General features: G+C 60.9%; 51 protein-coding genes (2 of these 51 running past the window's edge). 30 read left to right on the plus strand and 21 right to left on the minus strand.

What is annotated here, in order from left to right; genetic code table 11:
* From ACA071_RS11555 to ACA071_RS11565, 3 genes are all read left to right on the plus strand, one after another.
* Positions 1-888 carry the 3' portion of an acyl-CoA dehydrogenase family protein gene (locus ACA071_RS11555; protein WP_497644413.1) on the plus strand. 294 nt of this gene lie to the left of the window's left edge, so 888 of the gene's 1,182 nt are visible here — the last part of the coding sequence; the start codon falls outside the window, past its left edge; it ends in the stop codon at positions 886-888.
* 67 nt (positions 889-955) lie between these two features.
* Entirely contained in the window at positions 956-1,111 is a 156-nt protein-coding gene (locus ACA071_RS11560) for a hypothetical protein (RefSeq protein ID WP_497644415.1), read from the plus strand.
* Between the two features lie 82 nt (positions 1,112-1,193).
* The gene (locus tag ACA071_RS11565; protein WP_497644416.1) at positions 1,194-1,595 is read left to right on the plus strand and encodes a YfeK family protein; all 402 of its coding nucleotides are present in this window, start codon (positions 1,194-1,196) and stop codon (positions 1,593-1,595) included.
* 172 nt (positions 1,596-1,767) lie between these two features.
* Here the strand turns inward: ACA071_RS11565 and ACA071_RS11570 are convergent, their stop codons facing one another.
* Together ACA071_RS11570 and ACA071_RS11575 are read right to left on the minus strand one after the other, a co-directional pair.
* A complete protein-coding gene (locus ACA071_RS11570) occupies positions 1,768-2,346 on the minus strand; it encodes a hypothetical protein (protein WP_497644417.1) in 579 nt (192 codons plus the stop codon).
* A 138-nt stretch (positions 2,347-2,484) separates the two neighbouring features.
* Positions 2,485-3,387: a LysR family transcriptional regulator gene (locus ACA071_RS11575; protein WP_497644418.1), complete on the minus strand. Its 903-nt coding sequence runs from the start codon at positions 3,385-3,387 to the stop codon at positions 2,485-2,487.
* A gap of 104 nt (positions 3,388-3,491) precedes the next feature.
* On the opposite strand from ACA071_RS11575, the gene ACA071_RS11580 reads away from it, so the two are divergent.
* A complete protein-coding gene (locus ACA071_RS11580; RefSeq protein WP_497644419.1) occupies positions 3,492-4,859 on the plus strand; it encodes an MFS transporter in 1,368 nt (455 codons plus the stop codon).
* A 32-nt stretch (positions 4,860-4,891) separates the two neighbouring features.
* A complete protein-coding gene (locus ACA071_RS11585; protein ID WP_497644420.1) occupies positions 4,892-6,166 on the plus strand; it encodes a glucarate dehydratase family protein in 1,275 nt (424 codons plus the stop codon).
* Between the two features lie 236 nt (positions 6,167-6,402).
* On the opposite strand, the gene ACA071_RS11590 is transcribed toward ACA071_RS11585, so the two are convergent.
* A complete protein-coding gene (locus tag ACA071_RS11590; protein ID WP_497644421.1) occupies positions 6,403-7,329 on the minus strand; it encodes a bifunctional 5,10-methylenetetrahydrofolate dehydrogenase/5,10-methenyltetrahydrofolate cyclohydrolase in 927 nt (308 codons plus the stop codon).
* A 187-nt stretch (positions 7,330-7,516) separates the two neighbouring features.
* Entirely contained in the window at positions 7,517-9,139 is a 1,623-nt protein-coding gene (rtcR, locus tag ACA071_RS11595) for an RNA repair transcriptional activator RtcR (protein WP_497644422.1), read from the minus strand.
* A gap of 204 nt (positions 9,140-9,343) precedes the next feature.
* On the opposite strand from rtcR, the gene ACA071_RS11600 reads away from it, so the two are divergent.
* From ACA071_RS11600 to rtcA, 4 genes are all read left to right on the plus strand, one after another.
* A complete protein-coding gene (locus ACA071_RS11600) occupies positions 9,344-10,891 on the plus strand; it encodes an RNA-binding protein (protein WP_497644423.1) in 1,548 nt (515 codons plus the stop codon).
* A 381-nt stretch (positions 10,892-11,272) separates the two neighbouring features.
* Positions 11,273-12,499: an RtcB family protein gene (locus ACA071_RS11605; protein ID WP_497644425.1), complete on the plus strand. Its 1,227-nt coding sequence runs from the start codon at positions 11,273-11,275 to the stop codon at positions 12,497-12,499.
* A 5-nt stretch (positions 12,500-12,504) separates the two neighbouring features.
* Entirely contained in the window at positions 12,505-13,293 is a 789-nt protein-coding gene (locus ACA071_RS11610; protein ID WP_497644426.1) for a nucleotidyltransferase domain-containing protein, read from the plus strand.
* An 8-nt stretch (positions 13,294-13,301) separates the two neighbouring features.
* Positions 13,302-14,381 (plus strand): RNA 3'-terminal phosphate cyclase, encoded by a 1,080-nt coding sequence (gene rtcA / locus ACA071_RS11615; protein WP_497644428.1) that lies wholly within the window; start codon positions 13,302-13,304, stop codon positions 14,379-14,381.
* Here rtcA and ACA071_RS11620 read toward each other — a convergent pair.
* The 5 genes from ACA071_RS11620 to ACA071_RS11640 all read right to left on the minus strand — a co-directional run bounded on the left by ACA071_RS11620 (position 14,329) and on the right by ACA071_RS11640 (position 17,881).
* Positions 14,329-15,090, minus strand: a complete 762-nt coding sequence (locus ACA071_RS11620; protein WP_497644429.1) for a bestrophin-like domain — start codon at positions 15,088-15,090, stop codon at positions 14,329-14,331. The genes rtcA and ACA071_RS11620 overlap by 53 nt on opposite strands.
* Positions 15,091-15,223: 133 nt before the next feature.
* Positions 15,224-15,637: a VOC family protein gene (locus ACA071_RS11625; RefSeq protein ID WP_497644431.1), complete on the minus strand. Its 414-nt coding sequence runs from the start codon at positions 15,635-15,637 to the stop codon at positions 15,224-15,226.
* Positions 15,638-15,787: 150 nt separating this feature from the next.
* On the minus strand, positions 15,788-16,381 hold the full coding sequence (locus ACA071_RS11630; RefSeq protein ID WP_497644432.1) for a hypothetical protein: 594 nt from the start codon (positions 16,379-16,381) through the stop codon (positions 15,788-15,790).
* Between the two features lie 65 nt (positions 16,382-16,446).
* A complete protein-coding gene (locus tag ACA071_RS11635; protein ID WP_497644433.1) occupies positions 16,447-17,043 on the minus strand; it encodes a TetR/AcrR family transcriptional regulator in 597 nt (198 codons plus the stop codon).
* Positions 17,030-17,881: a 3-hydroxybutyryl-CoA dehydrogenase gene (locus ACA071_RS11640; RefSeq protein WP_497644434.1), complete on the minus strand. Its 852-nt coding sequence runs from the start codon at positions 17,879-17,881 to the stop codon at positions 17,030-17,032. Before ACA071_RS11640 ends, ACA071_RS11635 begins: the two co-directional genes overlap by 14 nt.
* 166 nt (positions 17,882-18,047) lie before the next feature.
* Here ACA071_RS11640 and ACA071_RS11645 point away from each other — a divergent pair, with 166 nt between their 5' ends.
* A complete protein-coding gene (locus tag ACA071_RS11645; RefSeq protein ID WP_497645292.1) occupies positions 18,048-19,088 on the plus strand; it encodes an AraC family transcriptional regulator in 1,041 nt (346 codons plus the stop codon).
* Positions 19,085-20,899, plus strand: coding sequence for an ABC transporter ATP-binding protein (locus tag ACA071_RS11650; protein WP_497644435.1), 1,815 nt, complete (start codon positions 19,085-19,087; stop codon positions 20,897-20,899). Before ACA071_RS11645 ends, ACA071_RS11650 begins: the two co-directional genes overlap by 4 nt.
* Here the strand turns inward: ACA071_RS11650 and ACA071_RS11655 are convergent.
* On the minus strand, positions 20,896-21,852 hold the full coding sequence (locus tag ACA071_RS11655) for an alpha/beta hydrolase (RefSeq protein WP_497644436.1): 957 nt from the start codon (positions 21,850-21,852) through the stop codon (positions 20,896-20,898). The two genes, ACA071_RS11650 and ACA071_RS11655, sit on opposite strands and share 4 nt — an antisense overlap.
* A 257-nt stretch (positions 21,853-22,109) precedes the next feature.
* Between ACA071_RS11655 and ACA071_RS11660 the strand changes: the two genes are divergently transcribed.
* The 4 genes from ACA071_RS11660 (at position 22,110) to ACA071_RS11675 (ending at position 26,510) form a co-directional block, all read left to right on the plus strand.
* The gene (locus ACA071_RS11660; protein ID WP_497644437.1) at positions 22,110-22,955 is read left to right on the plus strand and encodes an SDR family NAD(P)-dependent oxidoreductase; all 846 of its coding nucleotides are present in this window, start codon (positions 22,110-22,112) and stop codon (positions 22,953-22,955) included.
* Positions 22,956-23,153: 198 nt separating this feature from the next.
* Positions 23,154-24,080: a ribokinase gene (gene rbsK / locus ACA071_RS11665; protein ID WP_497644438.1), complete on the plus strand. Its 927-nt coding sequence runs from the start codon at positions 23,154-23,156 to the stop codon at positions 24,078-24,080.
* Between the two features lie 43 nt (positions 24,081-24,123).
* Positions 24,124-25,455: an L-fucose:H+ symporter permease gene (fucP, locus tag ACA071_RS11670; RefSeq protein WP_497644439.1), complete on the plus strand. Its 1,332-nt coding sequence runs from the start codon at positions 24,124-24,126 to the stop codon at positions 25,453-25,455.
* Complete coding sequence (locus tag ACA071_RS11675) at positions 25,452-26,510, plus strand: aldose 1-epimerase family protein (protein ID WP_497644441.1); 1,059 nt, start codon at positions 25,452-25,454, stop codon at positions 26,508-26,510. Before fucP ends, ACA071_RS11675 begins: the two co-directional genes overlap by 4 nt.
* Here ACA071_RS11675 and deoR read toward each other — a convergent pair.
* A complete protein-coding gene (deoR, locus tag ACA071_RS11680; RefSeq protein WP_497644442.1) occupies positions 26,503-27,267 on the minus strand; it encodes a DNA-binding transcriptional repressor DeoR in 765 nt (254 codons plus the stop codon). The two genes, ACA071_RS11675 and deoR, sit on opposite strands and share 8 nt — an antisense overlap.
* A 127-nt stretch (positions 27,268-27,394) precedes the next feature.
* Between deoR and deoC the strand changes: the two genes are divergently transcribed.
* A complete protein-coding gene (gene deoC / locus ACA071_RS11685) occupies positions 27,395-28,078 on the plus strand; it encodes a deoxyribose-phosphate aldolase (RefSeq protein ID WP_497644444.1) in 684 nt (227 codons plus the stop codon).
* On the opposite strand, the gene ACA071_RS11690 is transcribed toward deoC, so the two are convergent.
* Both ACA071_RS11690 and ACA071_RS11695 read right to left on the minus strand, forming a co-directional pair.
* Complete coding sequence (locus ACA071_RS11690; protein WP_497644445.1) at positions 28,079-29,077, minus strand: NAD(P)H-quinone oxidoreductase; 999 nt, start codon at positions 29,075-29,077, stop codon at positions 28,079-28,081. It abuts the gene before it with no gap.
* Positions 29,078-29,135: 58 nt separating this feature from the next.
* Positions 29,136-30,377, minus strand: a complete 1,242-nt coding sequence (locus ACA071_RS11695) for a YbfB/YjiJ family MFS transporter (protein WP_497644446.1) — start codon at positions 30,375-30,377, stop codon at positions 29,136-29,138.
* Positions 30,378-30,490: 113 nt separating this feature from the next.
* Between ACA071_RS11695 and ACA071_RS11700 the strand changes: the two genes are divergently transcribed.
* Positions 30,491-31,375, plus strand: coding sequence for a LysR family transcriptional regulator (locus ACA071_RS11700; protein ID WP_497644447.1), 885 nt, complete (start codon positions 30,491-30,493; stop codon positions 31,373-31,375).
* 160 nt (positions 31,376-31,535) lie between these two features.
* Here the strand turns inward: ACA071_RS11700 and ACA071_RS11705 are convergent, their stop codons facing one another.
* Positions 31,536-32,258, minus strand: coding sequence for a pirin family protein (locus ACA071_RS11705; RefSeq protein ID WP_497644448.1), 723 nt, complete (start codon positions 32,256-32,258; stop codon positions 31,536-31,538).
* A 314-nt stretch (positions 32,259-32,572) separates the two neighbouring features.
* Between ACA071_RS11705 and ACA071_RS11710 the strand changes: the two genes are divergently transcribed.
* Both ACA071_RS11710 and ACA071_RS11715 read left to right on the plus strand, forming a co-directional pair.
* Positions 32,573-33,523: a GlxA family transcriptional regulator gene (locus ACA071_RS11710; RefSeq protein WP_497644449.1), complete on the plus strand. Its 951-nt coding sequence runs from the start codon at positions 32,573-32,575 to the stop codon at positions 33,521-33,523.
* Positions 33,524-33,709: 186 nt separating this feature from the next.
* On the plus strand, positions 33,710-35,170 hold the full coding sequence (locus ACA071_RS11715; RefSeq protein ID WP_497644451.1) for an ATP-binding protein: 1,461 nt from the start codon (positions 33,710-33,712) through the stop codon (positions 35,168-35,170).
* On the opposite strand, the gene ACA071_RS11720 is transcribed toward ACA071_RS11715, so the two are convergent.
* Complete coding sequence (locus tag ACA071_RS11720; protein ID WP_497644452.1) at positions 35,135-37,930, minus strand: ATP-binding protein; 2,796 nt, start codon at positions 37,928-37,930, stop codon at positions 35,135-35,137. The two genes, ACA071_RS11715 and ACA071_RS11720, sit on opposite strands and share 36 nt — an antisense overlap.
* Positions 37,931-38,249: 319 nt before the next feature.
* On the opposite strand from ACA071_RS11720, the gene ACA071_RS11725 reads away from it, so the two are divergent.
* Together ACA071_RS11725 and ACA071_RS11730 are read left to right on the plus strand one after the other, a co-directional pair.
* Positions 38,250-38,825, plus strand: a complete 576-nt coding sequence (locus tag ACA071_RS11725; RefSeq protein ID WP_497644453.1) for a flavodoxin family protein — start codon at positions 38,250-38,252, stop codon at positions 38,823-38,825.
* A gap of 28 nt (positions 38,826-38,853) precedes the next feature.
* A complete protein-coding gene (locus tag ACA071_RS11730) occupies positions 38,854-39,678 on the plus strand; it encodes an alpha/beta fold hydrolase (protein ID WP_497644454.1) in 825 nt (274 codons plus the stop codon).
* A 58-nt stretch (positions 39,679-39,736) separates the two neighbouring features.
* Here the strand turns inward: ACA071_RS11730 and ACA071_RS11735 are convergent, their stop codons facing one another.
* The gene (locus ACA071_RS11735) at positions 39,737-40,198 is read right to left on the minus strand and encodes a helix-turn-helix domain-containing protein (protein ID WP_497644456.1); all 462 of its coding nucleotides are present in this window, start codon (positions 40,196-40,198) and stop codon (positions 39,737-39,739) included.
* 279 nt (positions 40,199-40,477) lie between these two features.
* On the opposite strand from ACA071_RS11735, the gene ACA071_RS11740 reads away from it, so the two are divergent.
* From ACA071_RS11740 to ycaC, 6 genes are all read left to right on the plus strand, one after another.
* A complete protein-coding gene (locus ACA071_RS11740; protein WP_497644457.1) occupies positions 40,478-41,461 on the plus strand; it encodes an MBL fold metallo-hydrolase in 984 nt (327 codons plus the stop codon).
* A 47-nt stretch (positions 41,462-41,508) separates the two neighbouring features.
* Complete coding sequence (locus ACA071_RS11745; RefSeq protein WP_497644458.1) at positions 41,509-42,432, plus strand: LysR family transcriptional regulator; 924 nt, start codon at positions 41,509-41,511, stop codon at positions 42,430-42,432.
* 1,740 nt (positions 42,433-44,172) lie between these two features.
* Positions 44,173-44,589 (plus strand): DoxX family protein, encoded by a 417-nt coding sequence (locus ACA071_RS11750; protein ID WP_497644459.1) that lies wholly within the window; start codon positions 44,173-44,175, stop codon positions 44,587-44,589.
* Positions 44,582-45,196: an antibiotic biosynthesis monooxygenase gene (locus ACA071_RS11755; protein WP_497644460.1), complete on the plus strand. Its 615-nt coding sequence runs from the start codon at positions 44,582-44,584 to the stop codon at positions 45,194-45,196. The genes ACA071_RS11750 and ACA071_RS11755 overlap by 8 nt, the downstream gene beginning before the upstream one ends.
* A complete protein-coding gene (locus ACA071_RS11760; RefSeq protein ID WP_497644461.1) occupies positions 45,196-47,034 on the plus strand; it encodes an amidohydrolase in 1,839 nt (612 codons plus the stop codon). The genes ACA071_RS11755 and ACA071_RS11760 overlap by 1 nt, the downstream gene beginning before the upstream one ends.
* A gap of 70 nt (positions 47,035-47,104) precedes the next feature.
* Positions 47,105-47,731: an isochorismate family cysteine hydrolase YcaC gene (gene ycaC / locus ACA071_RS11765; RefSeq protein WP_123513827.1), complete on the plus strand. Its 627-nt coding sequence runs from the start codon at positions 47,105-47,107 to the stop codon at positions 47,729-47,731.
* Between the two features lie 232 nt (positions 47,732-47,963).
* Here ycaC and ACA071_RS11770 read toward each other — a convergent pair whose 3' ends face one another.
* Together ACA071_RS11770 and ACA071_RS11775 are read right to left on the minus strand one after the other, a co-directional pair.
* The gene (locus ACA071_RS11770) at positions 47,964-49,391 is read right to left on the minus strand and encodes a mechanosensitive ion channel domain-containing protein (protein ID WP_497644462.1); all 1,428 of its coding nucleotides are present in this window, start codon (positions 49,389-49,391) and stop codon (positions 47,964-47,966) included.
* Positions 49,392-49,586: 195 nt separating this feature from the next.
* Positions 49,587-50,606 (minus strand): alpha/beta hydrolase, encoded by a 1,020-nt coding sequence (locus ACA071_RS11775; RefSeq protein ID WP_497644463.1) that lies wholly within the window; start codon positions 50,604-50,606, stop codon positions 49,587-49,589.
* A 147-nt stretch (positions 50,607-50,753) separates the two neighbouring features.
* Here ACA071_RS11775 and ACA071_RS11780 point away from each other — a divergent pair, with 147 nt between their 5' ends.
* Entirely contained in the window at positions 50,754-51,644 is an 891-nt protein-coding gene (locus ACA071_RS11780; protein ID WP_497644464.1) for a LysR family transcriptional regulator, read from the plus strand.
* A 40-nt stretch (positions 51,645-51,684) separates the two neighbouring features.
* On the opposite strand, the gene ACA071_RS11785 is transcribed toward ACA071_RS11780, so the two are convergent.
* From ACA071_RS11785 to gspG, 3 genes are all read right to left on the minus strand, one after another.
* The gene (locus tag ACA071_RS11785) at positions 51,685-52,341 is read right to left on the minus strand and encodes a hypothetical protein (protein WP_497644465.1); all 657 of its coding nucleotides are present in this window, start codon (positions 52,339-52,341) and stop codon (positions 51,685-51,687) included.
* A gap of 151 nt (positions 52,342-52,492) precedes the next feature.
* Complete coding sequence (locus ACA071_RS11790) at positions 52,493-53,680, minus strand: type II secretion system F family protein (protein WP_497644466.1); 1,188 nt, start codon at positions 53,678-53,680, stop codon at positions 52,493-52,495.
* A 14-nt stretch (positions 53,681-53,694) separates the two neighbouring features.
* Positions 53,695-54,129: a type II secretion system major pseudopilin GspG gene (gene gspG, locus ACA071_RS11795; RefSeq protein ID WP_497644467.1), complete on the minus strand. Its 435-nt coding sequence runs from the start codon at positions 54,127-54,129 to the stop codon at positions 53,695-53,697.
* Positions 54,130-54,326: 197 nt separating this feature from the next.
* Here gspG and ACA071_RS11800 point away from each other — a divergent pair, with 197 nt between their 5' ends.
* Together ACA071_RS11800 and mnxG are read left to right on the plus strand one after the other, a co-directional pair.
* Positions 54,327-54,935, plus strand: coding sequence for a lytic transglycosylase domain-containing protein (locus ACA071_RS11800; protein ID WP_497644469.1), 609 nt, complete (start codon positions 54,327-54,329; stop codon positions 54,933-54,935).
* Between the two features lie 362 nt (positions 54,936-55,297).
* Positions 55,298-57,671 carry the 5' end (the start) of a manganese-oxidizing multicopper oxidase MnxG gene (gene mnxG, locus ACA071_RS11805; RefSeq protein WP_497644470.1) on the plus strand. 3,440 nt of this gene lie beyond the right edge of the window, so the window shows 2,374 of its 5,814 coding nt (coding positions 1-2,374); the start codon lies at positions 55,298-55,300; its stop codon lies off the right edge, out of view.

Here is a 57,671-nt window from a genome sequence, read left to right on the forward strand (position 1 = left end):
GGGCGGCTCGCTCCCGATTGCCAGGCGCAGGTTTTTGCTGAGGGGGCCGGGCAAATCATTGCGACGGCTTCCGTGTCCAAAGACGTCTCGATCCTGAAGGTTGAGGGTGGCTTTCGCGTGACGGGCACCTGGCGCTTCAGTTCGGGGATCGATCATGCCGGCTGGGTGATCGTCTCCGCCAAGGACCCTGGGGACACATCGCTCAACCCTGTGCTGATGTTCACACTCAGGGTGGGTAAAGTTCAGATCGAAGATGTCTGGCATGTCGCCGGAATGTGCGGCACCGGATCAAAGGATCTGCGGCTGGACGACGTTTTCGTGGCAGACGCTTGGGTGACCTCGCAACTCGAGTGTTTCGGGCCCGCACCGGCCGGCGCCAGGCACAACCCTGAAAGTTACCTGTTTGATGTGGAGTTCGTTCCGTATCTGGGCAGCCTGCATATCGGCCCGGTGCTCGGCTGTGCGGAGGGTGCCTACGATGAGTGCATTGCGGCACTGCGAAATCGCCAGGCCACGAAGGAGGGCGCAGCTTCAAAGACTCGGCCAATACTGCTGGAGCGACTCGCGGAAAGTGCGGCGCAACTGAGTTGCGCCAGGCACCTTTACCACGCCATTGCCTTTTTACTGCATAGCGCAGGTGTCGCTGGCAGGTCGCTGTCCATGCAAGAACTGGTCACCCTCAAGCGAGATCGTGCGTACCTGGTTCGTTTGTGTGTTCAGGCCGTGCAACGGCTGGTGCAGCAAATGGGGACTGCGGTGATTTTTGATGCGAGCCCGGTGCAACGGCACTGGCGTGATCTTCAGGTGATGGCGTCCCACATGGATGTGAATTGGGATAACGCCATGCTCGCCTATGGTGATTTTGAATTGGATCACCACCCAATGTGATCTCGCTACTGATAGGTGAGGAAGGTGATGCTATGGTTCAAGTTCAATTAGGCAAAGGAGATGCTGGATGGCCGCCGTCAAGACGTATTCGTTCAAGCTCAAAGCAAGCAATGGAAATGGTATGAACAACGTTTTGCAAAACGGTGTGGATCAGCGAGAGGCGGAAAGAAAGATTCTTGAAAAGTACCCGGGCGCTACGATTCTGGAGGTCCGACAAAAGTAAACGAACGCCAGACCTGCGCCGGGTTTTTTCGTTTCTGACATCCTGGTGCTACAGTCGTCTGCTTTCAGGACAAGGAAGTAACATGTGGATTTTCAAAGTAGCGGTGGCTCGAGCCATTTTTCGCCAATGGCTGATCACGGTTTCTATCGGCCTTTTTGCACTGGCGGGCGCTGCACAGGCTCAAACCTCGCCTCAGGCAAATCAAGAGATAAAGGGCTTACTGGATTTTGTGGAGCGCAGTGAGTGTAAGTTCGTGCGCAACGGCAGTGAATACCCTGGACCCCAGGCTCGGGCGCATCTCGAAAAGAAGCTGAATTATCTTGAAGGCAAAAATATGGTGAGCAGCGCAGAAGACTTCATCGATCTGGCCGCCACTAAAAGCAGCATGAATGGCAAAGCCTATGAAGTGAGTTGTTCAACAGGGGTCCAACCGACCAGCACCTGGCTGAAGACAGAGCTACAGAGGCAACGCCAGCGCCATTGAGCCTACGCCCGAAACGATAAGGCCCAGCCCACCCGCTGGGCTTTTTCGTTGCTGACGACTCGGTGCTAAAGCCACGGTCACGATTGTGCAGTGAACAGTTAATTATTCTTTGCGATAGCGGCGGGATTTCCAACTTGCCGCGCGCTGGCGGCAAGTGGATCGGAAAGGGCGTTTAAATACCTGTGTTTTCGTAATACCAATCCCCAGTCATATTCCTGACGTCTGTTGGTTTTCTCTCTTGAGTGACGTAGGGTTTTTGCGGCGAATAGATATAAGACGCGTAGCAGAAGAAGCATGAAAGGTGGATCCTCGCGAACGTTACGCTCCCATGCTCTGATTGAATGTCGATTCTGATAGGCGCTATCTGCGCCTTTTTTGCCGCGTAGCTGACCAGGGCGAACAGTTGCGTTCCGTGTGCATCGAAAGGTTTGTTCTCACCCTCGCTGCCACAGGTGGAACTGGGTTTGTCTGCGTAGTTTCCAGTCTCGGATTCGATGCTTTTACACCAATCCTGATTGTGGTAATAGGATATTCGATGTTCATTTACCGTGGTAACCAGTTCGGTTAGCAAAGGGCTCATGTTGGGATTGGTAGAGTCAGCGGTTATCCAAATGCAGAAAACAATAAGCACCAATACTGCTGCCACGAAAAGGATCAGTTTAAGCAGGGCTCTAATGATCTCAAGCAGGACATGGCCCAACACTTTTATAATTTGTACGAGTACGGATTTAAAACCTGAATAGATCGACATCACTTACTTTCCATGTTGTTTTATCGCTGTCCTTGCTTCGAAAAGGTGGCAGGCGCTAGTGAATGTTAACCTTTTCGGCACTCCCTCCCGCCCTTGTTTTTCAACGGCGCAGCCCAGCCTGGAGAAGGTTGGGCTTTTTCATACCCCCCAGCCTTCCCTGACTGCCCGCCGAATGCCCTCCAGCAACATCGCAAATGCCGGGTTGTCATTGTTCTCGCGCCAGATCAAATGCAGCTCGCTTTGTACCCCTTCGCCCAAGTCGATATCGCGAAACACCACGTTCTTGAACACCACACTCGTCGCGCAGCGCGGCACCAGGGCCAGGCCCATCCCGGCGTTGACCAGTGCCAGTATGGTCAGGGATGAGCCGAGCCATTGCACGTATTCCGGGGCTACGCGGGCCGAGCGCAGCATGCCGGTCAGCAGTTCGTTGAACGGCGGGTAGGCGGCGTGGGAGTACATTAGAAAAGGTTGAGCATCGAGGTCTTGCACGGACACGGTATCGGCGCTGGCCAGGCGATGATTGCTCGGCACGGCCAGAACGAACGGCTCACGCACCAGGCATTCGGTGGCGTAGCCCGGCTCCAGCAATGGCGCGCGGACGATGCCCAGGTCGATCCGCCGGGCGCGCAGGGCTTCGTGCTGCTGGTAGGTGTTCATCTCCGATAGATCGATTTTCACGTGAGGCTGTTTGAGCCGTGCTTCGGCGATGACCTTGGGCAGGAATTCGTACACCGCACTGCCGACGAAACTGATGTTGACCGAACCGATGTCGCCTTCAGCAAAGCGTCGGGCGGTAGCGGCCGCTTGCTGGGCGCGCTCCAGCAGGTTTTGCGCTTCGATGAAGAAGGCGCGACCGGCAGCGGTCAGGGCGACGCTGCGGGTGGTGCGGGTGAACAGCTCGACACCCAAGTGGTGCTCCAACAGTTGAATCTGTCGGCTCAGGGGCGGTTGCGTCATGTTCAAACGTTCGGCGGCACGGCGGAAGTTGAGCTCCGTCGCCACTGTGGTGAAGCAGCGCAGTTGGGTGAGTTCGAACATTGATCTAATCCAGGTATCAATCGAATGCCAAGTTAGATTAGACGGGATCAATTGCCGCGTCCATGATCGGCTCGTCCCCAAAAAAACAAGATCGGGAGTCGCCCTTGAAAACCCTCCAGAGTTCGCCGGAGCCCACGGTGCTGGCCCGTGCCGCCGCCAAAGTGAAACGCCATGTGCTGCCGCTGTTCGTGGTCATGTTCATCGTCAACTACATCGACCGGGTCAACATCGGTTTCGTGCGCAGCCACATGGAGACGGATCTTGGTATTGGCGCAGCTGCCTACGGACTTGGCGCCGGTTTGTTTTTCGTCGGTTATGCGCTGTTCGAAGTGCCGTCCAATATGCTGCTGCAGCGTTACGGCGCCCGGGTCTGGCTGACGCGCATCATGTTCACCTGGGGCGCCGCCGCCATGGCAATGGCCTTTGTCAAAGGTGAAACCAGTTTTTACGTACTGCGCTTTATCCTCGGCGCGGCGGAGGCAGGGTTTTTCCCCGGCATCATCTATTACTTCACCCAGTGGCTGCCGGCGTCTGAGCGCGGCAAGACGATGGCGGTGTTCCTCAGCGGTTCGGCGATTGCCTCGGTGATTTCCGGTCCGGTGTCGGGAGCGCTGCTGAACATCAACGGCTTGAATCTGCATGGCTGGCAGTGGATGTTCCTGATCGAAGGCTTCGCCTCCATCGTGCTGTGCGGTTTTGTCTGGTTCTGGCTGCAATCCCATCCGCGTGAGGCGAAATGGCTGAGTGACGAGGAGCGGGGCGCGCTGATTACGGCCATCGCCGAAGAACAGCGGGCCCGTGAAGCGGTGAAAGGCGTCAAGCCATCGATGTTCAAACTGCTGGCTGACCGGCAGATCGCGCTGTTCTGCTTTATCTACTTCTCCATCGCCCTGACCATTTATGGCGCCACGTTCTGGCTGCCAAGCATGATCAAGAAGATGGGCAACCTGGGCGATTTCCAGGTCGGTCTGTTCAATTCGGTGCCGTGGATCATTTCCATCGTCGCGATGTACGGCTTCGCCGCGATGGCCAGCAAATGGAAATTCCAGCAGGCCTGGGTCGCGTTGACGCTGGTGATCGCTGCGTTCGGCATGTTCATGTCCACCACCGGCGGCCCTATCTTCGCCTTTGTCGCGATCTGTTTTGCCGCCATCGGCTTCAAGGCAGCTTCTGCGCTGTTCTGGCCGATTCCACAAAGTTATCTGGATGCGCGGATCGCTGCGGCGGTGATTGCGTTGATCAATTCCATCGGCAACCTCGGCGGCTTTGTCGCGCCGACGACTTTCGGCTTCCTGGAGCAGACCACTGGCTCGATCGAAGGCGGTATGTACGGCCTGGCGGGGACTTCGCTGGTGGCCGCCGTGGTGATTTTCTTTGCCCGAACAACACCGAAAGCGGACAAGCAAACCCCGCGCAGCCGCAACGGCAAATCATCTGAAATCGTGGTGCCGAGCCACGCCGCTACACGTTAAGACCTGGATAGAGATCAATCGGAGCCTGACCTTTGAAAATCAAACGAGTGACCGTGACCCCCATCGCCTTTCGCGATCCGCCACTGCTCAACGCCAGCGGTATTCACGAACCTTTTGCACTGCGCTCGATCATCGAAATCGAGAGCGACAACGGCTACATCGGCCTCGGCGAGAGCTATGGCGATGCCCCGGCGCTGGCGATCCAGATGCAACTCAAGGATCAACTGATCGGTCTCGACCCGTTCAACCTTAATCAGCTTCGCACCATCGTCCAGGCGACAGTAGCGGCCAACAAAACCACCAGCGTGGCCGGTGCCGAACTGGCGCCCGGTTCCCATGCGAGCAAGGCTGTCAGCAACGCGTATTCGGCGTTTGAAGTGGCGTTTCTCGACCTGCAGGCGCACTCGCTGAACGTGCCGTTGGTGGACCTGCTGGGCGGTGCGATTCGCGATGAAATCCCGTTCAGCGCCTACCTGTTTTTCAAGTACGCGCAGCACATCGACTCGCCCTATAAGCCGGACAATTGGGGTGAAGCGCTCAATGAAGAGCAAATCGTCGCCCAGGCCCGACGGATGATCGAAACCTATGGTTTCAAGAGCATCAAACTCAAGGCCGGGGCGCTGGAGCCGGAACATGAAGTGGCGTGTATCAAGGCGTTGAAGAAAGCGTTTCCCGGCGTCCCGCTGCGCATCGATCCAAACGCCAACTGGTCACTGGAAACCTCGATTCGCATGGCTGAGTTGTTGGGTGATGACCTGCAATATTACGAAGACCCAACGCCGGGCCTGGAAGGCATGTCCGAACTGCACAAGCGCACCGGCCTGCCGCTGGCGACCAATATGGTGGTCACCGATTTCGATGAATTCCGTCGCAGCGTGGCGTTGAACAGCGTGCAGATCGTGCTCGCCGACCACCACTATTGGGGCGGTCTGCGCGATACCCAGGCCCTGGCGAAAATGTGCCAGACGTTCGGCTTGGGCGTGTCCATGCATTCCAATTCGCACTTGGGCATCAGCTTGATGGCGATGGCGCATGTCGCCGCGTCGGTGCCGAATCTGGATTACGCTTGCGACACCCATTACCCGTGGCAGGAGCCGGACGAAGAGGTGATCAAGGGCGGCAAGCTGCCGATCGTGGATGGCTGCGTGAAGATCACTCGCGCGCCGGGCTTGGGGTTGGAGCTGGATCATGATCAGTTGGGCAAGCTGCATGATCAGTACCTGACTTGCGGTATTCGTCAGCGCGATGATGTGAGGCAGATGCAGCGTTACAAACCGGAGTGGAAGACAGTTAAGCCGCGGTTTTAAAGTTGCCCGGTACACGGTACACGTAGCAGCTGCCGAGGCACGAGGCTGCGTTCGGCTGCGAAGCAGTCGTAAAACCTGAGCACGCGGTCTTCCTGAAGTACCGCGTGGGCTGATTTCACGACTGCTTCGCAGCCGAACGCAGCCTCGTGCCTCGGCAGCTGCTACAGACCGGACGCAGCCTCGTGCCTCGGCAGCTGCTACAGACCGAACTCAGGTTGTTACAGGTTTTGCGTCGCTCAATTGATATCCGAATCACACCCATCCGGGTCCGGCTCACATGCCTTGACGGCACGCTGCAACCGCGCCGCGATCAGGGTGTTTTTCAGCAAATAGGCAATAGTCATCGGCCCCACGCCACCCGGCACCGGCGTAATCGCGCTGGCAACAGTACGCGCACTGGCGTAGTCGACATCACCCACCAAACGGTTACCAGACTCGTCAGTAATGCGATTGATCCCCACATCAATCACCACCGCTCCAGGCTTGAGCCAACGGGCATCGATCAATCCCGGACGACCCACCGCCGCCACAACAATATCCGCCAATCGGCACAGCGCCGGCGCATCGACGCTGCGCGAATGCACCACGCTGACTGAACAATGAGCCTGCAATAGCAAGGTCGCCATCGGCTTGCCAACAATGTTCGACCGACCGATAACCACCGCGTGCAAACCGCTGATATCACCGCAGGTCTCCTGCAAAAGGCGCATGCAGCCGCTGGGTGTGCAGGGCGTCAGTACTTCCATGCCCTGCACCAACCCGCCGACGTTTTCGCGATGAAAACCGTCCACATCCTTGATCGGGTCGATGGCATGAATCACTGCCGCTTCGTCGATATGACCCGGCAACGGCAGCTGCACCAGAATGCCGTTCACCGTGACGTCGGCGTTCAGTCGCGCGATCAGCTCCAACACCTGCGCCTGGCTGGCGTCGTCCGGCAGGCGATGCTCAAGGGAGCGAATCCCGACTTCCTTGGCCCGCAGCAGTTTATTGCGCACGTAGACATGGCTCGCCGGGTCATCGCCGACCAGTACCACCGCGAGGGCGGGAAAAATCTGCTGTTCGGCCAGGCCCAGAAGCTCCTCGCGGACCTCGTCGAGCACTTGGGCGGAAATGGCTTTACCGTCGATATCCCGGGCCAGTGTTGGGGTCCTGCTGATCAAATGCGTCACCGTCGTCATTGAAAGCGCAGGGCGCAGGTTACCAGTCGAGGGTCGCGGTCTACCACAGGCAACGGATGGACAGGATGTCGCGGGGGGTGAATTCTGGGGACGAGCCTGTTCTACAAGGGTGTAGGTTCAATGGGCAGTTGAGGATCGCCAAGTTTTATGTTGAGCAAAACCGATCAAATCAGTCAGTTGAAACCCTGCGCTGCAAATCAGTCATTTGCTTCCACTCAATCCCGAATCGCGCCAGGTATTTACGCAAACGATCCGCATCGTTCGGCTGTGCCTTGGCCTGGCGCGACACACCAAACAGACGTCGTCCCGCGTCAGACAAGCTGTCCGCCTGCCGGCAAACGTCCAGCACAGCCTTCAGTTGCAAGCGATCGAACAGGTCAATGTCGACGTTCTCACCCAGCAATACATCCAGATCATCACTGGGTTGCGTCAGCCCCCAGGCATAACGCAGACGATCAATTTCTTCCTCGACCTGAGCCTCATCGATGCGCCCGCTGTCGGCCAGGGTCGCCATGCGCGTGATCGATGCTGACAACTCGCGAAAGTTACCCAGCCAAGCGGCTTCGCTGGAGCTGGCAAATGCCAGGTAGCGGCGCCGGGCTTCCAGGTTGAACCGCACCAAATGGCCCTGATCGCGGGCATGGCGTTCCAGTTCGAAATCGATGTTGGGCTCGATGTCTTCGCGCCGACCCGCCAGGCCGGGCAGGTCGAACGTCCACAGGTTGATGCGCGCATATAAGTCTTCGCGAAACAGGCCTTCGGCGACGCGGCTGCGCAGGTCACGGTGGGTGCCGGCGATGATCAGGAAGTCGCTTTCCACTTCCTTGTCCGATCCCATGGGGAAGAAGCGTTTCTCTTCGACGGCTTTGAGCAGCATGGCTTGCTCGTCGGCGCCCAGTTCACCGATCTCATCGAGAAACAACATGCCGCCATCGGCTGCGCGCAATAGGCCGTCGCGGGCATTTTGCGCGCCGGTAAACGCGCCTTTGATGTGGCCGAACAGCGTCGACATGGCGCCGTCGCCGCGCAAGGTTGCGCAGTTCACTTCCACAAAACGACCCTGCATCTGGTGCCGGCTGCGCTTGAGCTCATAGATGCGTCGGGCCAGGAACGACTTGCCGGCACCGGTCGGGCCGATCAGCAGCATCGGTGCCTGGGAGCGCACGGCCACACGTTCGATCTGCTCGATGGAACGGTTGAACGCCACGTTGCGGGTGGCGATCCCGGACTTTAGAAACGCCAGGCCTTCGAGGCGTTTATGGGCGAAGCGCGAAGCGATGCGGTCGTAGCGCGACAGGTCGAGGTCGATCAGGGCGTGGGTGCCGGTGGCTTTCTCTGCTTCATTCTGGCGCCGGGCAGGGGAGGTCTGGATCAACCGCGCCGGTAAAAACCGCGCCTCGGTCAGCAGGAACCAGCAAATCTGCGCGACGTGGGTGCCGGTGGTGATGTGCACGAGGTAATCCTCGTGCTCGGTGTCGAAGGTGTAGTCGGTGGTGAAGTCGTGCAGCGCGCCGTACACCTCTTCGAAATCCCAGGGGTTGCGCAGCGACATGGGGTGCAGGCGCACCTCGGTGTCCGGCGAGACCTGGCGGATGTCCTCGCGAACCCGCTCGGCCAGGCTGACGTCCCGGGCGTCGACACCGTGAATCAGTTCCAGCCGATGGATCAACACGTCCGGTTGCTGGCACAGGCCTACGCTCGGTCGCCAGTGACTCCAGCGATTGGCGCCCTTGCCGACGCGATCGAGGGTGGAGCCGATAAAACCGATGGCGACGGTGCGCTTGGTTGACATGTTTATACCTGAGGATAAAAAGCGATATCAAAGGATAGATAAATAGCGAGCCGTTTGTCTCCCCAAGAATCTTTAGAAATCTCAAAAAATAAAAATAATGATATAAATCAATAAGATAAAAAATAATCAAATCGAAAAAACAAACCTGGCACGTCGGCTGCACTACCTCTGGCAACGAACGAGACAACAGAGCGAGACGCCACGATGGCCAACTTCAAGCTGTTCAACACCCAACAGGCAACACTGCCGGCATGCGACACGCTGAACGCCGCTCAAGCCCCGGCTTATGCCTACAGCGCCAAACACACGTTGGCCCAACTGGCCGTGACCGGGTGCCTGAACTCGACGTTCTACGCTTCGGCCGAAAGCCAACTGGATCAGGTGTTGCAACTGGTCGCCGAACTGGACAGCCGCTACGTGGCGAAGGCCGCTCTGTATGCTCGTAAAAAGGGTCACATGAAAGACATGCCGGCCTTGATGCTCGCCGCCCTCACCGCACAGCGTTCGGCGCTGGTGCCAGAGGTGTTCGAGCAGGTGGTGGACAGCGGCAAGATGCTGCGCAACTTCGTACAGATCCTGCGCAGCGGTGCCACGGGGCGCAAGTCCCTCGGTTCGCAGCCCAAGCGACTGGTGCAGAACTGGTTGAACAACGCCAGCGAACGCCAATTGCTCCAGGCCTCGATCGGCAACCAGCCGTCGCTGGCAGATGTGGTGAAGATGGTTCACCCCAAGCCCAATGAGGCCTGGCGTGCAGCGTTCTTTGCCTGGTTGATCGGCAAACCGGTGGATGTGCAAGCGCTGCCGGAACTGACCCGCTCGTTGCTGGCCTTCCGCAGCGGCGCGAGCCAGGAGGTGCCGCAGGTGCCGTTCCAACTGCTGGGTAACGAGACGCTGAGCAAGGAGCAATGGGCGACCCAGGCGCAGAACATGGGCTGGCAAGCCCTGCGCATGAACCTCAACACCCTGGCACGCCACGGTGCGTTTCAGGTGCCGGGTTGCACCGAGTATGTGGCCGCACGCCTGGCAGATGCCGAGGCAGTGGCGAAGGCGCGGGTGTATCCGTACCAGTTGTTGGCGGCTTATTGCATGACCGGGGATGACGTGCCGCAAATAGTGCGCGAGGCATTGCAGGATGCATTGGAACTGTCCTTGGCCAACGTGCCGGCGCTGCAAGGTCATGTCGTAGTGTGCCCGGACGTGTCGGGCTCGATGCACAGCCCGGTCACCGGTTATCGCCAGGGCGCGACCAGCGCAGTACGCTGCATTGATGTGGCTGCACTGATCGCTGCCGCGGTTTTGCGCAAGCAACCGCAAGCCCGGGTGATGCCGTTTGAGGTGCAGGTGGTGGATGTCCAGCTCAACCCGCGTGACAGCGTGATGAGCAATGCCGAGAAACTGGCCGCTGCGTGCGGTGGCGGGACTAACTGCTCGGCGCCATTGGCGAAACTGGCTGACGCCAAGGCTAAGGTCGATACGCTGATCCTGGTCTCGGACAATGAATCCTGGATCGATGCGCGTCGCCGCGGCGGCAGCGAGACGATGCGGCAATGGGAGCGGATCAAGCAGATCAACCCGCAGGCGCGGCTGGTGTGCATCGATATGCAACCGGGGGCCACGACCCAGGCGCCGGACCGTGAGGACATCTTGAATGTCGGCGGTTTCAGCGACTCGGTGTTCGACGTGATCGAGCAGTTCACCACCGGTAACTATGGTGCGCAGCACTGGGTGAAGGTGATTGAGGCCATGGAGTAAGGAAACGCGTGCGCCGGTCACACGGCGCACGCCACACGAATTGATTTTTTCACTGACGCTGAATGCCGATGGGACTACATCCAACGACGTCTCATCAAACCCTTGTCAGGGTCGGTGAAAGGCACGAATGCCGAGTGGCTGTACATCTAACGACCGGTTAAGTCCGGTGCGCGGCAACGCGCAACAGTCACTCACTTTTGTCGTGCCACCTATTTGAAGTTTTGGCAGCGAATGCCACAGGTACTCCATCGTGTCGCGGGTTCGACTCCCGCCCCGGTAACGGGTAGCTCAGCTGGTAGAGCATATGTGCCTGTATCCCCTGGTCGCTGCCGGGTATTGGAACAACGCCGACTAATCGGCCAAAAGAAAAGAATAGAGATCATGCAAGAACATACGTACCAACTGCTGGAAGTCGCCAACGGCAAGCCGATCAAGCTCTGGACCGAAGGCGTCCCGGTGGAAAACGAAGCGCGCGAGCAGTTGATGAACACGGCGAAGATGCCGTTCATCTTCAAACACCTGGCGGTGATGCCGGACGTGCACCTGGGCAAGGGCTCGACCATCGGCAGTGTGATTCCGACGGTGGGCGCGATCATTCCGGCGGCAGTCGGCGTCGACATCGGTTGCGGCATGATTGCCGCGCGTACCTCGCTGATGGCCGCTGATTTGCCGGACAACCTGCACGGTCTGCGCAGCGCCATCGAGCAAGCGGTGCCGCATGGCCGCAGCTCGACCCGGTCACGCCGGGACAAGGGCGCCTGGGATGAGATCCCCCGACAGGCCGATCACGCCTGGGCGGCACTGGACCCTCGGTTCAAGTTGATCACCGACAAGTACCCGGCACTGGCCAAAACCAACAACCGGGGCCATTTGGGCACGTTAGGCAGCGGTAACCATTTCATCGAGGTCTGCCTGGATGAAGCCAACCGGGTCTGGTTCATGTTGCACAGCGGCTCCCGTGGTGTCGGCAACGCCATCGGCAACCTGTTCATTCAACTGGCCCAGGCGGATATGCGGCAGCACATCGCTGACTTGCCGGACCGCGATCTGGCGTACTTCGAAGAGGGCAGCCAGCACTTCGATGACTACGTCGAAGCGGTGGGTTGGGCCCAGGATTTCGCCAAACAGAACCGTGCGTTGATGATGCAAGCGGTGATTCAGGCGACACGGCAAGTGATCAGCAAGCCCTTCGAGGTGGCGCTGGAGGCGGTGAACTGCCATCACAACTACGTGCAGAAAGAGCGGCATTTTGGTGAAGAAATTCTGGTGACCCGCAAGGGCGCGGTGTCGGCGAAGAAGGGCGAGTTGGGGATTATTCCGGGGTCGATGGGGGCGAAAAGCTTCATCGTTCGTGGACTGGGTAACGAGGAATCGTTCTGCTCCTGCAGCCACGGCGCCGGTCGCACCATGAGCCGGACCAAGGCCAAGAACACCTTCACCATCGAGGATCAGATCCGCGCCACCGCCCACGTGGAGTGCCGCAAGGACGCCGCGGTCATCGATGAAATTCCGATGGCCTACAAGGACATCGACAAAGTCATGCACGCCCAGCGCGAGCTGGTTGAAGTGCTGCACACCTTGCGTCAAGTGGTGTGCGTAAAAGGATAGGGAACATGGACAACTATGAAACTCACCCGTTGGCGCCCGAGATGCGCGCCCGGGTGTTACAGGAGCTTGAAAGGATAGAGCGCGAGCGGAATGTCACGGTGCTTTACGCCTGCGAATCCGGCAGTCGCGCCTGGGGCTTTGCCTCGACCGACAGCGACTATGACGTGCGCTTCGTCTACGTGGAAAAACCGGATTGGTTCGTCCAGGTCGATACGCCACGGGATGTGATCGAGCGGCCGCTGGACGATGAGCTGGATGTCAGTGGTTGGGAGTTGCGCAAGACCCTCGGGCTGTTGCGCAAGTCCAATCCGACGTTGCTGGAATGGCTCGATTCGCCCCTGGTATATCGCAGCGAAACGGCCGCGACCTTGCAGTTGCGTGAGCTGGCCGAGGCGTTCTACAGCCCGCCGGCCGCGCGCAATCATTACCTGTCGATGGCCAGGAAAAACTTTCGCGGCTACCTGCAAGGCGAGAGCGTGCGGTTCAAGAAGTACTTCTACGTGCTGCGCCCGCTGCTGGCGGTGCGCTGGATCGACCAGGGGCGGGGCCGGCCGCCGATGACCTTCGCCGACTTGCTCAGCACTGTCGACGACCCGGCACTGCTGGATGAAGTCGCCGAACTGTTGGTGCTCAAGCGCAACGCCGATGAAAGCGCTTACGGGCCACGTCGACACGCTTTGCACCACTTCATCGCTACGGAGTTGGAGCGCGCAGTCCCTAAACTGCCGCGCACCCAAGAAGATTCCCGGCTGTTGGATCAGTACTTGAGAGACACGGTAAAGCGTTACGCCTAAGGATGAAGATGAAACAGGAAGTGATTGAACTGGACGGCGCGATGGGTGGCGGTCAGGTACTGCGCAGTGGCTTGAGCCTGTCGATGGTGACCGGCCGGGCGCTGCAGATTAAGAACATTCGAGCCAGGCGCAGCCGCCCCGGTTTGCTGCGCCAGCACCTGACGGCGGTGCTGGCGGCGGCCGAGGTCTGTGGCGCAACGGTGCGGGGGGCGGAGTTGGGTTCGCAGGTTTTATTCTTTGAACCAGGACCGATTCGTGGCGGCGAATTCAGCTTTGCCATTGGCACGGCGGGCAGTTGCACACTGGTGTTGCAGACACTGTTGCCGGCCTTGTTGCTGGCGCCGCAAGCCAGTCGTGTTCGGATCTCGGGCGGTACGCATAATCCATTGGCACCGCCCAGCGATTTCCTTGATCGCGCCTGGCTGCCGCTGCTGCGGCGCATGGGGGCCAAGGTTGAGTTGCAACTGATACGCCACGGTTTTGTGCCGGCCGGTGGTGGCGAAATCGAAGCCTTCGTGCAGCCTTCGCAGTTGCGACCGCTGCATCTGCTGGAGCGCGGCGCGTTAGTGGCACAGAGCGCTTCTGCCCTGGTGGCGGGCCTTGCGCCGCAAGTGGCGGTGCGTGAATTGGAGCGGGTCGCCAAGCGGCTGGAGATGGCGCCGCAGGTGTTGCATTGCGTCGCGCTCGATCAGGATCGGGGGCCGGGGAATGTCCTGCTGGTGGAGTACGTCTTTGAGCACGTCACCGAAGTGTTCAGTGGTTTCGGCCAGGCTGCCCTGCGCGCCGAGAAGGTCGCCGATGGCGCCATCGATCAGGCCGCGGATTGGCTGAACAGCGCCACCGCCGTTGCCGAGCACCTCGCCGATCAATTGCTGCTGCCCATGGCAATGGCGGGTGGCGGCAGCTTCACTACGCCGCGCATGACCGAGCATCTGCAAAGCAATATCGCGGTGATCGAACGCTTTCTGCCGGTCAGCATCGAGTGCACGGTGCACGGGGAAAGCAAGCTGATGGTGGAGTGCAAGAGCGCAGTGCTTACTGCCCCAACCGCTCCATCGTATGCAACATCGGCTCCAGCGATACACTGATCAACCCGTCCAGCGGCCGATTCAGCTCTTCCACCAGCAGGATCGTTGCCGCCGCTGATGCGGAGCACATCATCAGCACCACCACAATCGTGCCATTGCGCGGAGCGAACAAGCCGAACGAGCCGAAGATGATCGACAGCCAGGTGATGAGAATGACCAGCATGATCGGCGGGATCGATTGGTTGGCCTGAAGCATCGTCAGCCAGCGGGCGGCGAATACAGCGTCCATCATCTGCTGGGCCGAGGCCTTGAGCGCGCGTTGATTGTCGGTACCGGGGGAGAGCGCGGCGACCTGCTGTTGCAGGGCTTCGGAGCGTTTGATTGCTTCGGGGCTGTCGAGCATTGCCAGGCGGGATGAGTCCCGGGACTGCAGGATTTGCACGATTTCAGCATAGTTGTGCTTGAGTTGCGTGCGGATGGGCTGGGTCTCCGGGCCATACCGCGCCAGCACGCGGTCGAATTCAACAACCTTGGCGGCCGCGCCCTCCAGTTGCGCATTGGTCGTTTCGAATGTGCCTTTGGCCGAAGAAACCAGCAGGCCCAGCACCAGCGCCGACATGGTCGCGATCAGGCCGGTGGCGAGCTTCAGGACGGCGACCGAATCGTCGCTCAGGTGATGCGAGGGCAAACGCTGGCGCACGTACGAGCCCACCAAGGCACTGCCGAACAGGCAGGTGAACACGATCAGTGCGATCAGCAAATGATTCATTCAACCTCCGTTGATACGACTCGAGATGGCGTGTTGACGGTAGCAGATGGTCATGGAGTTGCCACAAGCTCAGAGAGCCCAACCTTTTCAGGTTGGGCTTTTTTGTGCCTGAAGGAAACCTGGTTCCAGCGCGTCACTGATCCTTCTCGCAATTGACCATCCACGCCACGCCAAACCGATCCACCAGCATCCCGAAGCGTGCCGCCCAGAAAGTTGCCTCCAGTGGCATTTGCACCGTGCCGTCCTCCGCCAGTGCGGCGAAGACGCGCTCAGCTTCGGCGACGCTGTCGACGTTCAACGAGATCGAGCAACCGGCCATGTCATCGGTGGGACGGTCGGGCGTGGTGTCCGAGCCCATGATCGCCTGGTCCCCCACCGACAGGCGGGTATGCATGATCAAGTTGTGGTAGTCCGCCGGAACGTGCTCCTTCGCCGGGCTTTCGCCGAAGGTCATCATCATGTCGATCTGGCCGGGCAGGGCCTCGGCGTAATAGGCGAAGGCGGCTTTGCAGTCGCCGTTGAAGATCAGGTAGGGATTGATTTTCATGGTGTGCTCCCGGTAACTGAGTGGGCCGGACGCCAAAACGGCATCCAGCTTCAATAGGGTTCGACCTCTAATAGCAAAGCGTTAGAGGCCGGTTTTCACCGGGTTTGTTCAGACGTTTTTTCTATAGAACAGGCGCCGCTTATTGCTCGATCAATCGACGATGACGCGTTCGTCGCCAATGCAGACGGTCAACTGCTGACCTTCCTTATTGAAGGCGCAGCGGGGCATTGTTTGCTGCTTGTAAATGGCCAGGGGCACGCCAATAAAGAAAGCGGCGAGCATAGCGGCAACAATGACTTGTACCGGCATTTGCTCCCGATCAGGTACGCGGTTTTTTAACCTTGCGCGAGCATAAAGTCCGCTGCCCAGCAGCACTGCGCCGATCAGCATGTAAACGGCAATCCCCTCTTGGCCGATGCTGTAGATCACTTCATCCGCGTTGTCCGGGTAGTTCAGTTGCCACCAGGCACCGATGCCCAACGGTACAAGGCCGGCGCCGATCCAGCCGAAGATTGCACCGGGCAGGCGTAACAAAATAGCGACAATCAGGCCCATCGTGGCCACGATCCAGCCCATCCAATACAGCTGCGTAGCCATGCCGCCACCCATGAACGTACCGCCGACATCGATAGGCGTCATCAGCGACCAATCGTAGGCGACGTGGTGAAGAATCAAAACGAGGACAACGAGCCAGCTCACGGCGTAATAGAGCCATGACCAGAGGGTATTGAGGCGCGATAACACACGAAATCCTTTTTGTGTTTTGAGGGGCCGCCATTATGCCGTGGGTACTGGCACTTTGTATCGCCTCAGGCCGCTGCGCGCGGGGCCACGGGTCGCAACAAGCGCTCGATCGCCCCACTGACCAGATTTTCCAACAGTTCATCCCGCTCCGCATCACCCAGCGCATGCTGCGTCAGCCAACCCGGCGCGCTGTTGAGCAAGTTGGCAATCGCGTGCCCGGCCGCCAACTGGCCTTGTTCGCTGAGACGGGATCTGGTCCCCAGCATCTGCAACAACCGGCATTCATATTGCTCGCGCAAGTGCCGAACCCGCGCTTGTTGATCTTCATTCAGACAACCGCTGTCACGCTCCGCCAGACGAAAATGCCAGGGCATTTCCCGGTGCAGATTCAGGTGCGCACGAATCAGGCTGGGCAGGGTGTCGCGCCTGGGTTTTTTCTCAAGACGCCCAAGCGTCGCCAACAGCTCTTCGTAGAATTCTTCGATCAAGTCCGCCAGCAAGTGCTGCTTGCTCGGGTAATGGTGATACAACGAGCCCGGGGCGAGCCCCAGGCAGGTGGCGAGTTCACGCATGCCGACCTGGCCGAAACCTTTGCTGGCGAACAGCTCCAGCACCTTGTCCCGGTATTCGGCGAAGCGCTCACAACGCTCAGGCATAGGCATGGAAGCCGCGCCCCGTTTTACGTCCCAGGTAACCGGCGGCGACCATTTCCTTGAGCAACGGCGCTGGGCGGTATTTGCTGTCATTGAAGCCGTCGTAGAACGCCTCGAGAATCGCCAACACCGTGTCCAGGCCAATCAAATCCGCCAGGGCCAGCGGGCCGATCGGCTGGTTGCAGCCCAGGCGCATGCCGGCGTCGATATCGTCGGCGCTGGCCAGGCCTTCCTGAAACACCAGGATCGCTTCGTTGATCATCGGCACCAGGATCCGGTTGACCACGAAGCCCGGACGATTACCGGCGGTGATCGCGGTTTTGCCCAGCGTCGTGGACATGTCCAGCGCCAGCGCGTGGGTCGCGTCGCTGGTTTGCAGCCCGCGAATCACCTCGATCAACCCCATCACTGGCACCGGGTTGAAGAAGTGCAGGCCGATGAAACGCTCGGGTTGGCTGACACTGGCGGCGAGTTGGGTAATCGACAGTGACGAGGTGTTGGACGCGATGACGCACTCGGTGCTGACCTGCGCGGTAATCTGTTGCAGCACCCGCAATTTCAGCTCGAGGTTTTCGGTGGCGGCTTCGATCACCAGTTGCACGTCGTTCAGGCTGGCGTAATCAGTGCTGGTGCGGATCTTGTCGAGGGCGGCGAGTTTCAGCTCTTCGCTCAACGTCGCTTTGGCGACCTGCCGATCAAGGTTCTTGCCGACGGTCGCCACAGCCTTTTGCAGGGCACTCTCGCTGATATCGATCAAGGTCACGCTGAACCCCGCCACGGCGCAGACCTGCGCAATCCCGTTGCCCATGGTGCCCGCGCCAATCACGCCGATGTGTTGCAGATTCATGCTGGAAGTCCTTGCGATCAAACCCGTCGATACCTTGGCCGCCACAACGGCCGAAGGCGTACTATGGCCGCGAGTCTAGAGCGGGCAGGGCGCTTGTCCTATGCCGCAACTGTTCAACGGCACTGGTGTTTTTTGCCAGTCGGGCGATGGGGAGAAAAGCGTTCACATGCGGGAAACGGATTCAGTGGCAGCCTATTTCGTGCGGGCGATGATCCATCGGCTGGAGGACAATCCCCAGCGCTTGGCGGCGGTGCTGGAACAGGCCGATATCGATCCGGCGCTGCTTGGCCAGCCCACGGCCCGCGTGCCGGCCAGCGCTTTTGCCGCGTTGTGGCTGATCCAGATTCGCGAGCTCGACGACGAATTCTTCGGCCTCGACCGCCACGGCATGCCGCCGGGCAGTTTCGCCCTGATCTGCCGGGCGCTGATTCAGGAACCCGACCTGCACAAAGCGATGCGCCAATGCCTGGCCAACTTCGCCCTGTTCCTCCACGACTTTCGCGGCACGTTGACTGTGCGCGGCAAGCGCGCGGTCATCAGCCTGCAAACCGGCTCGACCGACAATGATGTCAGCCGCCTGGGCGAAGAAACCTTCCTGGTATTGATGATCAGCTTGTTGTGCTGGCTCGGCGGGCGACGCATCCCCATCGACCGCGCGGATTTTCGCCACGAGCGCGTCTCCCTCAGCGACGACCGTTTGCTCTGGGGGCCCAACCTGACCTTCGGCGCCGAACGCACCGAAATTGAATTCGCCAGCCACTACCTGCGACTGCCGGTGGTTCAAGACCTCGCATCCTTGAAAGTGTTCTTACGCACCGCGCCGCAATGGCTGGTGATCCGCTTCCGCAATCAGCACGGCCTCGCGTCCCAGGTGCACCAACGCCTGCGCAACAGCCATTACAGCCAATGGCCGACCCTGCAAGCCTTCGCCCTGGAACAACACCTGAGTCCCAGCACCTTCCGCCGAAAACTGGAGCGCGAAGGCTGTTCGTATCAGGAGATCAAGGACGAGGTGCGGCGTGGGGTGGCGTTTGAGCAACTGCGCCAGAGCAAGGCGAGCATCGGCGATATCGCCGAGCAACTGGGGTTTCAGGAACCGAGTGCGTTTCATCGGGCATTCAAGAAGTGGACGGGGGAGAGTCCGGGGCGGTATCGGGCGCGGTTTCAGGGCGAATCTTCCAAGCCATCGCCGGAGTGTGCTGAATGAGCCTGGCAGTTAACCGTTTCGCCGCTCTATTCGACCAGGCAAAACGAGCCCTGCAACTGGTCTGGGGCACTTCACGCGGATTGTTCCTCGGTCTGGTCCTGGCGACCCTGATCGCCGGTGTCCTCCCGGCATTGGCCGCCTGGCTCGGCCAGCGCATCGTCGACGCCGTCGTCACTGCCATGCAATTGCACGCGCAGCAGGGCAGTGCGCCGTTGTGGCCGGTGGTGCGTTATGTGTTGTTCGAGGCGGGGGTGCTCGCTTTGCTGTCCGGGACGCAACGGGCGCTGTCGGTTCAGCAGTCGCTGTTGCGGGTGCAGTTGGGGCAGAAGGTCAACACGATGATTCTGGAGAAGGCCCAGACGTTATCGCTGGTGCAGTTCGAGAACTCCGAGTTCTACGACAAGTTGGTGCGGGTGCGGCGCGAGGCTTCGACCCGGCCGCTGGCGTTGGTGATGAAGTCGTTGGGGCTGATCCAGAACCTGATCGTGCTGATCAGTTTCGGTGTGTTGCTGGTGCATTTCTCGCCGTGGGCACTGGTGTTACTGGTGGTCGGTGCGTTGCCGGTGTTCTTTGCCGAGGCGCATTTTTCCGGGGATGCGTTTCGGCTGTTCACTCGCCGGGCGCCGGAGAGTCGGCAACAGAGTTACATCGAAACGCTGCTGTCCCACGAAAGCTTCATCAAAGAGGTCAAGCTGTTCGGCTTTGCGCCCTTGCTGTTGCAGCGTTATCGCGACACATTCAAGCGGCTTTACGCCGAAGACCGGCGGCTGACCTTGCGCCGCGATGGCTGGGGTTTCGTCCTTGGGCTGCTGGGCACCGGAGCGTTTTACCTGGCGTATGCGTGGGTCGTGGTCGATACCGTTCATGGCCAGATCAGCCTCGGGCAGATGACCATGTACCTGGTGCTGTTCAAACAGGGGCAAACGGCCGTCAGCAGCAGCCTCAGTGCGATCAGTGGTCTGTATGAGGATGGTCTTTACCTGTCGGCCCTCTACGAATACCTGGCCGAACCGGTGGTGAGCGATACCGGCCACCTGACTGTGGGCGCAGTCCCCGGCGATGGGCTGCGTTTCGAGAACGTGGGTTTCCGTTATCCAGAGGCCAGTCGCGCGGCGCTGGAGGGCATCGACCTGCACCTGGTGCCGGGCCGTAGCGTGGCGTTGGTGGGGGAGAACGGATCAGGCAAGACCACGCTGATCAAACTGCTGACCCGGCTGTATCGCCCCGATCAGGGCCGTATCCTGCTGGACGGCAGCGACCTGCAAACCTGGGAAGAGGATGCGCTGCGACGGCGCATCGGGGTGATTTTTCAGGACTACATTCGCTATCAGTTCTCCGTAGGGGAGAACATCGGCGTCGGCGATACCCAGGCCTTCGACGATGAGAAACGCTGGAAAGAAGCTGCGGCCGAAGGCATGGCCGCGCCCTTTATCGAAGGGCTGGATCGCGGTTATGCCACGCAACTGGGGCGCTGGTTTGCCGGGGGCCAGGAGTTGTCCGGCGGGCAATGGCAGAAGATCGCGTTGTCCCGCGCCTACATGCGCCGTGATGCCGACATCCTGATCCTCGATGAACCGACCTCGGCCCTCGACCCGGCGGCGGAAGCGGCAGTATTCGAGCATTTCAGCGAGCACACCCAGGGCCGCATGACTTTGCTGATCTCCCATCGTTTTTCCAGTGTGCGCAACGCCGACCACATCATCGTGCTGGATCAGGGCGCGATCCTGGAGCGGGGCGATCACGACAGCCTGGTGGCGGCGGGCGGGCGTTATGCGCAGCTGTTCGATTTGCAGGCGAAGGGGTATCGCTAAGCCTTGCGAGCACCTTGAGTCACCGTTGGCCCGGCGACCTGTGCAGGCTTGGCTTTCATCAGGTTGTCGATGGCCTGGCGATACTGACTGCCGCCCAGGCTCATGCTGTTGTTGTGCGTGCCGCCGGGTATCAACAGCAGACGCTTCGGCTCGTTGGCGGCATTGAACAACTGCTGGCTGAAGCGCGACGGCATGAACGCATCCGCCAGGCCGTGGACCACCAGCAGCGGCATGTCGATGTCGGTGATCTTGTCGATGGAATCGAATTTCTGCGACAACAGCCAACGCACGGGCAGGGATTTCACCGGCAGGTTGCTGTCCGCCACTTGCGCGACGGCGTCGCCCAGCGTGGTGAAGGTGGACTCGATCACCAGCCCGCGCACCGGCACCGCGACGTGGTCCTTTTTCGCCTGCGCGGCCAGGTCTGCCGCAAGGTCGATGGCCACTGCGCCACCCAGCGAGTGACCATAGATCAGGCGCTTGTTCGGGTCCGGTTGCATCGCCTTGAAGCGCTCCCACGCGACTCGGGCGTCTTCATAAACGCTGGCTTCCGACGGCAGATCGCCCTTGCTCTGGCCAAACCCGCGGTAGTCGATGGCCAGCACCGAATAGCCCATGGCCCGCAATTGCTCGATGCGAAACGCCTGGCCGGTGAGGTTCCAGCGCACGCCGTGCAGGTAGAGGATCGACGGCGCATCACGGCGCGCGGCCGGCCACCACCAGGCGTGCAGGTTTTGATTGCCCTTGAAGCTGGCAGGCTTGATGTCGAATTCCTGAACGTCCTGCGGCAAGCCGTGATACCACCCGGCCGTGCCCGGCTCGATCCGAAACAGTAACTCGCGCTCTTTGTACTTGAGCACCCCGCAACTCGCCGGCAGGCCAACAATTAGCAGCGCCATGCACAACGATGAAAACCAGCGCCGACGCAAGTGGCTCATGAGGGGAGTAAGCATCCAGCAGTCCAGTCGATCAGGGGAAAGCACGGGTTTTAACAGATACGCGCCGGGGACGGGAACTATTTCGACAGCCGTGTGTGTTGCAGGATCGTTCCCATGCTCTGCGTGGGAATGCCTCTAGGGACGCTCCGCGTCCAGTGACGCGGAGCGTCCCGGGCTGCATTCCCACGCGGAGCATGGGAACGATCATGATCCGCCGTTGACCTTGAGCCGTTCGTGGATGTTAGGGTGACCCGTCAATCAGGAGGATGACCATGAATTTTTCAGGAAGAACCGCGATTGTCACCGGTGCCGGCCGAGGGTTGGGTTTGTGTTACGCCGAGGCGCTGGCGCAACGCGGGGCCCACGTGATCATCAGTGACATTGGTGCCGACAATATCGGCAGTGGCGAGGACGCCTCGATTGCCCTGGACGCCGCGCGAACCCTGCAAGCCCGAGGCCTGAGCGTCATCGGTCACAGCGCCGACCTGGCCAGCGAAGAGGGTTGCCGACAACTGATCAACGTCGCTATCGAAGCCTTTGGTCAGCTGGATATCCTGATCCATAACGCCGGATGGGTCGGCTACCAATCCATTGAAGACGCCGACGCATCGTTTATCGAACGCGCATTGGACATCAACGTCTATACGCCCATCTGGCTGTGCAAACACGCCTGGAAACACCTCAAGAAATCCTCCGCACCGCGCGTGGTGCTGACCACTTCCGACCGCGCCATGTATCAGCAATACGCCCAGCCCGGGCTGGTGGCCTATGCCGCTGGCAAGATGGCGCAACTGGGTGTGATGAACGCCTTGAGCATGGAAGGCGCGGTGGATGGCATCCTGGTGAATGCCGTGTCCCCGGTGGCCAAAACCCGGATGTGGGGCGTGACCGAAGAACCAGAGAACCTCAAGCCACAATGGGTTGCGCCAGGCGTGGTCTACCTGGCCTCGGCGCAATGCACAGACAGCGGCTACATCCTGCGGGCCAGCAATGGCCAATTCACCGCGACCCGTTTTGTCGAGAATCCGCAGGTGGTTTATCCGCTGGATCTGGCGCGGATCAAAGCCGCCAGCCCCGAGGAAGTCGCACAGTGGTGGGACCGTATCAAGGAAGGCTGATCGCTCTGTTTTAACCTCGCTACCTCCCCAGCAAGGGTCAGTCCTGACCCTTGCGCTCCCGCGTTTGCGCAAAAACCGCTCGTCTTTGCGCAACTACGGCTCAATAAAAAAGATTGAATAATCACACCAAATGTTATTTAAATAACAAAACAACAGCGCCGACGTCAGTCAGGCAAGCCGCATCAAGGTGGGATAGCAATGAGCAAGATCGCAGTCATCGGCAGCAATATGGTGGATCTGATCACCTACATCGACCGCATGCCGGCCCAGGGCGAAACGCTGGAAGCGCCGGGGTTTGCCCTCGGTTGTGGCGGCAAAGGCGCCAACCAGGCGGTGGCTGCGGCCAAGCTCGGGGCGGATGTGCTGATGCTGACCAAGGTCGGCGATGACATGTTCGCCGACAACACCCTGGCCAATTTCCAGCGCTTCGGCATTGATACCCGTTACGTGCAGCGTGTGCCGGGCGTGTCCAGCGGCGTGGCGCCAATCTTCGTCCAGGCCGATTCCCACAACAGCATCCTCATCGTCAAAGGCGCCAACGCCCATCTCGCCCCGGCGGATATCGACGCCGCTGCCCCAGCCTTGCGCGAGTGTTCGCTGATCGTGCTGCAACTCGAAATCAATGTGGAAACCGTCTATCACGCCATTGAGTTCGGCCGCGAACACAACATTCCGGTGTTGCTCAATCCTGCGCCAGCCTTGGCCGGCCTGAGTCGTGAGCACTTGGCCCAACTGGATTTCCTGGTGCCCAACGAATCGGAACTGGCGCTGATCAGCCGCCAGACCGTGGACTCGCCCGAGTCCGCGCTTAAAGCTGCCAAGACCCTGGTCGCCAGCGGCATTCGCCACGTGATCGTGACCCTCGGCCAACAAGGCGCGCTGTACGTCGGCGAGGAGGGCGAGTTCCAGATTCCGGGCCTGCGGGTCGCCGCCCGCGATACCACCGGCGCCGGCGACGCGTTCATCGGTTGCTTCATCCAACACTGGAGCCGCGACCGCGACATTCGCGCCGCCATGACCCAAGCGGTGGCCTATTCCGCGTGCTCGGTCACTGGCCTCGGCACCCAAACGTCTTACCCGGACGCCAACGCGTTCGCTGAATTCCAGCGCCAACTCGACGCCTGACGCCGAGCAGATTCAACACTCAAAACCCACCCGGAGAACAACAATGACAAAGCCTCCGCTCCAACAGACGCCCGATGGTTTCTACCTGAACCGCACGCCCTGGTTCGCCTTCATCTTGCTGTGCAGCATCTTCGCGCTGTGGGCGGCGGCCGCGAGCATGAACGACGTGCTCATCGCGCATTTCAAGAAAGCCTTTCTGCTCAGCGATTTCCAGACCGCATTCGTGCAGTCGGCGTTTTACCTGGGCTACTTCTTCGTGGCGATCCCGGCGGCGTTGGTGGTTCGGCGTTTCAGCTACAAGGCTACTATCCTGATCGGCCTGATGCTCTACATGTTGGGTTGCCTGCTGTTCTTCCCGGCGGCGTCCACCGCCAAGTACGGCATGTTCCTGCTGGCGCTGTTCGTGATTGCGGCGGGGCTGTCGTTTCTCGAAACCGCGTGCAACACCTATTCAACGCTGATGGGCCCACGGGAAACCGGCACCCGCCGCCTGAACATCTCCCAGACCTTCCACCCGTTCGGCGCAATGGCCGGGGTGTATGTCGGCAGTTTCGTGATGTTCAAGGACACCGACGCCACCCGCGAGCAGCTCACGCAAATGAGCGCTTCCGACGCGGCGGTCCAGCAACTGCAAATGATCCAGTCCACCTTGCTGCCGTACAAATGGATGATCGCGGTGCTGGTGCTGATGTTCATACTGATTGCCGTCACCCGGTTCCCGGCGTGCAAAGGCGTGCAAACCGCCAGCAAGAAAACCGCCAGCCTCGGTCAGAGCCTGTCGCGGCTGTGGGGTAACAAGCGTTTCACCTTTGGCGTATTGGCGCAGTTTCTGTACGTCGGTGCGCAAGTCGGCGTGTGGAGTTTCACCATTCGCCTGGCCATGCAGTTGGGCGGGATGAATGAGCGCAGTGCCTCGTGGTTCCTGCTGACGACCTTCGCCGCGTACTTCATCGGCAAAATGATCGCCAACGTGCTGATGCGCAAACTGCACCCGGCCAAAGTACTGGCGGTGTATGGCGTGCTGTGCATTGTGTTGCTGGCCTACACCATCCTGGTGCCGAACATCACCGCAGTGTATGCAGCGGTCGGTGTGAGCGTGTTCCTCGGCCCGTGCTGGCCAACCATTTATGGCCTGACCATCGACGGTCTCGGTGAAGACACCGGTGTCGGCGGTTCGCTGCTGGTGATGAGTATTGTCGGTGGCGGGGTGATTCCGATCTTCCAGGGCCTGCTCTCCGATTACAGCGGCGGCAATATGCAACTGGCCTACAGCGTGCCGTTGCTGTGCTTCATCGTGATCGTCGCTTACGCGGTGCGCTGCCTGCGTCATTCCGCCAGCGAACGGGCCCCCGTCGGTGCAGCGGTGACTTCATGAGTACGCGGATCAATCTCTATCCGGCGCTGTTTGGCGAAGCGCCGAAGACGCTGCTCGAATCAGCGCATTTCAAGGTCAGCGCCAGCACCTATCCCAGCGGTGTGCTGGCGCTGGAATTGGCCAACAGTCGTGGAAAACTGGTGGTGCTGCCGTATCAGGGGCAAATGATCTGGGATGCCGTGTTCGACGGCTGTGACCTGACCATGAGCAACCTGTTCAGCCAGCCCAGACCGAGCCCGACAGTGATCGGCACCTACGGCTGTTTCATGTTCCACAGCGGCTTGCTGCGTAACGGTTGCCCGACGCCCGAGGATGACCATCCATTGCACGGCGAGATGCCGTGCGCGGCGATGGATCGCGCCTGGCTGGAAGTCGGTGAAGACAGCGCCGGCCCGTTCCTGCGCCTGGGTGGCGAGTACGAATACGCCCAGGGTTTCGGTGACCGTTATCTAGCGAGCCCAAGCGTGACCTTGTGTGCCGATTCCGCTCTGTTCGATATCGCCATGAACGTGACCAACCTGGCCGGCAAACCCATGGACCTGATGTACATGGCCCACATGAATTACGCCTACGTCGAAGGCGCCCGGTTCATCGAGCCGTTGGGAGTTGAGAAGGTGCGCCTGCGCAGCAGCGTGCCGGCCCACGTCAAACCGACGCCGGCCTGGAGCCGTTACATGGAGCAATTGGCGCTGGAACCAGAGCAGTTTCAGTGCCTGGATCGCCCGGAACTCTACGACCCGGAGATCGTGTTTTTCTTCGATGGCGTGCGTGCAGACTCAAACGGCGAAGCGCATTTCCTGCTGAGCCATCCGGACGGCGCGGCGTTCTACACACGCTATCGCCCGGATCAATTCGACCACGCCGCACGCTGGATCTTGCACAACGCCGATCAGCAAGTCGCGGCGTTTATCTTGCCCGCCACCTGCGAGCCGGAAGGCTATCGCGCCGAGTCCGCCAAGGGCCATGTGCGCTCGTTGGCGGCGGGGGAGACGGCGGCGTTCAAGGTCACCACCGGTTATCTGAATAAGGCCGAGCAACAGGCCTTGATCAGATAATCAACTGCGCACCGCTGGCCGCGATCGCATCGCGATAAGCCTTGGGGATTTTCTTGTCGCTGACCACGTACTGGAAGTCTTCAAGGGCGGCGAAATGCGCGGTGCGCACCGTGTCGAACTTGCTGTGGTCGGCCAGCAGCAAGCGCTGTTGCGCCTGGCGCAGGACCTTCTGCTTGACCTCCACTTCATTGAAGTTGAAGCAGGTCACGCCGAAGTCCTGGCTGACCCCAGCGGCTGAAACAAAGGCCCAGGTCAGGCGCACGCTATCGAGGATGCCGAATTCGGCCTGGTTCTCGAACACCTGGTTCTTGCGATGGAACGTGCCACCGCAGACCACGATATGGCAGTTGGGCTTTTGCGAGAGTTTGAGCAGCACGTTCAGGGAGTTGCACACGGCGGTGAATTCGAGTTCGTCGGGGATGAAATCCACCACGAAAGGCGTGGTGGTGCCGCAGTCGAAAAACACCGTGTCGCCGGGCTGGATAAACCGTGCGGCGAGTTTGCCGATGCGGCGTTTTTCCTCGACGTGCCGGGTGTCCTGTTCGGCCACGCGGTAATCGCCGGGGTCGTTGCCGTCATGGACTTTGGTGATATAGCCGCCGAGCAGGCGCAGGTGGTCGGTGTACTTGGTCAGGTCGCGGCGCAGGGTCATCTCCGAGACGTCCAGCAACGCGGCCATTTCGCGCAGGTGAATGGCGCTCTGGTCTTGCAGGGCTTGTTGAATCAGCTTGAGACGCTCGGCTTTTTTACTGTCCACAGGCATTCCGGGGTTGATTGTTGATATTATTTAAGTAACATTAATTGTGAGTTTTGTAACGTTTTTGCGCAAATGATCCTCGATTGTGGCGCAGGGGCATTTGAATATACAAACAGGAGTTTTTGCGATGGCCCATCTCCCACCCCAGGCACTGGCGCAGTACATCGATCACACCTTGCTGGCGCCGGACGCCAGCCGCGAACAAATCGCCACCCTGTGCCGCGAGGCGGCGGAGCATGGCTTCTATTCGGTGTGCGTGAATTCCGGGCAAGTGCCCCATGCCGCGCAACATCTGGCGGGGTATAGCGTCAAGGTTTGCGCCGTGGTCGGTTTCCCGTTGGGCGCTGGGCTGAGCGAGAGCAAAGCCTTCGAAGCCGAGCGGGCGATTGCCGCCGGCGCTGGCGAGATCGACATGGTGTTGAACATCGGTTGGCTGAAGGACGGACTGTTCGCCGAGGTTCAGGACGATATCGCGCAGGTCAAACAGGCCTGCGGCAGTGTGCCGCTGAAAGTGATCCTGGAAACCTGCCTGCTCACCGACGCAGAGAAAGTGAAGGCCTGCGAAATCTGTCGTGAGCTGAATGTAGCGTTCGTCAAAACCTCCACCGGTTTCAGCCGCAGCGGCGCCACCGTCGCAGACGTCGCCCTGATGCGCCGCACCGTGGGTGCGGACATCGGCGTCAAGGCCTCGGGCGGCGTGCGCGATTACCCGACCGCCCTGGCGATGATCGAGGCCGGCGCGACCCGCTTGGGCAGCAGCTCCGGCATCGCGATCATCGGTGGCGCGCAGTCGGCGGGCGAGGGCTACTGATCAGTCCATCTGCAACACAATCTTGCCGATGTGATCGCCAGCTTCCATCCGCGCATGGGCTTGCGACGCGTCGGTAAACGGGTAGACCTTGTCGATCATCGGCAAGCAACGCCCGGCCGACAGCACTGGCCAAACGTATTCGTACAGCCCTTGGGCGATGGCGGCTTTTTCTTCCTGGGTGCGTGAGCGCAGCAGTGAGCCGGTAATGATCGCGCGCTTGGCCATGATCGCCAGCAGGTCGACACCGTCGGCGTGGGCGCCGCCGAGGAAGCCGAGCATCACCAATCGACCTTCCATCGCCAGGGCAGCGACGTTGTTGTTGAAGTACGAGCCGCCCATGATGTCGAGGATCACGTTGACGCCTTTGCCGGCGGTTTTTTCGGCGATGACTTGGGCGAAATCCTGATCGCGATAGTTGATCGCCTTGGCCCCGAGCTTGCGGATCGCGTCGCACTTTTCCTCGCTGCCAGCGGTGGCGAACGCCTCGACCCCGAACTCGCGGCAGAGCATCAGCGCAGTGGTGCCGATGCCGCTGGTGCCGCCGTGAATCAAGGCGCGTTGGCCTTTGCTGGCACCGCCCATTTCAAACAGGTTGGCCCAGACCGTGAAGAAGGTTTCCGGGATCGCGGCGGCTTGAATCCAGTCCATGTCATCGGGGATCGGCAGGGTCTGGCTGGCCGGGGCGATGCAATATTGTGCATAGCCGCCGCCATTGGTCAGCGCACAGACCTTGTCGCCCAGCACAAACTCAGTGACCCCTTTGCCGATGGCGACCACTTCACCCGCCACTTCCAGGCCGGGAATCGGGCTCATGCCGGGTTTCATCGGGTACTTGCCGGCGCGCTGGATCACGTCAGGGCGATTGACCCCAGCGGCGTGGACGCGGATCAGCACTTCACCGACGGCGACCGTGGGCATCGGCACGTCGCGCGGTTGCAGGACTTCAGGGCCGCCGGGCTGGGTGATTTCGATCAGGGTCATGGTTTGGGGCAGGTTCATTTTCGGGTTCCTGTTGGGGAGGTGGCTATCAGGTGGGACCGTGTGTTGTGGTTGAAGATCAAAAGATCGCAGCCTCGTTGCTCTCGACAGCTCCTACAGGGGGGCTGCGATCTTTGATCCTGGCGATCAACCGCATCGCTAACTCCAAGACCAATGCAACCACAATGGCCCCGCAGGCAATCACAAACAACAACGCGTGATGCCCGCCACTGGCATTGAATATCGCCGAATAGGCAAACCCGGTCAGCGCTTGAAACGTGGCAAACGACACCGTGGCGCGGCTCCAGGCAATTTGCTGTTGATGATGGTTGGGCACCAGTTCATGCACCCGGGCCAGTGCCAGCGGCACGATGCCCGGCGGGAATGAACCCAGGATCACCGCCAGCAACGCCAGGGCTATGAAAGAACTGGAAACCGCCAGCAACGCCAAGGCCATCGCCTGCATCACCAGCACTATCCGAATGCTCAACCGCGCGCCGAGTTTGTCGGCGAGAAAACCATAGCTCACCGGCCCGACAATCGCGCCCAAGCCGTACATGACCCAGATCAGCGCACCCACATGTGCCCCGGCGCCGAGGCCGCGAGCGACGAAATCCACCAGGAACACCATCGCCGGCACGAGCCCGGCCGCCATGAATGCGTATTGCGCGAACAACAAGTAAAGGCCCGGCGGGGCTGGCGTCTTCGTGCTGTCGCTATTCACCGGTGCGGCGTGTTGCGGCGTTGAGGACGGCCAGCCAAACCAGCTCGCGACGGTCAACATCAGCGCCAGCAAACCAAGACCGAACCAGGTGTTCTGCAAACCCAGGCTCAGCAGCGGCGGCACAATCGTCCCCGAACCGGCAATGCCCAGGCCGATGCCCAGAAAAATCGCACCACTGGCCAAGCCCCTACGGGACACCGGCACATGCGGCAATACGGTCGCCGCCACCAACACCATGATCGCGCCACCGGCAACACCCGACAGCAAGCGCCAGCCGAAGAACCAGCTCACCGACAACGGAAAGCCACAGGCAAAAAATGACAACGTCACCGCGAGCATCATCAGGCGCAGAGCGGTGCTGTTGCCCATCCGCCTGGCCAGTGGATGACCGATCAGCGCGCCAATCAGGTAACCCACCAGATTGGCGGCACCGAGGTACACCACGTCATTGGCGGAAAACCATTGCGCCTGGATCAACGACGGAATCAGCGGTGTGTAGGCAAAACGCGCCAGGCCAATGCTGACCAGGCTGGCGCAGAGGCCGGCGAAGATTGGCAGCCAGATCGCGCTCGGCGGGGTGGTTGAAGTGCTGTGCATGAGAACTGTCCTGTGAGGTTATCTCTGGCGTCCAGCGTATCGAGGTTTATTGATGCAGTAATGCAGCGATTTCGCGCTACAGTGATGCAAATACGCATTGTCGGGAGAGCGGTATGAATTGGGATGACGCGCGGGTGTTTCTCGCCGTTTGCCGAGAGTCGACATTACGTGGTGCGGCGCGGGTGCTGGGGGTCGATCAGGCCACGGTCGGGCGGCGAGTCACGGCGCTGGAGAAGTCCTTGAGTGCGACGCTGTTCCTGCGCACCTCCGAAGGCTACGCACTGACGGCGGTGGGGGAAGCGGCGTTGCAGGCCGTGGAAAAAATGGAGGTGTCGGCGTTGGAGCTGGAACGACAAATCCTCGGCCTCGACGATCGGCTGACCGGCACCGTACGGGTCAGCACCACCGATTCACTGGCCATCGATTTCCTGATCCCGGCGATTGCCCGGTTGCACGACAAACACCCGGACGTGCGGGTGCAACTGGACGCGTCCACGCAAATGATTAGCCTGGCCAAGCGCGAAGCCGATATTGCGGTGCGCAACGCCCGGCCGGACAACCCGGACCTGATCGCCCGACGCATTGCGCGCTGGCCGGTGGGGCTGTATGCCTCCCAAGGCTACGTGGACACCCATGGCGTGCCCGAGCCGGGTTCGGCGTTTGAAGGGCATGATTTGGTGGTGTATCAGCCGTATCTGGCGGGCAATAAGGAGATGACGCTGGTGTCGGAACCGTTGACCCGTGGGCGGATTGTGTCGAGCCTGGGGTCGGGGTTGTTGGTGCGTCGATCGATTGCAGCGGGGATCGGGCTAGGCGAGATTCCGGTGTACATGGGCGAGCGGGATGGGCTGGTCCGGCTGTGGCCGGAGCGTACGCGGCCGGTGCCTTACGATGTATGGCTGGTGACCCATGCGGATCTGCGGCATACGGCGCGGGTGAGGGCGGTGATTGATGAGATTGTCGCCGGGTTTTCCGGCACGGGTGAGTACCCCCCGTAGCAGCTGTCGAGCCCCAGCGAGGCTGCGTTCGGCGGCGAAGCCGTCGTCAATCCGGCTACCTCGGTTTACCTGAAACACCGCGATGGCTGATTTTACGACGGCTTCGCCGCCGGACGCAGCCTCGCCGGGGCTCGGCAGCTGCTACGGGGGCATGTTGCTGTTAAGGCATTTCCGGCAATTCCTGCGGCCGCAAATCAAACACCAAAACCTCGGCATCCACGCCATTGCTCAAGCTCAACACCTGCTCATCCCGAACCCGTACGCCGTCGCCTTCCTGCAATTGCACGCCGTTGAGCTCGACACTGCCACGAGCAACATGCACATAGGCGTAGCGGTTGGCCGCCAGTTCCAGGGTTGCGCTTTCCTTGCCGTCGAACAGCCCGGCATACACCCGCGCATCCTGGCGCACCGACAGCGAACCCTTGGCCCCGTCCGGGGAGATGATCAGTGCCAGACGGCCACGTTTTTTCTGGGTGCTGAAATGCTCTTGCTGATAACGCGGTTTGGCGCCGCTGACCTCAGGCACGATCCAGATTTGCAGGAAGTGCACGCCACGGGTGGCCGAGTGGTTGTACTCGCTGTGGGCCACGCCGCTGCCGGCGCTCATCAATTGCACATCGCCGGGGCGGATCACCGAACCGGTGCCCAGGGTGTCCTTGTGTTCCAGGGCACCTTCGAGCACATAGGAGAAAATCTCCATGTCCCGGTGCGGGTGCTGGCCAAAACCTTTGCCGGCCGCCACGCGGTCATCGTTGATCACCAACAGGTCGGAAAAACCCTGCTCTTTCGGGTTGCGATAGTTGGCGAAGGAAAAGGTGTGGAACGACTTCAACCAACCGTGATTGGCTGCGCCGCGATCCGAGGCTTTGCGAAGGGTCAGCATGATGAAATCTCCTGTCAGGACGTGAATTCGTCCGAGTAAGGAGAAGGTTAATGGTTACTGGCGGATGCAATAAGTAGATGAAAATTGAAATACTGTCTCGCTCAGGTTGACAGTTTTGTGGGCGGGGTCACGTATTCATATCCAACACAATCGCCACACTTGGCCATAATGCACACCACATAACCCCTGTAAGAGCGAAGCTTGCTCGCGAAAGCGGTCGTATATCAGGCGACGATGTTGACGGTCAGATCGCTATCGCGAGCAAGCTTTGCTCCTACAAGGATTCTTCTTCGGCCTTCGATGATGTTAAACCCATGAAAACCGTGGCAATGGTGCTGTTCCCCAACTTTCTGCTGCTCGACATGGCCGGGCCGATGGAGGTGTTTTCCATCGCCAACCGTTACCTGGACCCGGCCGACCACTACGTGTTGTCGATGATCGGCACCGAGCACGGTCCGTTGCGGGCGTCCAATGGCGTCAATGTCCAGGCCGACGTGCACATCGATCAGGCCAGCGAACACTATGACCTGCTGCTGATCCCCGGCGGCCCCGGCGCCTATAACGACAAACCGCAACCCTTGCTTATCTGGCTGCGGGGCGCCGTCACCCGCGCCGAACGCTATGGCTCGATCTGCACCGGCGCGTTCGTGCTGGGGCATGCCGGCCTGTTGGACGGTTATCGCGTCACCACCCACTGGCACTACACCGAACGGCTGATCAAGGGCTTTCCGAAGGCGACGGTCGAGACCGATCAGATCTACGTCGAGGACCGCAATCTCATCACCTCTGGCGGCGTCACCGCCGGCATCGACCTGGCGTTGGCGGTGGTCGCTCAGGACCACGGCAAAAAAGTCGCCCAGGACGTGGCCAAGGTGCTGCTGGTGGTGATGAAACGCCAGGGCGGGCAGGCGCAGTTCAGTCCGTTGCTGGCCACGGTCGCTCCCCAGGAAACCCCCATCACCCGCGTGCAGAACTACGTGCTCGAACACCTCGACGAAGCCTTCAGCATCGAGCGCATGGCGAGCCTGGCGAACATGAGCTCGCGACACTTCGCCCGGCTGTTTGCCAGGGAAGTGAGCCTGACGCCCATGGAGTTCCTGCAAAGTGCACGCATCGACCATGCCCGGCAGTTGCTGGAAACCAGCGACGCGCCGCTCAAGACCGTGGCCTACAAAAGCGGCTTCGGCAGCGTCCGCCACATGCGGTTCCTGTTCAGTGAAAAACTCGGTTTGACCCCCGCGCAATACCGCGAACAGTTCAGCTAGAGCCTCTGTGTCTGTATTGCGCACCGTGATGTCCGTATCGCTCCCCGCGCGGTCGTTGTGCGGTCATCGATGCCTGCCAAGATACCGGTGAACTCTTTGCGATGGAGATGCGGGAGCCTGATTGGACGTGTGCGATGGATCTTGCAGTACCTTGAGCCCGATCAGGTCTTCAGCACGTGAACGTGCATGAACAGCCTTACAGATTTAATCAGCGATGCGGTGCTGCGCTTCGGCCCCTACGCGTTCCATCCCAGCCAACGGCTGATCCTGGAAGGGGATCGGCCGCTGCGCATGGGCGGGCGCGCACTGGACATTTTGCAGGTGTTGGTCGAGCGCGCCGGGCAAGTGGTCAGCAAGGACGAGCTGATCGCCCGGGTCTGGCCAACCTCGGTGGTCGAAGAGATCAACTTGCGAGTACACATTGCTGCGTTGCGCCGGGCCCTGGGCGATGGCCAGAACGACCAGCGCTACATCGTCAACATTCCCCAGCGCGGCTACAGTTTTATCGCCCCGGTGCAGCGCGGGACGCGGGTCTTCATCGACAGCATGCACAAGCCCCAGCACAACCTGCCGGCGCGGCTGACCTCGATCACCGGTCGAGATTCGATTGTCGGCAGCGTGGTGCGCCAGTTGCCGGTGCGACGGTTCATGACCCTCATCGGTCCGGCCGGCATCGGCAAGACCTCCGTGGCGTTGCGCGTGGCCGAGTTGCTGTTGCAGCACTATCGCGACGGCGTGTGGATCATTGATCTGGCGACGATCGACGACCCTTCGCAGGTCGCTGCTCACCTGACCGACACCCTGGAATTCGACGCAGGACTGGCCTCGCGGCATGCCTTGCTGGTGCTCGATAACTGCGAGCACCTGCTCGAACGCTGTCGCACCTTGGTCGACGACCTGCTGGCCACAGCGCCACGCCTGTCGATCCTGGCCACCAGCCGCGAACCGCTCCAGGCACGGGACGAAACCGTGCTGCGCCTGCCGCCCCTGGCGGTGCCGCCAGCCTCGGCGTTGTACAGCGTGACCGAGGCGATGGGCTATTCGGCGGTGCAACTGTTTGTCAGCCGCGCCCGCGCCCGGCAACAAGGTTTCACCCTGCGCGAACAAGACCTCAAAGCCGTGCGCGATATCTGTCGGCGCCTCGACGGTTTGCCCTTGGCCATCGAACTGGCCGCTGCACAAATCGATGCCTTGGCGCTGGTGGGCCTGCAAGCGCAACTGGACAACTGCTTCCAGCTGCTGACCCAGGGCCGGCGCACCGCCGTGCCACGCCATCAGACCCTCAAGGCCGCGCTGGACTGGAGCTACGAACGCCTGAGTCCGCTTGAGCAAATGGTGTTGCAGCATCTGGCGGTGTTCAAAATGGCCTTCACCCTCGATGCGGCGATTGGGGTGATCAGTTGTGCCGTGTTGCCGCCCATGCACCTGTTGGCGATGGTCGAACGACTGGCGCGCAAATCGCTGCTGTCGGTGGAACAGGTCAATGGCACACCGCGTTATCGCTTCCTCAATACCACGCGCACCTATGCCCTGGAGAAACTCGAAAACAGCGGTCATTTGCGGGCGCTCGAATTGAGCCACGCGCACTACAACAGCCGGGCGCGCAGAATCTCAGACGTGCAGTTGCCCGCGGAGCTCATCGAGTAAGTGCCGCACTTTCGTCAGGTCCGGCGTGGCGAAACCTTCAGTGAACCGGCCATAAATCGGCGCCAGCAGTTCATAGGCTTGCCGGTAATGACCCTGACGCTGCCAAAGCTGCGTCAGTGAAGTAGCGCTGCGCAGCTCCCAGGCCAACGCCCCCTGATCTTTCGCCACCGCCAAGGCTTTCAGCAGCACAGCTTCGGCCTCGTCCGGGCGCTTTTCGGTGAGTAGCGCATCGCCCCTGGCCCGAAAAATCTCCGCCGTGCTCCAACCGGCCGCGCCACTTTCCGCCCGCGCCAGCAATCCCTCATCCACAAAGCCACCGTCGAGAGTCACCATGATCTCTTTTACCAACCCGGCATTCGGTTGCACGGGCGGCGGTCCCTCGACGCCATCGATCACTTGCGCGTATTGCCGCGCCCAGTTGTAAAACAGCAGTACCGAATGCTTCTGCGCCTGCTCCAGCAATAGACGCAAGAGGTCGCGGGCAGTGGCGCTGTCGCCGTTGTACTGGGCGATCACACAACCGGCCAGCGCCAGGGTGTAGCAGATCGACGTGCCGTGGTTGATCTGCAGCGCAATGTCCAGCGCCTGACGCGCGGTGCGCCAGGCTTTCTCCGGGTGTCCTTGCAACCAGAGAATTCGCGCCAGAATGGTCAGGGCGGCAACGCTCTGATCGTACTGCACGCCAAAACCATGGGTGAAACGGTTGAGATGGCCGCTCTGGGTCATGCGTTGGATGACCTGCTCGGCGTTGTCCCGCGCCCGAGGCTGATCCCCGGAAAAGTGCAGGGCCAGGACCTGCAAACGGTGAGTGCTGAGCGACAACAGCGGGTCGCCCTGTAAACCCAATTGGTCGAATTGGCGACTTTGCTCCAGGGCCATTTGATAATTGCCACAACAGAGATTGACCGCCATGTGCCCGGACACCGCCCGCAGTTGGCCGGCGACGTCGTCGCAACGTTCGGCCAGGGTTCTGGCGCTGACGAAGGCGTCGACGGTTTCGGCGGTGCCACCCTGGGCGTGGTAGCAGCAACTGCCGAGGGCGAGCTTGAGGGCGATGGTCAGGCGCGGGCAGGGCTCGGCGGCGGCATCGAGCAATGCCAGGGATCGGCGCACGTACACGCCGTGTTCCTTGAGCAGCGACAGTTCTTGCCACAGCGGCATGGATGTAGCGGTCAAACGGATCGCCAACATCTGCGGCCCGTTCGCGTGCAAGCCCCATTCAAGGGCAACGCGAATGTCTTCCAGACCGCGGGCGTAGCGCTCGATCCACAGGTGGGTGGGGGTTTTTTCCCAGTCGTCCTGGGCCTGATCCATCAAGGCCAGGCAGCGTTCGGCATGCCGTTGCCGGGTGTCCGTGAGTTCGCGGGCCAGATGAAGTTTTTCCAGTGCGTAGCTGCGGGTGGTGTCGAGCAGGCGATAGAACACCTCTTCATCGCCAACCTCCACGTTCAGCAAGGACTTGGCCACTAATTGCGTGATCGAGGCAAACACCACGCTGGGCTCGATGTGCTCACCGACGATCACCGCTGCGGCGGAGTCCAGGGTGAAACTGCCCCTGAAAATCCCTAATCGGCGCAGGCAGGTCTGCTCGCAGGTGCTGAGCAGCTCGAAGCTCCAATCCAGGGTTGCGCGCAGAGTCTGATGACGGCCCAACGTCGCCTGTCCGCCCTGGGTCAGCAGGCGAAAACTGCCTTGCAGTTGCGTGTGCAAGCCACTGATACCGAGGTTCGCGACTTGCGCGGCAGCCAGTTCGATGGCCAGCGGAATGCCGTCCAAACGCTGGCAGATTTCGACCGCCAGCGGCAGCTCTTCATCGCTCAGCTCGAAGGTGTCGTGGCTGGCCATTGCCCGCTCGACGAACAGTTGCAGGGCGGAAAAACTCAGGGCCTGGGCGCGATCCAGCACAGCGATCGGCGGCGGGCAATCGAGGGATTCCAGGCGCTGCACATATTCGCCTTCGGCCCGCAGACTCTCGCGGCTGGTGGCCAGGATGTGCACCTGTGGCGCGCTGCGCAGGATGCTTTCGCAGAGCAGCGCAATCGCATCGATCAGGTGTTCACAGTTATCGATCACCAACAGCATCTGCCGCTCGCGCAGGAAGGTCGCCAGGCCGTTCATCGGCTCGTTATCGTGCAGGGCCAGGTCCAGCAGCGTCGCCAGGTGCGCGCTGATCATCGCCGGGTCATTCAGCGGGGCGAGGTCCAACAGGCGAATGCCGTCGCGGTAGTGACCGATCAGCTGCTCGGCCACCCGCAGGGCGACGGTGGTCTTGCCGATGCCGCCGGGACCGACCAGGGTGATGAAACGCTGGCGGGCCAGGTGCGTGACCACACTGTCCACCAGGTGCTGGCGCCCGATCATGCGGGTGCGGCGCACCGGCAGGTTATGCCGGCGTGGTTCGTGAATCACGTCGTCCGGACCTTGCACGGCGGACTCCACAGAAAACGGTGCGACAAAACTGTATCCACGTTGCGCCACGGTGACGATGTAGCGCTGCCCGGCCTGACCGTCGCCCAACGCCTTGCGCAGTGCTGCCATGTGCACGCGCAAATTGATGTCTTCGACCACGCTTTTGGGCCAGACCTGCGCGATCAATTGCTGCTTGCTGACCACATTCCCGGCGTGCTCCAGCAGGATCAACAGAATATCCATGGCGCGTCGACCCAAGCGCAAAGGCTGGTCGCCTTCCAGCACCAGGCGTTGTCCGGAGTAGATCCGGTAAGGGCCGAAATGGATGGCCTGTTCGGGGGAAAGGGTCAACGGGTCACTCCTGCTTGCATCCGTCTAGTACGCGGTTTTCGAGCATATTCCTCAGGATTGTCCGGCAGCGCAATGAGGGCTCGACTGACTGTCAGGTGTTCGCTGCGACTGGGACGTTCCCGCTGTCGTTGGTCGCTCCGTATTTATTGGGCGTGAGTGTGACAAACAGAGCAGCGCGGCGCTGGCCGCGGATTTGAAAATTAACAACGTTTAACTCGTCGCGAGTCAGGTCTACGCCCAAAACTCTAACGCTTCAAGTCCAACGAAGACCGCTGTCTTCGCGTTGTAAAGGGAATGGACACTTCTGGAGGATGCCGGAATGAGCGATGTCGTGGTGGTCTATCACAGTGGCTACGGGCACACCCGGGTCATGGCCGAAGCCGTGGCCCTGGGCGTGGAACGGCACTTGGGCAGCACCTGCCGGCTGATTTCGGTGGAGGACGTGGACACGCAATGGGAGCGCCTGCACCGGGCCGACGCGATCATCTTCGGTGCCCCGACCTACATGGGCAGCGCTTCGGCGTCCTTCAAGGGTTTCATGGAGGCCACGTCCGCCTTCTACCTCGCCCAGCCGTGGCGCGACAAACTCGCGGCAGGCTTCACCAATTCCGGCTGCCTGTGCGGCGACAAACTCAACACCTTGCTACAGATGGCGGTATTCGCCGCCCAGCATTCGATGATCTGGGTCGGCCTCGACCTGTTGCCGGCACGCAGCAGCACCGGTCTGTTCGACGGGCAACTCAATCGCCTCGGCAGCTCGCTGGGGGCCATGGCCCAGTCGAACGTCGAGCAATCCCCCGACGACGCACCACCGCCCGAAGATCGCTGTACCGCCGCGCATCTGGGCGAGCGGGTCGCGCGTCTTGCCGAGCGCCTGCATCACTCACCGCTTTGATACATCCCACAAAAAAGGAGCACGCCACATGAGCACATTCACCACCCGCGACGGCACCGAGATTTACTACAAGGACTGGGGCACTGGTCAGCCCATCGTCTTCAGCCATGGCTGGCCGCTGAATGCCGACAGCTGGGAATCGCAGATGATTTTTCTGGCGTCCAAGGGCTATCGGGTTATTGCCCATGACCGCCGTGGTCATGGCCGCTCGAGCCAGCCGTGGTCGGGTAACGACATGGACACCTACGCCGATGACCTGGCGCAATTGATCGAGTTGCTGGACCTGAAGGATGTCGTGCTGTTCGGCTTCTCCACCGGCGGCGGCGAAGTGGCGCGCTACATTGGTCGCCACGGCACTGGCCGGGTGGCGAAAGCCGGGCTGATTTCTTCGGTACCGCCGCTGATGCTCAAGACCGAGGCCAATCCTGGTGGCTTGCCTCTGGAAGTGTTCGACGGCATTCGTCAGGCCTCTTTGGTGGACCGTTCGCAGCTGTACAAAGACCTCGCCGCCGGTCCGTTCTTCGGCTTTAACAAACCGGATGCCAAGCCTTCACAGGGCATGATCGACTGGTTCTGGCTGCAAGGCATGACGTCGGGTCACAAGAACGCTTATGACTGCATCAAGGCATTCTCGGAAACCGACTTCACCGAGGATTTGAAGAAGTTCGACGTACCGACGCTTGTGGTGCATGGCGATGCGGATCAGGTGGTACCGATTGAGGCGGCGGGGATTGCTTCGGCCAGATTGGTGAAGGGCTCGACGCTGAAGGTGTATCCGGGTGCGCCCTATGGTTTGACCGATACCCATAAGGATCAGCTCAACGAAGATCTGTTGGCGTTTTTGAAGGCTTAATCAAGATCAAAAGATCGCAGGGTTCGCCAGCTCCTACGATGTGCGCATACACCGATATTCAAGGGTGTGCGCAAGACCCTGTAGGAGCTGTCGAAGGCTGCGATCTTTTGCCCTCGAAGGTAGGTGTGCGCACCACCTTGCACCGCCACGCAAACGGATTGATGCCTTCGCTGCGGGTAAAAATATGGCAAAAATGCGCCTGATCGCAAAATCCGCATTCCAGACTAATCTGCGTCAGGGTCAGGTCAGTATCGCGAATCAATTGCTTGGCTTTGGCGATGCGCTGGCAACGTATCCAGTCTTGCGGCGACAGCCCGGTGCTGCACTTGAACGCCCGGGAAAAATGACTGCGCGACAGCGCACAGGCCTGGGCCAGTTCGGTCACTTCCAGGCTGTCGCTCAGGCGTTCGAGGATCAGTTGCTTGACCAGGTTTTCGCGCCAGGGGGCGAGGCCGCCGGTGCTGGTTTTTTGCGGCGACGTGGCGGACGCCCTGACGGCGTAATGCTGAACATGGGCCATGACAAGTATCCGTGTCGGTGGGAATGCGCGGGCGCACTGCACGGTGGATCAGCACCTTCCATTTTGCAGAAAGCAGGTGTGTGCAGTGGGCTTCATTTTTGGCCGCGGGGCGTTGGCAGGCGAGTTAAACGTTGTTAATTCCTTGCCCGGTTCGGGGCGAAGAAACCGCGCTAACTCAGCACATCGCTGCAAGTGTGCGAGGGCCGGGGCAGTGCAACATGGGGTACGTATGGCGGGCCTGGGCGGGCCGCTTTCCTCCGGTACATCAAAGGTGAAGGCATGAAGCATTCTCTGGTTTGCACACTGGGCCTGGCGGTTGCGCTGGCGTCCGGGATTTCGATGGCAGCGGCACCGGCCCAGGTCGGTACACAGGTGCCCGGTTACTATCGATTGGCGGTCGGTGATTACGAAGTCACCGCATTGTTCGACGGGTATAACGACCTGTCTCCAAAACTGCTCAAGGGCCTGACCCAGAGCCAGATTCGTGCACTGTTAGCCCGTCGTTCGATTGAAACGCCCGGCGTGCAAACCGCGTTCAACGCGTTTCTGGTCAACACCGGCAAGCAACTGATCCTGGTGGATACCGGGGCAGGGCAGTGCATCGGCGCCACCGCCGGCATGCTCTCAGACAACATGAAAGCGGCGGGTTATCAGCCGGAACAGGTCGACACCATTCTGTTGACCCACCTGCATCTGGACCATGTCTGCGGCTTGGTCGACGGTCAGCAGAAGCCAGTGTTCGCCAACGCCACGGTCTACGCCGCCAAGGCCGAAGCCGATTACTGGCTCGATCCGCAAGCACTCACCAAAGCGCCTGAAGGCGCCAAGCCGTACTTCAAAATCGCCCAGGACTCGACCGCTCCGTACGTCGCGGCGGGCCGCTTCAAGACCTTCGACGCCGGCCAGTCACCGGTGCCGGGTGTCGAGGCAACGCTGGAGGCCGGGCATACGCCGGGCAGCACCACCTATCGCTTCACCTCTCAGGGCCAGAGCATTCTGTTCATGGGTGACCTGGTGCATAACCTGGCCGTGCAATTCCTGCACCCCGAGGTGTCGATCGGTTTTGACGTCAACAGTCAGCAAGCGATCAAGAGCCGCAACAAGGTCTTCACCGATGCCGCGACCAGCAAGACCTGGGTAACGGCCGCACACTTACCGTTCCCGGGCATCGGTCATATCGCCGCCGAAGGCAAACATTTCCAATGGGTGCCTGTGGAATACGGTCCCTACAAACGAGCGGCGAAAGTGCCGTTGATCGAGTAAAGTCCGAGAGCCTCGTGCCTGGTTGACCACACAAATGGACCGTCCCTATGAACCGTAACGATCTGCGCCGCGTCGACATGAACCTGCTGGTGATTTTCGAAGCCCTGATGTTCGAAAAGAACCTGACCCGGGTCGCCGAAAAACTCTTCATGGGCCAGCCAGCAGTGAGTGCCGCGCTGGGGCGTTTGCGCGATCTGTTCGACGACCCGTTGCTGCTGCGCAACGGTCGCGGCATGGAGCCGACGGCGCGGGCGCTGGCGATTCTCAAGGAACTGCAACCGGCGATGGACGTGATCTCCGGCGCGGTCAGCCGGGCCAAGGAATTCGAACCGGCCAGCAGTTGTGATGTGTTTCGCATCGGGCTCTCGGACGATGCCGAATTTGGCTTGTTCCCACCGTTGTTGAGCCAGTTGCGGGAAGAGGCGCCGGGGATCATCGTCGTCGTGCGCCGGGCCAACTACTTGCTGATGCCGGCATTGCTGGCCTCCGGGGAAATCTCCGTGGGCGTCAGCTACACCACCGATTTGCCGGCCAATGCCAAGCGCAAGAAACTGCGGGATATTCCCTGCAAGGTGCTGCGCGGGGACAAACGGCCCGGCCCGCTGACGTTGGACGAATACTGCGAACGGCCGCACGCGATGGTGTCGTTTTCCGGGGACTTGAGCGGCAATATCGATTTGGACCTGGCCAAGATTGGTCGCTGCCGGCGGGTGGTGTTGGGTGTTCCGCAGTTCAGCGGTTTGCGCGCATTACTGGCTGGCACCGAAATGATCGCTACTGTGCCGGATTACGCCGCGTGCGCCTTGGTCGAAGGCTGTGCACTGCGAGCCGAAGACCCACCGTTTGAAATCGAGGCGGCACAGTTATCGATGGCCTGGAGCGGCGTACACGATAACGACCCGGCAGAGAAATGGTTGCGCTCGCGCATCAGCCAATTCATGTCCGAACCGCTCAACATCCCGAGCCCGTAACCCCAGACAAACACACATGATCGTTCCCACGCTCCCGCGTGGGAATGCCTCTATGGACGTCCGCGTTCGGCTCTGGAAGGGACGCGGAGCGTCCCGGGCTGCATTCCCCCGCAGAGCGTGGGAACGATCAGAACCGCTCAACATCCCGAGCCCGTAACCCCAGACAAACACACATGATCGTTCCCACGCTCCCGCGTGGGAATGCCTCCACGGACGCTCCGCGTTCGGCTCTGGATGGGACGCGGAGCGTCCCGGGCTGCATTCCCACGCAGAGTGTGGGAACGATCAGAACCGCTCAACATCCCGAGCCCGTAACCCCAGACAAACACACATGATCGTTCCCACGCTCCCGCGTGGGAATGCCTCCACGGACGCTCCGCGTTCGGCTCTGGATGGGACGCGGAGCGTCCCGGGCTGCATTCCCACGCAGAGCGTGGGAACGATCAGAACCGCTCAACATCCCGAGCCCGTAACCCCAGACATACACACATGATCGTTCCCATGCTCCCGAGTGGGAATGCCTCCATGGACGTCCGCGTTCGGCGCTGGATGGGACGCGGAGCGTCCCGGGCTGCATTCCCACGCAGAGCGTGGGAACGATCAGAACCGCTCAACATCCCGAGCCCGTAACCCCAGACAAACACACATGATCATTCCCACGCTCCCGCGTGGGAATGCCTCCACGGACGCTCCGCGTTCGGCTCTGGATGGGACGCGGAGCGTCCCGGGCTGCATTCCCACGCAGAGCGTGGGAACGATCAGAACCGCTCAACATCCCGAGCCCGTAACCCCAGACATACACACATGATCGTTCCCATGCTCCCGAGTGGGAATGCCTCCATGGACGTCCGCGTTCGGCGCTGGATGGGACGCGGAGCGTCCCGGGCTGCATTCCCACGCAGAGCGTGGGAACGATCAGAACCGCTCAACATCCCGAGCCCGTAACCCCAGACATACACACATGATCGTTCCCATGCTCCCGAGTGGGAATGCCTCCACGGACGCTCCGCGTTCGGCGCTGGATGGGACGCGGAGCATCCCGGGCTGCATTCCCACGCAGAGCGTGGGAACGATCAGAACCGCTCAACATCCCGAGCCCGTAACCCCAGACATACACACATGATCGTTCCCATGCTCCCGAGTGGGAATGCCTCCATGGACGTCCGCGTTCGGCGCTGGATGGGACGCGGAGCGTCCCGGGCTGCATTCCCACGCAGAGCGTGGGAACGATCAGAACCGCTCAACATCCCGAGCCCGTAACCCCAGACAAACACACATGATCATTCCCACGCTCCCGCGTGGGAATGCCTCCACGGACGCTCCGCGTTCGGCTCTGGATGGGACGCGGAGCGTCCCGGGCTGCATTCCCACGCAGAGCGTGGGAACGATCAGAACCGCTCAACATCCCGAGCCCGTAACCCCAGACATACACACATGATCGTTCCCATGCTCCCGAGTGGGAATGCCTCCATGGACGTCCGCGTTCGGCGCTGGATGGGACGCGGAGCGTCCCGGGCTGCATTCCCACGCAGAGCGTGGGAACGATCAGAGTCCCAATCCCCATGAAGATCCCCCGTAGGAGCAAGCTTTGCTCCTACGGGGTTGTGTGGTGGCCGGAGGGTTAGGAGTCACCCACAAAAAGAGCACGTACATTCAATTTTTCCCATTCCCACCCCGGCACTATCGGATCAAGTGCCGGCGAAGCCACGCCGGTGAATTTTTAAATGGAGCGCGCAGGCCATGAACGCATCGGCGTGGGATGAACGGGCTCGGGACTTCGGGCTTTTGTTTCTGCGGTTCAGCGGCGGGTTGTTTCTGCTGTGGGTGCACGGCTTGCCCAAATTGCTGCACTACAGCACCGAAGTGCAAAACATCGAAGACCCGTTCCACTTGGGCGCCAATCTCACGCTGATCCTGGCGATTTTCGCCGAGGTGTTGTGCCCGCTGCTGATCGTCGCCGGGGTACTGGTGCGTTTGGCGTGTTTGCCTATTCTGTTTCTGCTGCTGGTGGCGCTGTTGATCGTGCATCCGCAATGGAGCCTGTTCGAAGGGCAGTTCGGCTGGCTGCTGTTGATTGTGTTCACCAGCATCCTTATCGCCGGGCCGGGACGGCTGGCGCTCAATGACCGATTCGCCGGAGTTTTGCGTTATGCCTGAGTCCTCAAACACCCCAGCAACCACGCGGCCGGGTTTCGATGAGATCGTGACCCTGATCATCAAACATCGGGTCAAGGTCGGTTTTGAAGTGCCTTACGAAGCCTGGCTGCGCAACATCGTCAGCATCGCCGGGCAGCAGGAAGGGCACTTGGGCGTGGATGTGATGCGCGGCAAAAACGCCGGCCTCGACATGTACACCTGCGTGTTGCGGTTCTGTTCCACCGAGGCGATGCAACACTGGCTCGATTCGCCACAACGACTTGAACTGGTCAACGAAGCCACGCCGATGCTGGCCGACGGCGACCAGACCGAGGTCAACCCGGTCAATGAGTTCTGGTTCGCGCCAACGGTCGATGCCGCGTCGCCACCGCCGCCGCGCTGGAAACAGGCCGTGGTCACGTTGCTGGTGATTTTGCCGCACACCTTGCTGGTGCCGCTGCTCTGGGGACCGCTGCTCAAGCTCCACCCCCTCCTGTCCAATTACGTGGTCGCCACGTTCCTGATCACCGTGACCATCGTGGTGTCGGTGGTGTACCTGTTCATGCCCAGGGCGACCCGATTGTTCGCGCCCTGGTTGTCTCACTCCACTGCGAAGAAGGAACCGTGATGAACGCCGATCTGATTCTGTTCAATGGCCAATTCCATACCGTTGACCGCGAAAACCCGCTGGCCAGTGCCGTAGCGATCAGCGACGGCCGCTTTGTCGCGGTCGGCACCGATGCCGAGGCCATGGCCCTGCGCGGTTCAGGCACCCAGGTCATCGACCTCAAGGGCCGCTGCGTCATCCCCGGCCTCAATGACTCGCACTTGCACCTGATCCGTGGCGGCCTGAACTACAACCTCGAACTGCGCTGGGAAGGCGTGCCTTCGTTGGTTGATGCCCTGCGCATGCTCAAGGATCAAGCCGACCGCACGCCGACCCCGCAATGGGTGCGCGTGGTCGGTGGCTGGAACGAATTCCAGTTCGCCGAAAAACGCATGCCGACCCTGGAAGAGTTGAACCAGGCCGCGCCGGACACGCCAGTGTTCGTGTTGCACCTCTACGACCGCGCCTTGCTCAACCGCGCAGCGCTCAGGGTCGCCGGTTACACCCGCGATACGCCGAACCCGCCGGGCGGCGAAATTGTCCGTGATGCCAACGGCAACCCGACCGGCATGCTGGTCGCGCGTCCGAACGCGATGATTCTCTACTCGACGCTGGCCAAAGGGCCGAAGTTGCCGCTGGAGTATCAGGTCAACTCAACCCGCCAGTTCATGCGCGAACTCAACCGCCTGGGCCTGACCAGCGCCATCGATGCCGGCGGTGGTTTCCAGAATTATCCGGACGATTACCAGGTGATCGAGCAGTTGGCCAAGGACCAGCAACTGACGATCCGCATCGCTTACAACCTGTTCACCCAGAAGCCGAAGGAAGAACTCAGCGACTTCAAGAACTGGACGTCGAGCGTGACCCTGCACCAGGGCGACGACTACCTGCGGCACAACGGCGCCGGCGAGATGCTGGTGTTCTCGGCGGCGGATTTCGAGGACTTCCTCGAACCGCGCCCGGACCTGCCGCAAACCATGGAAGACGAGCTGGAACCGGTGGTCCGCCACTTGGTTGAGCAACGCTGGCCGTTCCGTTTGCACGCCACTTACAACGAATCCATCAGCCGCATGCTCGACGTGTTCGAGAAGGTCAATCGCGACATTCCGTTCAACGGTTTGCCGTGGTTCTTCGACCACGCCGAAACCATCACCCCGCAGAACATTGAGCGGGTGAGGGCGCTGGGTGGCGGCATTGCGATCCAGGACCGGATGGCGTTCCAGGGCGAATATTTCGTTGAGCGTTACGGTGCCAAAGCCGCCGAAGCGACACCGCCGATCAAGCGCATGTTGGCCGAGGGCGTACCGGTCGGCGCCGGCACCGACGCCACACGGGTGTCCAGCTACAATCCTTGGACCTCGCTGTACTGGATGGTCAGCGGCCGTACTGTCGGTGGTCTGGAGTTGCACGCCGAAGGTTTGTCGCGGCTGACCGCGCTGGAGCTGTTCACCCATGGCAGCGCCTGGTTCTCGTCCGAACAGGGCAAGAAAGGCCAGATCAAGATTGGCCAATTGGCCGATGTTGCAGCCCTCAGCGCCGATTTTTTCAGCGTCGACGAAGAGGCGATCAAGTGGATCGAGTCGGTGTTGACCGTGGTCGGCGGCAAGGTCGTGTACGCCGCCGGTGACTTCGAAAAACTCGGCCCGGCCAGCGTACCGGTGCTGCCGGACTGGTCGCCAGTGGTGAAAGTCCCCGGTCACTGGCGCCCGACGTCGCCGATGCAGGCTCAGGTTCACCATTGCAGCGGGCCGTGCGGCGTGCATTCCCACAGCCATGAAAAGGCGCGCCTGTCGAATGCGCCAGTCAGCGATTTTGCGGGTTTCTGGGGCGCCTTTGGCTGCTCGTGTTTTGCTTTCTAAACGCACATAAAAAAGCGCCGGCCCAACGTGCCGGCGCTCTAAGCACCATCCCACTACCGAGGAGTTTCACATGAGCAACGTTCCGTACAAACGCCTGAACAAAGACGACGCCGTTGTACTGTTGGTTGACCACCAGACCGGCCTGATTTCGCTGGTGCAGGATTTCTCGCCCAACGAATTCAAGAACAACGTGCTGGCCCTCGCGGACCTGGCCAAGTTCTTCAAGCTGCCGACCATCCTCACCACCAGTTTCGAAAACGGCCCGAACGGCCCGATGGTGCCGGAGCTCAAAGAACTGTTCCCGGACGCGCCGTACATCCCGCGTCCAGGCCAGATCAACGCCTGGGACAACGAAGACTTCGTCAAAGCCGTCAAAGCCACTGGCCGCAAGCAGTTGATCATTGCCGGTGTGGTGACTGATGTTTGCGTGACGTTCCCGACCTTGTCGGCCCTGGCTGAAGGTTTTGAAGTGTTCGTGGTCACCGATGCGTCGGGCACCTTCAACGAAACCGTGCAACAAGCCGCGTGGGCACGGATGTCGGCGGCCGGTGCACAACTGGTGAACTGGTTCTCGGTGGCCTGCGAGCTGCAAGGCGACTGGCGCAACGACATGGAAGGCCTGGCGAATCTGCTGTCGCCGCGTATTCCGAACTATCGCAACTTGATGAACAGCTATTCGGTGTTGACGGCGAAGTAAGTCTCGTCGCAAAAAAATGCCCGCCAATGTGCGGGCATTTTCTTGCCTGATGCAAACCTTTGTAGCAGCTGTCGAGCACCGCGAGGCAGCGTTCGACGGCGAAGCCGTCGCAAAACCGGACGCCGCGGTGTTTCAGGTAAAACGCGGAGGCAGGATTGGCGACGGCTTCGCCGCCGAACGCTGCCTCGCGGTGCTCGACAGCTGCTACACAAGGCCTGGCTCTATCTGTGCATCAGCGGCTTTGCAGCCACCCCAGAAAACCTCCTTTCTTGACCGGCACCGGCTGAGCCATCAACGCCAATCGACTGTTCTGCTGCCGCACCGCCTGCAATTTATTCAATGCCCGTCCGACCTCGCCACGCTGCTCCATGCAATCTCGGGTCAGGGACTTGTCGATCCGATAAATGATGCACGACGTCAGCGCCGTGAAGCAGGCCTGGGACGGTGTGTCGGTGAGGATGCTCTGTTCACCCATGACCTCGCTCGGCCCCATGCGCCCGGCTTCGGTGTGCTCGCTGCCGTCCGGCACGGTGGCACTGACTACGCCAGTGGCGATGACGAACAGACTGTCCGGTACTTCATTCAACTCCAGCACCACCTGACCCGCCGCATACTGCTGGGGCACCATCGCCTGGGCCAGTCGATCGCGTTCGTCTTCGCTCAATGAGCGAAAGATTTTCACTTCATCCAGCAACGCCCGTGCCCGGGTCGAAGGTTCGATCACGCCATCCAGTTGCCGGGAAATACCTGCCGCTTCCAGATGCCGATGGGCCAGGTCGAACAGTTGATTACGCACTTCACCCTTTTTCCCCAGCTCAGCGATAAAGCCGCTGGCCACGTACTCGGACATGGTTTCGCCGGCTTCTTTCAACACTGCTTTGGGCGCCGGATTCAGCAGCAACGTGCTGCTGCCCTGAAGCGTGCGATCCAGCGCATCCAGCACCCGACGCGGGCGAATGTGGTTGGGCACTTGAATGCTGATCGACACCCCGTGCAGGTTGCTCGGGCGGCTCAGGTTGACGATCTTCGCCTTGGCCGCCACCGAGTTCGGCACCACCGCCGTGGTGCCGGCGCTGGTGAGCAGATGGGTGGCGCGCCAGTCGATGTCCAGCACCTTGCCTTCCACGCCGTCGATCACCACAAAGTCATCCACCTGATACGGCTTGGTGGTGTTGAGCACGATGCCCGAAAACACATCGCTCAAGGTGCTTTGCAGCGCCAGACCGACCACGATCGCCACCACCCCGGACGTCGCCAGCAAGCCTTTGACTGGCAGCTCCAGCACATAACCGGCCGCCGCGACGATGGCCACCAGAAACACCAGCGCACCGATGACATCCTGCAGCAAGCGCCCGCTGTGACCGATGCGGCGCATCAGCACCAGGCCGATGACTTCGGTGAGCACCCGCGCGGCGTACAGCCACCAGATGATCCCCAACGCAGTGGCCCCCAGTTGCACTACGCGGTCATCGGCAAATATCGGCGCCTGTAACGGGCTGACGCCAGCATTGATGATCACCGCGCTGAAGATCAGGAACAGCGCCAGGCGCAGGCCGATGCGGGTGACGCGGTGCTTGAACGGGGCGAGGTGCCAAAGCAGGGCGTCGATCACCAGCAGCAGGGCGCTCCAGGAGAGGGGGTGGTCGTAGATGAGGGACATGGAGAACTCCGCTGAAAGTAAGATCGCATCCGGCCCCGTAGCAGCTGTCGAGCACCGCGAGGCAGCGTTCGGCGGCGAAGCCGTCGTAAAACCAGACACTGCGGTGTATCAGGTAAACCGAGGTGGCCGGATTGACGACGGCTTCGCCGCCGAACGCTGCCTCGCGGTGCTCGGCAGCTGCTACAGGGATCTGGCTCAGTTCAAATGCGTCTTCAACTCCAACGCCGCCTGCCGAACCGCCGCCTTCACTTCCGGAATCTGACTCAGAGGATTCAACAGCCCAAAGTCATGAATCATCCCGTTGTATCGCACCGCCGTCACCGGCACGCCGGCCGCATCCAGGTGACGGGCGTAGGCCTCGCCTTCGTCACGCAGCACGTCGAACTCGGCGGTCTGCACCAGCGCCGCCGGTAAGCCTTTGAGCTGTTCGGCACTGGCCTGCAACGGCGAGGCATGGATCTGCGCCCGCTCGCTGGCGTTGGTGGTGTAGTTGTCCCAGAACCAATTCATCATGCCCTTGGTCAGGAAGTGCCCTTCGGCAAATTGCTGGTACGAGCCAGTGTCGAACTGCGCATTGGTCACCGGCCACATCAGCAACTGGAAGCGCAGGGCCGGGGTCTTCTGTTCCTTGGCCATCAACGCCACGACCGCCGCCATGTTGCCGCCGACGCTATTACCGGCCACCGCCAGGTGCTTGCCATCGACGCCGATCTCCTTGCCGTGCTCGGCGACCCAACGGGTGGCGGCATAGGCCTGGTTGATCGCGGTCGGGTATTGCGCTTCTGGCGATGGGGTGTAATCGACATACACCGCCACCGCGCCGGAGCCCACCACCAGGTCATGAATCAAGCGTTGGTGAGTCGGATAGTCACCCAGCACCCAGCCGCCACCGTGGAAGAACATGAACACCGGCAACTCACCCTTGACCTTGGCTGGTCGGACGATTTTCAGGTTGATGCTTTGCTCGCCAACCTTGATCGAACGCTCGCTGACTTCCACACCCGACAAGTCCACTTTTACCGAGTTCTGCGCACCGGTCAGCACCGCACGGGCATCCTTCGGGCTCAGCTGTTCAAGGGGTTTGCCACCGCCCGCAGCGAGGGCTTCAAGGAAGGCCTGGGTGTTGTGTTCGACGCCTGGGCTGCCGGCAGCGAAGGCGTTGCCAACGGCAAGGGCGAGGAGGGAAGCGGTCAGGGTTTTCTTGACGATGTTCATGGCGTAAATCCTTTTTAATTGTGTATTCGAATTCGGGTTCGGATTCCGGAGCAGCGGCTATTCGCTGCACCATGGACACAGATTAATGGGATGCCATAAACGGAAAAAGCGGCTATAAAGTGTTTGACTGTCAACCAGGGCGTGACAATGAACCCGTTCGAAGATATGCGTATTTTTTGCCAGGTCATGGACTCCGGCAGCTTCACCGCCGCCGCCGATCAACTGGGCCTGTCCAAGCAGTTCGTCAGCCGTCGCTTGATGCAGCTCGAAGAACGCCTCGGCGTGCGTTTGCTCAATCGCTCGACCCGGCGGCTGGACGTGACGCCCCTGGGCCAGAGTTATTACGAATCCGCGTTACGCCTGCTCAGCGAAGTCGAGCAGGTGGAGCAGGGCATCGCCGGCCAGACCACAGAGCCCCGCGGCACCATTCGCCTGAGCGCGCCGCTGTCGTTTGCATTGGCACATTTGGGTTGTCTGCTGCCGGTGTTTTTGCAGCGCTATCGCGACGTCACCGTGGAAGTGGACCTCAGCGACCGGCCGGTGGATTTGCTCGGTGAAGGCTACGACCTGGCGCTGCGCATCGGCGTGCTGGAAGACTCGACCCTGATCGCCCGGCGCATCGCCTCGATCCAGCGCGTTTATTGCGCCAGCCCGGCTTACCTCGCCGAGCGCGGCACGCCGGCCAAACCCGAAGACCTGCTCAACCATGACTGCCTGCCCTATGGGCATGGGCGTCAGGTGCAATGGCGGTTTGAAGGGCAAGGCAAACCGCTGACCGTCAACGTCACCGGGCGGATGCGGGTCAATAATGGGGAATTGCTCAAGGATGCGGCGATTGCCGGGATGGGGATTACGTACCTGCCGACGTTCATCGTCGGTGCGGCGCTGAAGGATGGGCGGCTGGTACCGGTTCTGGAGGATTTTCGACCGCAACCGCTGACGTTGTCGGCGGTGTACCCGCAGCATCGCCAAGGGTCGCGACCGGTGCAGGCGTTTATCGAGTTTTTGCGTGAGCGATTGGATCACCACCCTTTGTAGGAGCGAAGCTTGCTTCGCTCCTACAGGGGATGTTGGCGTGTCAGTTAACCCGTTTGTCATCTCCGGGTTCGCCACCGACGTGAACGCCGTGATCGTCGGCCACTTGGCCGGCAGTGTGAACGCCATGGTCATCGCCCACTTCACCGGCACGATGCACACCGTGGTCGTCGCCTATTTCACCGGCACGATGCACACCGTGGTCGTCGCCCACGTCACCGGCACGATGCACACCGTGGTCGTCGCCCACTTCACCCGCGCGATGGACGCCATGGTCATCGCCTACTTCACCGGCCCGATGAACCCCATGATCATCCCCCGGCTCCGCATGGGTGCCATTGCGCCCGGAAGACGCCGCATCCCCAGAGTGTCCGCTGCCGCTGTGACCGCTGCCGTTACCACCGCTGCCGCCACTGCCACTGCCGCCGTGACCGCCTCCATTGCCGCTGCCACCGCCTCCACCATTGCCGCCACCGCTTCCTCCGTGCCCACCGCCATTGCCCCCGCCGCCGCTTCCTCCACCGCCGCCCCCGCTTCCGCCATGACCACCGCCATTGCCGCCACCCCCTCCGCTGCCACCACTCCCGCCTTCCTTGGCCTGTGCGCTCGATACACCGGACAGGCTGTCCGGAATCAAAATGGTCGACGCCGACAGAACTGCGCCAATCGCTACTGCCAGTAAAAGCTTGTTGATGTGCATGTCGTTCTCCGTCTTCTTATTCAGATTGGAACGTTGATGAACAATGCAACGTGCTGCCTTATTCAGTGGGTAAACACGTCATCGTGCTGATTTATTCGGTTGTCCCGTCGATGAACAGCGCAACGTACCGCTGGACCCCGTTCCAGAGGGGTCAGTGGATGCTGGAGGCCAGTTCGAAGATCGGCATGTACATCAGGATCACGATGACCCCGATCAGCAGGCCGATGAAGGTCATCAGCAGCGGTTCGAACAAGCGCACGAACCACTCGAGCCAGCGGCTGATTTCTTCGTCGTAGAAGTCGGCGCTGCGTTCCATCATTTGCCCGAGGTTGCCGGACTGCTCGCCTGCACGCAGCAGGCGCAGGGATACCGGGGTCACCAGGTGATTGAGTTCCAGCGCGGTGGACAGCGATTGCCCTTCGCGCACTCGTTCGCAGGCCTGGTCCAGACGCAGGCGCGAGGCCACGGTGAGCAGGCCGCGGACCATGCCCATGGCGGTGACGAGCGGGATGCCGCCTTGCAGCAGAATCCCCAGGGAACGATAGAAGCGTGCCAACTCGTACATAAAGATTCGCTGATGCACCGCCGGCAGTTTTTCGATCAAGCGGTCCACGCCCCGGCGAAAGGCCGGTTGGCGCTGGAGGAAGGCGAGGGCGACGATGATTGCCGTCAGCGTGCCGAAAAATTCCACCTGGTGCGTGTGGAGGAACATGCCGCAGCTCATCAGGATCTGCGACATCCAGGGCAGGTTCGAACCGAGGCCTTCGAACACCAGGCTGAAGCGCGGCACCACGTAGCCCATCAGGAACAGCACCACGCCACCGCCGACAATCAGCAACAGCATCGGATAGATCGAGGCGCTGACGATCTTCTGGCGCACCTCGTCCATGCGCTGGCGATAGCTGACGTAACGGCCCAGCGCCTCGCCCACGGCGCCGGTCTTCTCGCTGGATTGCACCAGCGCCACGTAGAGCGGCGGGAACACCGCCGACAACTGGCCCAACGCCTGGGAGAACGACTTGCCTTCATACAGCAGGCGTACCAGTTCGCTCAGGGTTTTGCGGGCCTGGGGCGCGCTTTCCTTTTCCGCCAGGCTTTCCAGCGCATCGATCAACGGCAGGCCGGCGTTGAGCAGCGTGGTCAGTTCCTGGCTGAACAACACCAGATTGAAGGTCTCGCGCTGACGCAGGCGCAACGCCCGCCAGTGCCGTTCGACGTGCAGGCTGACCACGCGCAAACCCTGGTCTTCGACGATGCGTCGGGCTTCGCTGTGACCGGGGGCTTCGACGGTCATCGAGACCACGCCAGCCTTGCCGACAGCCTTGAGATGAAAGCGCATGGGCGTCGCTCCAGTCATTGCCAGTTGGTGACTTCAGCGTTTTCGCCTTCGCCGCCGGGTTGGCCATCCTTGCCCATCGACAGCAGGTCGTACTCGCTGTTTTCGCCGGGGTAGCGGTAGGCGTAACTACGACCCCACGGGTCCTGGGGCAGTTTTTTCTGCAAGTAGGGGCCGGTCCAGCGGGTTTCATCGCTGGGCGCGGTGACCAGCGCCTGCAAACCCTGTTCGGTGGACGGGTAGTGACCGACCTCCAGCCGGTACAGATCCAAGGCCTTGCTCAGGCCTTCGATCTGCGCCTTGGCGACCTTCACTTCCGAGCGCCCCAACTGGGCGAAATACTTCGGCGCGACGATGCCGGCCAACAACCCCAGCACCACCAACACCACCAACAGTTCGAGCAACGTAAACCCGCGTTGAGGGCGCGGGGCGGAACATGGACGCTGATTCATGATGACCTCAATCCAGTGGGCAGCAGGGTCGCTATCAGGGCTTATGCAATTGCCATGCTCACGCCTGGAGATCGAGCTGAACCCCACGTAATACGGGCCTTGGCGCCGACGGCACAGTGCTTGCGTATGGCTGATTGACTACCGGCCATTGGGGCATAAGCCCCGTTTTTCGGGGCCGGCCAGGGGAGGTATGAAACATGAAAGCGCTCACCGCAGGACTGCTCGGCACGCTGCTGCTGACCAGCGTCGCCCAGGCCGATGTCTTCGTTTCCATGGACGCCAAGGGCAGCTACGTTTTGTCCAATGTCCACCGCCCCGGACGGCACTACGAACGGGTGATTCACGAGCCCGAATCCGTCCAATTGAGCATGGATCAGCAACCACAGATGATCGCCCGCCAGCCCTATGCCGAGCTGGTCTCGGCGGCCGCCACGGCCAATCATTTGCCGGCGGCGCTGCTGCACGCGGTGATTCAGGCTGAGTCCCGTTACGACGCCGACGCGACGTCGGCCAAAGGCGCCGGAGGGCTGATGCAATTGATGCCCGACACCGCCCGCGAGCTGGGGGTGACGGACGTCTATGACCCCAAGGCCAACATCCAGGGCGGCGCCCGTTACCTTAAGCGCCTGATGACCCTGTTCGACAACGACATCAGCCTTGCCGTCGCGGCTTATAACGCCGGGCCGCAAGCGGTGCTCAGCCGTGGCGGGGTGATCCCGCCGTTCGCCGAAACCCAGCGTTATGTGCCCAGCGTGTTGCGCCAGTACCGGCGCTTGCAGGGGCTGGCCGTGGATGCGCCGCTGTGATCGGCGGTGGTGGGGCAGGTTGCCCCAAATGTGGGGCAAACCGGGGGCCCCGTAGCAGTTGCCGAGCCCCAGCGAGGCTGCGTTCGGCGGCGAAGCCGTCGCAAACCCTACGCACACGGTTGACTTGATGCACCGCGCCGCCTGATCTCACGAAGGCTTCGCCGCCGAACGCAGCCTCGCTGGGGCTCGACAGCTGCTACGGGGCCTGGAAAGTGGGGAATGGGGGTGGGTTATTTCCCCATAACGATTAACTCGTAACTGTAAGCAATTGATAAATAAACAAATTAATCATGGCATGTAGATTGCTTGATCGTACTTGTCGAGAATTATTCCTGTGAGCACCCACAGCGAGGCCTGTGATCATGACCGGTATATCCCACGTCCGTCATTTGGTTAACCTGCTGCTGTTTTTAGCGCCGATGTTTGGCCTGCAGCTGGCCGAAGCCGCCGTGCGATGCGAGCGCAACCTGGTGGCCAACGTCGTGGCGCTTGACCAGCCGCTGATGTTCAACCGCCTCGGCGCGCAAAACGCCAACGGCATGATGTTCGCCCTGCGCCGCGATGTGGTGGATGACCATGACCGCTCCCTGGCCCTGGGTGGTTCGGCGGTGCCAGGCAAGGTGTCGCTGCGTCCCGACAAGCGTCCGCGGCCGCTGGTGCTGCGCGTTGCCGCCGGTGATTGCCTGACCATAAATCTGCAAAACCTGCTGGCCTATCAGGCCAATCCCGGCAGCCACGAAAGCGGGGGGGTGGGTGAAATTGAGGGTGAAGTAGACATTGGCAACGAAGGCAACTTCAAGGTCGATGAGCAAGTCACCGACCGCCACGTCGGCTTCCAGGTCAATGGCCTGCAAGCGGTCAACAGCATCGACGACATCGCCTCCTATACCGGGCGCAACGCCAACACCTTGATCGCCCCTGGCGCCACCCGTTCCTACACCTTGTACGCCGAGCGCGAAGGCGCGTTTGCCGCCAGCAGTCGTGGCGCGACTTTCGGTGGTGAGGGTGATGCAGGCAACGTCGCCAACGGTTTGTTCGGCGAAGTGGTGGTGGTGCCCAAGGGCGGCCGCGCCTATCGCAACACCGTCACCGAAGAAGAAATGCGCCTGGCCAGCAGCGGCCGCACCCCCGCCGGTCAGCCGATTGTCGATTACCAGGCGCGCTACCCGCAGCGCGAACCTTGGATCCGTGAAGGCAAGGCCGGCACGCCGATCATCAGCATGGTCGACGGCAACGAAATCATTTCCAGCGAGAGCGATGCGATCGTGATGGGCAGCAACGCCGACGGCAGCTTCCCGCCCTCGACCTATCCGCTGGAAGCCATCGGCAAACGCAACCCGGCGATCCCGAATCGGCTGGAACCGTTCCGCGATTTTGCTTCGCAGTTCCAGGATGAAACCGCTGCCACCCAAGCCTTTCCCGCGTATTGGGCGGACCCGGTGATGGCCCACGTGCTGGAGCCGACCCGCGACTCGTTCATGATCAACTACGGCTCCGGCGGCATGGGCGCCGAGGTGGTCGCCAACCGTTTGGGCGTCGGGCCGATGCACGATTGCCTGTCCTGCGCCTATGAAGAATTCTTCCTCAGCTCCCACACCGTGGGTGACGTGGCGATGCTGGTGGACGTACCGGCCAACGTCGGTCTGGAAAACATTCGCCCCGGCGAAACGCCGCGCGCCGATCAGGTCGGGGTCAAGGCGACCATGGCGCTGTACCCGTCCGAGCCGGCCAACGTCAACCACAGTTACATCGGTGATTTCGTCAAATTCCGCAACACCCACAACGGCCACGAGCAGCATATCTTCCACCTGCACGGGCATCAGTGGCTGTTCAACCCCAATGATGACAACTCCGATTATGTAGACGCCCAGGGCATTGGACCGGGCGCCGGCTACACCTACGAAATCGCCAACGGTGGTTCGGGCAACCGCAACCGCGTGGCCGGCGATGCGATCTATCACTGCCACTTCTATCCGCACTTCGCCCAGGGCATGTGGAGCATGTGGCGGGTGCACGATGTGTTCGAAGAAGGCACCAAACTGGAGGTCTCCCAACAGGGCGCCGACGGTTATCACAGCGAACCGTATGCCTTGCGCAGCGGTAAACCGGCAGCGGGCGCGCGGGCCTTGCCCGATGGCGAAATTGTCGCCGGGACGCCGATTCCAGCAGTGGTGCCGTTGCCCGGCAAAGCCATGGCGCCAATGCCAGGCAAAGTCGCCGTGGTGCCGAAAATCGGCGAAACCCTGGTGGCTGACGATGACGACGATGAGGGTGACGACGACGGCGAACACCATAGTGGCGGTGCTCAAGCCATCGGCTCCCTGGCCTTGGTGGATCGCAGCGAAGCCAACCGCAATGCCGACGGCAGCCTGAAAAACCCTGGCTATCCGTTCTGGATCGGCGGCATGGAAAGTTCGGTCGGCCAACGTCCGCCAACACCACCGCTGGACATGCTCGACGCCGCCAAGGCACAGACCTTGAAGACCAGCGGCAAGGCCTTGTGGGCCAATCTCGACCCGGCGCAGTCCGGCGGTTGGGACGGTGGTCTGGGCCGGCATTCCCTGGATGGTTTCTCCTCCGGTGGCCTGGCGCACACCGTGACCACGTCCCTGGATTTTTCCAAGGAAGTGACTCGGGCCAAGCCGATCTACATGCCGGAAGAGGGCACCGAAGTCGAACAGGCGGCCATGGCCTTCCACGCGAAAAAGGATCACCCGAGCTTCGCGCTGCTGCCAG

It is taken from the genome of Pseudomonas sp. LBUM1646 (assembly GCF_059716165.1).

What these genes read in the sequence shown, in the direction of transcription:
- ACA071_RS11560 (WP_497644415.1), top strand. Translation starts at nt 956, where the DNA reads ATGGCCGCCGTCAAGACGTATTCGTTCAAGCTCAAAGCAAGCAATGGA.
- ACA071_RS11565 (WP_497644416.1), top strand. Translation starts at nt 1,194, where the DNA reads ATGTGGATTTTCAAAGTAGCGGTGGCTCGAGCCATTTTTCGCCAATGG.
- ACA071_RS11570 (WP_497644417.1), bottom strand. Translation starts at nt 2,346, where the DNA reads ATGTCGATCTATTCAGGTTTTAAATCCGTACTCGTACAAATTATAAAA.
- ACA071_RS11575 (WP_497644418.1), bottom strand. Translation starts at nt 3,387, where the DNA reads ATGTTCGAACTCACCCAACTGCGCTGCTTCACCACAGTGGCGACGGAG.
- rtcR (WP_497644422.1), bottom strand. Translation starts at nt 9,139, where the DNA reads ATGTCAACCAAGCGCACCGTCGCCATCGGTTTTATCGGCTCCACCCTC.
- ACA071_RS11600 (WP_497644423.1), top strand. Translation starts at nt 9,344, where the DNA reads ATGGCCAACTTCAAGCTGTTCAACACCCAACAGGCAACACTGCCGGCA.
- ACA071_RS11605 (WP_497644425.1), top strand. Translation starts at nt 11,273, where the DNA reads ATGCAAGAACATACGTACCAACTGCTGGAAGTCGCCAACGGCAAGCCG.
- ACA071_RS11610 (WP_497644426.1), top strand. Translation starts at nt 12,505, where the DNA reads ATGGACAACTATGAAACTCACCCGTTGGCGCCCGAGATGCGCGCCCGG.
- rtcA (WP_497644428.1), top strand. Translation starts at nt 13,302, where the DNA reads ATGAAACAGGAAGTGATTGAACTGGACGGCGCGATGGGTGGCGGTCAG.
- ACA071_RS11620 (WP_497644429.1), bottom strand. Translation starts at nt 15,090, where the DNA reads ATGAATCATTTGCTGATCGCACTGATCGTGTTCACCTGCCTGTTCGGC.
- ACA071_RS11625 (WP_497644431.1), bottom strand. Translation starts at nt 15,637, where the DNA reads ATGAAAATCAATCCCTACCTGATCTTCAACGGCGACTGCAAAGCCGCC.
- ACA071_RS11635 (WP_497644433.1), bottom strand. Translation starts at nt 17,043, where the DNA reads ATGCCTATGCCTGAGCGTTGTGAGCGCTTCGCCGAATACCGGGACAAG.
- ACA071_RS11640 (WP_497644434.1), bottom strand. Translation starts at nt 17,881, where the DNA reads ATGAATCTGCAACACATCGGCGTGATTGGCGCGGGCACCATGGGCAAC.
- ACA071_RS11645 (WP_497645292.1), top strand. Translation starts at nt 18,048, where the DNA reads ATGCGGGAAACGGATTCAGTGGCAGCCTATTTCGTGCGGGCGATGATC.
- ACA071_RS11650 (WP_497644435.1), top strand. Translation starts at nt 19,085, where the DNA reads ATGAGCCTGGCAGTTAACCGTTTCGCCGCTCTATTCGACCAGGCAAAA.
- ACA071_RS11655 (WP_497644436.1), bottom strand. Translation starts at nt 21,852, where the DNA reads ATGCTTACTCCCCTCATGAGCCACTTGCGTCGGCGCTGGTTTTCATCG.
- ACA071_RS11660 (WP_497644437.1), top strand. Translation starts at nt 22,110, where the DNA reads ATGAATTTTTCAGGAAGAACCGCGATTGTCACCGGTGCCGGCCGAGGG.
- rbsK (WP_497644438.1), top strand. Translation starts at nt 23,154, where the DNA reads ATGAGCAAGATCGCAGTCATCGGCAGCAATATGGTGGATCTGATCACC.
- fucP (WP_497644439.1), top strand. Translation starts at nt 24,124, where the DNA reads ATGACAAAGCCTCCGCTCCAACAGACGCCCGATGGTTTCTACCTGAAC.
- ACA071_RS11675 (WP_497644441.1), top strand. Translation starts at nt 25,452, where the DNA reads ATGAGTACGCGGATCAATCTCTATCCGGCGCTGTTTGGCGAAGCGCCG.
- deoC (WP_497644444.1), top strand. Translation starts at nt 27,395, where the DNA reads ATGGCCCATCTCCCACCCCAGGCACTGGCGCAGTACATCGATCACACC.
- ACA071_RS11690 (WP_497644445.1), bottom strand. Translation starts at nt 29,077, where the DNA reads ATGAACCTGCCCCAAACCATGACCCTGATCGAAATCACCCAGCCCGGC.
- ACA071_RS11695 (WP_497644446.1), bottom strand. Translation starts at nt 30,377, where the DNA reads ATGCACAGCACTTCAACCACCCCGCCGAGCGCGATCTGGCTGCCAATC.
- ACA071_RS11700 (WP_497644447.1), top strand. Translation starts at nt 30,491, where the DNA reads ATGAATTGGGATGACGCGCGGGTGTTTCTCGCCGTTTGCCGAGAGTCG.
- ACA071_RS11705 (WP_497644448.1), bottom strand. Translation starts at nt 32,258, where the DNA reads ATGCTGACCCTTCGCAAAGCCTCGGATCGCGGCGCAGCCAATCACGGT.
- ACA071_RS11710 (WP_497644449.1), top strand. Translation starts at nt 32,573, where the DNA reads ATGAAAACCGTGGCAATGGTGCTGTTCCCCAACTTTCTGCTGCTCGAC.
- ACA071_RS11715 (WP_497644451.1), top strand. Translation starts at nt 33,710, where the DNA reads ATGAACAGCCTTACAGATTTAATCAGCGATGCGGTGCTGCGCTTCGGC.
- ACA071_RS11725 (WP_497644453.1), top strand. Translation starts at nt 38,250, where the DNA reads ATGAGCGATGTCGTGGTGGTCTATCACAGTGGCTACGGGCACACCCGG.
- ACA071_RS11730 (WP_497644454.1), top strand. Translation starts at nt 38,854, where the DNA reads ATGAGCACATTCACCACCCGCGACGGCACCGAGATTTACTACAAGGAC.
- ACA071_RS11735 (WP_497644456.1), bottom strand. Translation starts at nt 40,198, where the DNA reads ATGGCCCATGTTCAGCATTACGCCGTCAGGGCGTCCGCCACGTCGCCG.
- ACA071_RS11740 (WP_497644457.1), top strand. Translation starts at nt 40,478, where the DNA reads ATGAAGCATTCTCTGGTTTGCACACTGGGCCTGGCGGTTGCGCTGGCG.
- ACA071_RS11745 (WP_497644458.1), top strand. Translation starts at nt 41,509, where the DNA reads ATGAACCGTAACGATCTGCGCCGCGTCGACATGAACCTGCTGGTGATT.
- ACA071_RS11750 (WP_497644459.1), top strand. Translation starts at nt 44,173, where the DNA reads ATGAACGCATCGGCGTGGGATGAACGGGCTCGGGACTTCGGGCTTTTG.
- ACA071_RS11755 (WP_497644460.1), top strand. Translation starts at nt 44,582, where the DNA reads ATGCCTGAGTCCTCAAACACCCCAGCAACCACGCGGCCGGGTTTCGAT.
- ACA071_RS11760 (WP_497644461.1), top strand. Translation starts at nt 45,196, where the DNA reads ATGAACGCCGATCTGATTCTGTTCAATGGCCAATTCCATACCGTTGAC.
- ycaC (WP_123513827.1), top strand. Translation starts at nt 47,105, where the DNA reads ATGAGCAACGTTCCGTACAAACGCCTGAACAAAGACGACGCCGTTGTA.
- ACA071_RS11770 (WP_497644462.1), bottom strand. Translation starts at nt 49,391, where the DNA reads ATGTCCCTCATCTACGACCACCCCCTCTCCTGGAGCGCCCTGCTGCTG.
- ACA071_RS11775 (WP_497644463.1), bottom strand. Translation starts at nt 50,606, where the DNA reads ATGAACATCGTCAAGAAAACCCTGACCGCTTCCCTCCTCGCCCTTGCC.
- ACA071_RS11780 (WP_497644464.1), top strand. Translation starts at nt 50,754, where the DNA reads ATGAACCCGTTCGAAGATATGCGTATTTTTTGCCAGGTCATGGACTCC.
- ACA071_RS11785 (WP_497644465.1), bottom strand. Translation starts at nt 52,341, where the DNA reads ATGCACATCAACAAGCTTTTACTGGCAGTAGCGATTGGCGCAGTTCTG.
- ACA071_RS11790 (WP_497644466.1), bottom strand. Translation starts at nt 53,680, where the DNA reads ATGCGCTTTCATCTCAAGGCTGTCGGCAAGGCTGGCGTGGTCTCGATG.
- gspG (WP_497644467.1), bottom strand. Translation starts at nt 54,129, where the DNA reads ATGAATCAGCGTCCATGTTCCGCCCCGCGCCCTCAACGCGGGTTTACG.
- ACA071_RS11800 (WP_497644469.1), top strand. Translation starts at nt 54,327, where the DNA reads ATGAAAGCGCTCACCGCAGGACTGCTCGGCACGCTGCTGCTGACCAGC.